We start from the raw sequence: 55,542 nt of genomic DNA, 5'->3' as shown, positions 1-55,542 counted from the left end.
CCCCGTGGGGGTACTTCTGACGGGTGTGCTGATGCACACGCGGTTCTACTCAGAATCGCGTGAGGTTTTCGAAGGTCAAGGGGTTGCCACGTTTTATAACGCCGTGCCGCAGCGCGAGGAGATCAAGGCCGCCTTCGGAACCACCCCGACACGCCTTCACGGATACGACGATGTGTATCGGGAAATTATCGACATTGAGGAGCTGTAAAAAACGATGACCAAGCGACCTAGCATCGCTGATACGATGCGCAAAAACTCGCCGTCCAAGAAGTCAAAAGCAGCCGTACCCGTGGCAGACACTTTCACCGCCAAGCGCACTGATCTTGATCGTCGAACGACGATCTACCTGGCTCACGAGAACTGGGAGGCCCTGAAAATTCGTAGCGTAAAAGAGGGGCGCAATGTCTCTGAGATCATCAACTCGTTGGTGGCTGACTACCTCGACAAAAAGTAACAGAGGGGGCGGTAAAGCGGAATAACTGCACTTCAAAACAACAACGTTAAAACTTTAGAACGTTACAACATTAAAGAGTTTTAGCGTTAAAACACCTCAACGTTTAAACGCTATAGCGGTGTGACGTAACACTACGGGGCAGTTCTGCCCACGACGAAGCACACCAAAGGCGTGAAGATGAAACCCCCGCAAGTTACACTGATGTAAGTCAACCAAATGAAAAATGAGCGCCGAACCGGCGGCAACCAGTTCGACGCTCGCTTATCACCCAGTTCACCCTGGGGGAAAGCATGGCCATGAGTTTACAGGCTTACGCGCACAATGCGCACATTAAAACACCGACCAGTGTCGATGGAGACCGTGGCGGGCTGGATAACACCCCAGCATCTGCCAGCGACCGCGACCTGCTTCGCGCTCATCTAGGCCGCGAGGTGCTCCACGGTTCCATTGGGCGTAATTTCTCCAAGGCGTATATTCGCAATGCAGACGGATCTAACTCGCCGCGCATGTACCGCTTCGGTACAGAGGCTTTAGGCCGGTGCGAGTACGTCATGCTTACCAACAAGCAGTACGCCGCTGTCCTGGTCGTTGACGTTGATCAAGTAGGAACAGCAGGTGGTGATCCCGCAGACCTTAACCCGTATGTGCGTGACGTAGTGCGCTTGCTTATCAGCCACAACATCGGGCCGGCGTGGGTAGGAATCAACCCGACTAATGGGAAAGCCCAGTTCATCTGGCTCATTGACCCTGTGTACGCCAACCATGAAGGCAAATCTGCGCAGATGAAGCTTCTGGCCGCGACTACGCGCGTGCTGGGTGAGCTTTTAGACCATGACTCACACTTTTCCCATCGATTTAGCCGTAACCCGTTCTATACCGGCAAGGCTCCTACGGCTTATCGTTGGTACAAGCAGCACAACAGGGTGATGCGGCTTGGAGACTTGGTAAAGCAGGTAAGGGATATGTCAGGACACGACCAGTTCGAAGCAGCTCCACGCCAACAGTTCAACTCTGGCCGCGAACTAATTAACGCAGTCAAGACCCGTCGCGAAGAAGCCCAAGCGTTCAAAGCACTCGCCCAGGATGTAGACGCGGAAATCGCTGGCGGTCTCGACCAGTACGACCCGGAGCTCATCGATGGTGTGCGCGTGCTGTGGATTACCCAGGGCACTGCCGCACGCGATGAAACTGCTTTTAGACATGCGCTTAAGACTGGTCACCGTTTGCGGCAACAAGGCCAGCGCCTGACAGATGCGGCGATTATCGATGCCTACGAGCATGCCTATTACGTCGCTCAGACTCATGGTGGGGCTGGACGAGATAGTGAAATGCCGCCCATGCGTGATCGTCAGACTATGGCTCGGCGTGTGCGCGGGTATGTCACCCACTCCAAGAGTGAGGCCTACAGCGGTTCCAGTGCTCCGGGTAAGGCCACTAGTAGCGAACGTAAAGCACTGGCAACAATGGGCCGCAAAGGCGGGAAAAAAGCTGCTGAGCGCTGGCAAGACCGTGACAGTGACTATGCACAGGCGGAGCTTGCCAAATTGCAACGAACGCATCGGAAGAAACGCGTTCAAGGGCAAACTACCAGCGCGAAGATTCATGGATATTAGGATGCGTGACAATCACAAGGGTTTTCATGGTATTCCTTTCCGTTCGACTTGAGAAAATACCATGGTATCCCTGCTGTTTGGCTCTGACAATACCTCAGAGCACCCTTTCGGCTAATGGCTATACAGCGATCTCCCGCAAGGAGGTGCGCTGCTGACCGCGCGCATCAAAATTCTTCGGATCCAGCCATTGCAGTAACCGGTGTTTACGCTGCTCCCACTCGGTATCCAGCATTGAATACCACGCCGTATCGCGGTTGCGGCCTTTATATACGACGGCTTGGCGGAACGTTCCCTCATAGGTGAAGCCTAGGCGCTCGGCTGCGCGGCGTGAAGGCTCATTCAGTGCATCGCATTTCCACTCGTAGCGGCGATAGTGCAGCGTCTCAAACACGTACTGCGCCAGCAGATACTGCACCTCCGTGGCGGCGCGAGTGCGTTTTAGACGTTCGCCATACGTTACACTACCCACCTCGATAACACGGTGGGCGGGGTTAATGCGCATGAGCGCTAAAGTGCCAACCGCACGCCCATCCTGATCTATCACAGCCAGACAGTACGGGTCGGTGGATTCCTCCATGCGCTTGAGGAGGGTCTCTAACTCTGCCCGGTCAGCAACAGGGTTCAGGGACAAATAGGTGAAACTTGGTTTGGGCGCTTCAGGACCGTAGACCTCGTACAGGTCGTCGCCGTGGCGTTCTGCATCAAGTTTTTCGAGGCGGCAGTAGCGCCCCTGTAAACAATCAATGCTGGGAGTCTCGCCCGTGCGGTAGTCGGGCAGGGCATCGCCGATAGGTTGCTGGTAGTCGTTATATCGCATGGGTTTTCTCAAATTTTCGGTTGCGGCAGGTACTTCTTTATCGTACCTGCAGAAGCACCAGCCCTCAGCGATTTCCTCTGTTTATAGTCCGTACATTGTTTTCATGGCAGCCCATATGATGCCGGGCTGCTCACTGATAGCCTCATGGCTGGCGAACGGCACATTCATCAGGTGCGCCTCGGGCAGGTGCCTACGCAGTTCCGCCAGCTCTTGTAGAGAAAATAGAAAATCGTTCTCCCCACGCGCGGCCAGCACAGGCACCCCAATCGCAGAAACACGCTCATTCGGGTACCCTGTCTCCGTGGTGTCCAGCCACCGGTGGCGCAGATCGTCTACAAGTGTCTCAAGGTGAGGGCGCGGATTCAGCTTCTCGTAGGATGCGACCCTGTCGGCCATGCGTTCACGGAAAAGTGCGGGCGACAGGTTCTCAAACATCTCCCGTACGGAGGCGTCCCGTACACCACTCCACGACGCACCAACAGTCACTACCGAAAGCACTCGTGTATCCTCAGCCGCTAGCCGGTAAGCCGCCGTGCCGCCATCGCTGAAACCAAAGACATGGTATTCCCGCAGCCCGGTAACCTGCACAATATGACGCGCGTCTTCGGCAAACTGCGCGTAGGTGAGTTCAGCCGTGCCGCGGGTGGAACGCCCATGCCCGCGTGCATCGGTTTCAACCACCAAAAAGTGCTGCTGCAGCTCAGACAGGATAGCGGCGAAATCCTCTGCTGACCCGAACCCACCGTGCAGAAGCAGCATGGCCGGGTTTTCAGGCTCACCGCTTAGACGGTAGAACAAATCAGCGTCTCGATAATGCGTGGTGGGCATGTGTTTCTCCTCAAGTTATAAGACGTCTGCCCAGTCCACCTGGGACAGGGCCTCGTGGCGTTTGCGGAACGTGTACTTCAGAATGGGCACACCAATAAGCCTGTCGATTAGGGCACCTAACCCTGTTGTGAATTCGATGGTGTCTGTCATGCAGGTGCCGCCTGCTGAAGGCTCAAAGCGGTGTGTGTGACGGAATGTCCGGTAGGGGCCTTTACGCATAGTATCGGTGAACAGTGCTCCCCGCTCATGCTCTTCCACCTCTGCACGGTGCCGCAGCCACAGGCCGCACACCCGGTACCTGAAATCTAGAATGTCGCCCAGCTGCCAGTGGTCAGTGCCGGTAAGCCAGCGGACGGGGAAGGGGAACTGCTGGCAGAACCCGGTTTGTGAGGTGCAGTACCGGAACACCTGATCGGGTGGAGCGTTCACCAGCACCTGGCGCGTGTACACCGCCATACTAATAGCCCTTCTACGACTGGTTGCATGTACAAGGTTAAGACGGTGGATGCTTTGCCCGCACCAGCTTTCCGAGTCTTAACACCAGTGTTCTCAACCTACCACGGTGTCCCCGGTTTCTCTACTGTTCTCCTGCGCCAAAACCGGCTTACATGTGCCGCAGCCCAACCGTGCAGAGGGTGCCCCGGGCGTTTAGGTGGTCAACAGACGGGGGGTTCCGCCCGCGTGCTCATGGCTTGTCATATTTCTTCTGAGCCGGAAATATCCTCAAAACCAATAATTTTGCTATCACAAAAGTTAATGAGTATGCCGTACGGCTCGGCAATAGGTAGCGGGCTTTCCCTAAAAACAATAGACCAGCTGCTGCCCTCATAGAACATAAATTCCGGCAGTGAAAGAAGCGGCCCGTCGGGTGCACGATCCCCCTCAGAGACCCCTAATGCGCCCGGGTTTTCAGCCAGGATGTTCTGTAGAAATAGTTCGGCGTCCTGCCGGTACGCAGATGCACGGTTCATGGTGTGGGCGACAAACGCAAAATCAGCATCGTGATAGTCGGCAGGGTGGCTCAGCTGGATGGAGAACGGCATATGTTTAAAGATGCCGTGCAGAAAATACTCCCTTGTCTCACCGGCAGCTGTTACCTGCATATCTGTAAAGCCAGCAGCATACACATCCATGCGGTGACCCGCCCTCCATCCACCAGGTGCGCTCAATGCCCGCTACCCCCACAGGAACTGCAGGGCGCCCAGCCACCACGACACCCCATACGCGAGCGCAACAATCACCACTGAGGCCACCACCAGGTACGCATCCCGACGTGAATAGGCGGGCACACGCGCCCACGACCGCGCCCCCGCGCCGAACCCGCGTGCCTCCATGGTGACCGCCAGGCGTGAGCCGCGCCTAATAGCCTGCACCATCAGCGCGAACATCTGCCCCGCACTGGTGCGCAGCCGCCCCCACGGGCCCTGCCCCGCGCCCAGCCCGCGGGCACGCCGTGCCTGCCCCAGCGTGTTCCACTCCCCAAATAGGATTCCCACCAGGCGCAGCGCCGCCAGCGCGGCCAGCACAAACCGTGCCGGGAGCCGGAATGTCTGCGCCAGCGAATCCCCCAGGTCTGTGGGGTCGGTTGAGAGCACGAACGCGAACGTGGGCAGCACCATCGCCAGGGAGCGGAGCATCATTGAGACGGCGGCAGCCAGCGAACCCTGCGTAATACTATTCACCCCGAAGTCGAGGATCACGGGGCCGGTCTTATTCACCAGGATCGCCACACTCCAGCCGGTGCTGGCCACCGCCACCAGGATGGGCCAGGCGCGGGCCAGCAGGTTGACCGGGCGGAAACCCACCACCGTGAACCCCACCAGTTCGAGGACGAGCATGACGGTGGCGCTCACCGGGTCTTTAATGAGGATCGCCGCCAGGATAAGCACCACGGTGACCACGCATTTCACCCCCGCGTTCAGCCCGCCAAACCAGCTGTTCCGTTCGGCGTTTGGCCCGAAAAAGTCCGTGTTCATGCGCGGTTTCCTTCCTGAGCATCCCGGGCGGGCGCATCAAGGGTGATGCTCCGCCCGCCCAGGGCCGCCGTGAACTCCATATCGTGGGTGATAGACAGCACCGCCGTCCCTTCGGCCAGCAGCCCGCGAATAATGCGCACCAGCTCACCCCAGGTGTGGGCGTCCTGCCCGAACGTGGGCTCATCCAGGATGAGCACGCGGGGCGCGGTCGCCAGCGCCGAGGCCACCGACAGGCGGCGTTTCTCCCCGCCGGAAAGAGTGAACGGGTTAGCGCCCAGCAGCCCGCTAAGGCGCAGCCGCTCAGCCAGGGACTCGGTGGCGGCAGCAAGCGCGCCCTCATCCACGGGCTCACGGCGTAAAGTGGCTAGGCGGCGCGGGCCCAGCTGCAGCTCCTCACGCACGGTGCCGCGCACGAACTGGTACTCGGGTTCCTGAAACACGTACCCGATTCGCCCAAGTAGCTGCGCCGGGTTCCATGAGGGCACGTCCCAGCTGGCGGGGTGCGCCTCGTGGGCGAGGTTTTGCAGCGCCGGATGCGCACACAGGGTGCCGTCGGCGGCGTAGAGCAGCCCGGCCAGGGTGAGGGCAAGCGTTGATTTTCCTGCACCGTTTGGGCCCAGGATACTCAGGTGCTCCCCCTGCCTGATGCTCAGGTTCACCCCGCCGCGCAGGGTGGGCATGCTGATGCGCACGGGTGCGGCATCCGGCATGGTTTTGAGCTGTTTACGGCGGGCACGCAGCTGTTTTTTGGTGGGGTATTCCCGCGTGATAGCAAGGTTTTCGGCGGAGAGCAGCTCGGCTTTTGGCGCCGTTGGGGTGCCGGGTGTTTCGGGTACGTAGCCGGGCACCCACACGCCGTCGGCGATGAGGGTTTCGCGGGCCTCATCAAGCACCTGCTCGGGCGGGCCGTCGTGGGTGATGCCTCCACCGGAGCCGAGCACGATCACGCGGTCCATGTGCTGCGCCCACACGCTCACCCGGTGCTCCACCACGATGAGGGTAGCCCCGGTGTGCGCGGCCGCCCGCACCACGGCCTCACGCACCTGCTGCACCCCCTGCGGGTCGAGGTTGGCGGTGGGTTCATCCAGCAGGATGGCGCGCGGGTGCATCGCCAGGATCCCGGCAAGCCCCAGGCGCTGTTTCTGCCCGCCGGAGAGGGCGCTGGTGGGGTGGTCCAGGCTCAGGTGCTCCAGGTTCACGGCGCTCAGGGCTTGGCTGACGCGCTCCCAGATTTCTTCGCGCGGAATGCACAGGTTTTCGGGGCCGAAGGCCACATCGTCGCCCACGCGGGCCAGCACCACCGACGACTCCGGGTCTTGCTGCATGAGCCCCACTATTCCGCGCGCATCGGCGGGTGTGTGCCCGTCGATGCGTGCAATACCGAGCTGGCTGTGCCCGTCATCATCGTGAATAACTCCCGCTAGGGCGTGCAGCAGGGTGGATTTCCCGGCGCCGGAGGGCCCCAGCAGCAGCACTTTCTGGCCGGGTTCGATGCTCAGGGTAATCCCCGAAAACGCGGGTTTTTCACGGCCGGGGTGGTGCCATCCGAACCCGTCCAGTTCGATGCGTGCCCCCGCTGAGCCTGTTGGTTCTGCGGTGCGGTGCTGCCCCACGGTGGTGGTGTTCACGGTGTGCCTTTCTCCTGCGATAGTGAGGTGTTACGCCTGCACGGTGCGGGCTTGCGCCCCTGAGGCGAGGGAGGCGAGCACACCGGTTTTCGCGAGCGCCTTAGTGAGCGCCCACGAGCCGATACCGGACATTACCAGCCCCGAGAGCACGGAGCACACGATGTAGATTGCGGCTTTGGTGGGGTCCATATCCGGGTAGTAGATGAGGATTTCGTTGCCGCCCATGAACAGCCCCGCAAGCGCACCGGCGAATACCGCCACCGGCAGGTTCCAGCGCCGGTATGCGAACACGGCAAAGGCGATTTCGGCGCCCACACCCTGGATGAGGCCCGCCAGCAGAATCTCACCGCTGAAAGCGCCCCCGGTCAGGAGCACGGAGATGATGGCGGCCACCACCTCGCAGTACAGTGCGGCACCGGGTTTGCGGATCAGGTACCCGCCGAGCACCCCGGCGAGCAGCCAGGCACCGCCAATGAGGGGCTGGTATTCGGGGACGGCCGCGAAAATGGTTTTAGCGGCCGGGCTCACCCCAATATCCCACACCCAGAACACTACGGCGCAGGCTACCGCCACGACCGATACGATCACGATTTCGTTCACACGCCATGTGAGGCGAGATTTATTTGACATTTTTCCTCCCGTCGTTGGAAGGGGGACAGCCTCGCCCCGTGTATGTGGGCGGGGTTATCGAGAATAGTCGACTCCCTACACCGGTACTAACCGGATCAGGTTCGAGGGTCTGCGTAGCACTCTCAGCGCCGTAGGGCGCTCCCCTGTCGTTAATGCCCGGGTACCACCCGGGGTCCATACATATTCTACATACAGGTGAAGGCTTTGGTGAATCCCGCTCAAAGACCGTGTTCTGCCCAAAGAATAGCGGGTAATAGGCGTGAAGCTGCCCGAAAGTGGCTTTTGGTGTGGCGGGGCGGGTATCACACCCTGAAAAATCCGCTCCGGGTGCGCGTAACCTCGTAAAAGCATATACGCTAGAGGGTAGAGTATTTCTATCGAATGGAGAAACTATATGAACCCCGTCGCCAAAATCGCCATCACCGGTGTGAACCTCGCCGCGTCCGCTCTCGTAGGTAAGGGCCTGAGCTATGTGTGGAAGGGCGTTACCGGCAATGAACCGCCGACCATCGCCCCCGAATCTGAAGACACCGTGCGCAACGTTATTATTTGGGCGGTGCTCACCTCGGTGGTGGGTACGCTGGTGAGCATTGGTATTGCCCGCGCCCAGCGTCGTTTCCTGCCCACCCGGTAGCGCGTACCGTACCGTACACCGCCCGCTGATGCGGGTATTTTGAGGGGATGCGCGGGCTCGCCGCACCGGCCCGCGTGTCCTTATCTTTTCACACAAAACATCTCTGCGGAATGCGCACGGTCGCGCCCGCCTGACAGCTTTTCAAAGAACATGGCTACTACACCTGACCACAGCACCAGCCGCCGTTCGGTGGTCTCATGGGTGCTTTGGGACGTCGGATCGTCAAGTTTCGACACCATCATGACCACCTTCATTTTCACGGTCTACCTCACCAGTGCATACTTCGGGTCTAAGGAGGGCACCTCTGCGGCGCTGTCGCTGGGGCTGACCATTGCGGGGTTTTTCATCGCCCTGTTAGCCCCGGTCACCGGCCAGCGTGCCGATAAAACGGGTAAGGGCATCTTCTGGCTGGGTGTGAACACGCTGTCGCTGGTGGCGTTGACGGCGCTGTGTTTTTTCGTTGCGCCCTCCCCGGCGTACCTGTGGCTGGGGGTGAGCCTGGTGTCGGCGGCAAGCGTGTTCAGTGAGTTCGCATTCGTGAACTACAACGCTGTGCTTCCACGGGTTTCAACCCCGAATAATATCGGCAAAATCTCGGGTCTTGGCTGGTCGGCCGGGTACCTGGGCGGGGTGCTGGCGCTGGGTGTGGTGTTGTGGGGGTTCGTGCTTGAACCGAATGGGCTGCGGCTCAGCACCGATGATGCGTTCAATATCCGTGCGGTCGCCCTGTTCTCGGCGTTCTGGTGCCTGGTGTTCTGCCTGCCGCTGCTGGTGCGGATGCGGCGTCGGGAGCGGTTCCTGCCGGAGGTGCTGCCCGTGCGTGAGCTGAAGTTCTTAGAACGCGGTTTTACGCGGCTTTCCCCGGCCCGCCAGGGCGGGCTGTTCGCCTCGTACCGGGAGCTGTGGCGAACCATTGTGCGGCTGCAGAAGAGCGCCCCGCAGACCCTGTACTTTCTGCTGGCAAGCGCGGTGTTTCGTGACGGGCTGACCGGCATTTTCACGTTCGGCGGTATCCTGGCGGCGGGCACGTTCGGTTTTACCACTTCTGATGTGATTATTTTCGGTATTGCCGGTAACGCCGTGGCCGCTATTGGTGCGGTCCTTGGCGGGTACCTGGACGACTACCTGGGGCCGAAGAAAATTATTGTGTTCTCGCTGGTGGGTATTCTGCTGGCCGCCACCCCGCTGCTGCTGTTCCCGTACCCGGGCACGTTCTGGGTGTGCGCGCTGGTGCTGTGCCTGTTTGTGGGCCCGGCGCAGTCGGCATCCCGCACGTTCCTGGCGCGTATTGCCGCCCCGGGCACGGAGGGTGAGCTGTTCGGCTTGTACTCCACAACCGGGCGGGCCACAAGCTTCTTAGCCCCCATGCTGTTCGGTGTTTTCGTGGTGATTTTCAACGCCCAGGTGTGGGGCATCTTGGGGATTATGATCGTGATTCTGGCTGGGCTGCTCATGCTCCTGCCGCTGGAGTCGCCGGAGGCGCTGCGGCAGCGTAAAGCCCGCCGGCTGGAGAAGAAGCAGGTGAAGCGGGAGAGGAAAGAGCAGAAGACCGCCCACCGGCGGTAAGGGGCAGCATACCGCAACGCACCGGCCGCACCGCAGGGTAGTTCTGTGATGCGGCCGGTGCGTTTGTGCCTAGTTAGTCTGCGGTTCAGCCTACTCGGTGGTCTCCGTGTTTTGAGTGGTATCCCCTGCGGGAGTCCCATCGGCGTCTTCTGCGGTATCTTCTGCGGCGGTTTCGCTACCGGGAGCGCCCTCTTCGGAGGCGGCCACATCCAGCTCAGCCGGTTCAGGGTCTGTGTACAGCGGGTCATCCACCGTGCGCACCGTCAAAATACCCGCCTCAGAAAGCTGCGTAATCACCGTATCGTACGCATCCCGCGGCAAACCCTCAAACAGTTCGCACAGCAGCTCATAGTGCGTCTCTGAAGAGATCTGCTGCTCAGCAGCGACCCAGCATTCGGCTGCGAACCCCGACAGCTCGTTCAGGGCCTCACCGCGGTGCAGCAGGAACGTCTCCTCCCCCACCAGGTACCCCTCACTACCGGGCGCACGAGCCACCGTCACAGTACCGTTAGCGAACACGTTCGGCAGGGCGTCTGCAGGCTCAAACGTCTGGTACCCTTCAGCCTCACGCTCCGGTAGACCCTCACCGCTAAGCAGCTGATACACCAGCGGCTCAGCCTGCTGCACCTCCGAATACACCAGACGCCACGCACCGCCGCTTTCAATAATCACGTCGGCGATGCTGCGCAGCCCCTCACGGGTGAACATCAGCCCCGAGGTCTGCTCACAGATCGTCATAAGCGCCTGCGCCAGCGGCACCGGCTCAATACGCGGGGAGGTCGGCTCGTCACGGCGGTCAATGATCACCACACGCTCAAGACGGTAACTGTGATCATCCGCAGCAACCACGTTCAGCCCCAGCTCGGCGGGGTTCTGCTGCTCCTTCGGCTCGTCGGGGGCAACAATGACCGACAGCGGCTTCGGGTACGGCACCACGGCACCAGTGGTGCGCTCAATAATGGTGGTCTCATCCGTCAGGTACGCCAAACGCTGCCCCAGGTAGCGGGAGGCAGTGGTTTTACCGCTGCCGGATGCCCCCACCAAAGTAATGGCACGCTTCGTGGCGGGGTCACCAATGGCGGCGGCGTGCAGCAGCACCTTAGAACCACCCACCAGCTGCTGAATCATAGCGACCGTGAGCATGGACGTCATGGACTGCAGCGCCTCAGCCTCACGGGTGACGTTCACCATCTGCATGGTCTCGAAACCGTTCATCAGCTGCGGGACCTCATCAAACAGGTTTCTGCTGCCATCATGCGCCACGAGCATATGCGCCACGGAGCGGGTCGCCTCAATAGCCGCCTCAACGCTCTCATACAGCACCGGGTCGAGGGTAGCCCAAATCTGCTCCACCTTGCTCACGAACTGCTCGTCAGCGCCGGGACCAAACACCACCTTCAGTTGGGTGCCAGCGGGCCGCACAACCATTGTAGGGAACAACAGTATTCTCTTTTCTCTTAGCCATCAGGACAATAAACCCCGGCTAATCTGCGGGATTCTCAGTAACGGGAATCTCGGTACGGTGAAAGTTCAAGTAGCTGCGCGAAGCCGTGGGCCCGCGCTGACCCTGGTAGCGGTTGCCGTAAGCGCCCGAACCGTAAGGGTGCTCAGTCTCGCTCGTGAGCCTGAAGAAGCACAACTGGCCCACTTTAGAACCCGGCCACAGCATGACCGGCAGAGTCGCCATATTCGACAGTTCCAGGGTCACATGCCCCGAAAAGCCTGGGTCAATAAACCCGGCCGTGGAATGCGTCATCAAACCCAGACGCCCCAGTGACGACTTCCCCTCAAGACGCGCCGCCACATCCGACGGCAAAGTCACCTTCTCGTAGGTTGAGCCGAGAACGAACTCACCCGGGTGCAGAATAAAAGGCTCATCAGGGGCAACCTCAACCAGGCGGGTGAGGTCTTCCTGCGGCTGCGACGGATCAATGTACGGGTACTTGTGGTTATCGAACAGCCTGAAAAAACGGTCGATGCGCACATCAACACTGGCTGGCTGAATCATCGAGTCGTCGAACGGGTCGAGCACGATGCGCCCGTCAGCAATTTCCTGTCGTATATCGCGGTCTGAGATAAGCACTCTCTAAGGATACCTAGTGTATCCCCTCCCGTGCGCACCGAAGCGCCGCAAATTTTAGGGCGTGCCGCACAATTGCGCACGCATCGGTTCTGAACAGCACGGCGGCGGGGTGCTACCGGGCGGGGTGATGAGGCACGCACCCGGCCGGTATGCGAAAAACCCAAACACACGCTACACTAGATATGTCCATTACGGATACGCGGCTGTAGCTCAATGGTAGAGCGCACGCTTCCCAAGCCTGATACGCGGGTTCGATTCCCGTCAGCCGCTCCACTTAGGTCTCCAACCGTTAGGCTGGAGACCTCTTTTTTAGGCTTCCGGGAATCGCTGACACTAAAAAATCGCCCCATCAGGGACGATTTCTTACCTCCAGCCCGTCAGCCGCTCTCATAAACCCCTAGCTTCTGTTAGGGGTTTTCGTGTGCCCAATTTTAGACGGGAATCGCTTCCAGGCGCGGATTTGGTACCTCGCTCGCTCGGAATCCGCACCCTCCAGCCCGTCAGCTGCTCTTAAAAGCTCTGGTATTTACCAGAGCTTTTTTATTTTCCTGACTAACCCGCGAGCAGGTGGTTTTGGCAGCGTGTCAGAGCAATAAAAACGCCGCCAAGAACCGCGATAAAGGTTGTGTGTTAGCCTGAATGAGAAACATCTGCGTGTGCCGCGTCGTCACACCATCACCGCAACGCCCGCGTGAGCACGCAGGAAGTACTACTTTCACAGTCGAATCGTGGTCCCATGACACCCAATAGCACCGCCGAAACCGCCACACCCTTAGACCTTTCGCTGTATCTGGTCACTGGCGAAAACCCCGTCGAAACGGTGCGGCGGGCACGGCACGCCACTTGCATACAGGTGCGCTCCAAGCCCATCAGCGCCCGCGACCTGTATGCCCTTGCCGAAGAGATTGCGCGCATCGCGCTCCCCCACCAGAAAATACTGATTGATGACCGGGTGGATGTTGCCCTTGCCCTGCGTGCTCGCGGGGTGCGCATCGACGGGGTGCATATCGGCCAAGACGATCTGCCCGTTGCCGATGCCCGCCGTCTGCTGGGTGAGCACGCCATTATTGGTCTCACCACCGGCACTCGCGAGCTTGTTGAGCGCGCTAACGCCGTTGCGCACCTGATCGACTACATTGGTGCCGGGCCGTTCCGCCCTTCCCCCACCAAAGCCTCAAACCGCCCGCCGCTGGGTGTTGAAGGGCTGCGTGAACTTGCCGAGCTCTCGAAGGTTCCGGTGGTCGCTATCGGCGATATTTGGCCCCAGGACTGCCCGAGCATCCGCGAAACAGGGGTTGCCGGGGTTGCAATGGCACGCGCCTTCGTGGAAAACCCGGAGTTGCAGGCATAATCATGGCAGAGGCTATTACCGTGGTGGGCGGCGGAGTTATTGGGCTGGTAACCGCCTTTGAGCTTACCGAACGCGACCAGCGGGTGCGCGTCTATGACCCAACCCCCGGCGAGCGCGGCACGGGTGCCAGCTATTTTGCGGGTGGAATGCTCGCGCCTATTGCCGAGGTGCAGTTTCAGCAGGATGCGCTTTTCCCGCTCATGGTTGCCAGTGCGGATGCGTACCCTTCACTCATGCGCAGGCTTTCTGCGGTGACGGACGCGCCCACCGGCTACGATACGACCGGCACGTTGGTGGTGGCGGGTGACCGTGCGGATGCGGCGCATCTGCGGGATGTTTCCGATTATTACCGTTCGCTCAACCGCAGTGCTGAGGCCATTCCCGTGAGCCGGGCGCGTGCCTTAGAACCTGCACTTGCCCCGGATTTGGCGGGTGCGGCGTTGATTGAGGGCGATCATCAGGTGGCGCCTCGGCTGTTTTTGCAGGCTCTCGTGAAGGCGTTGAGGGCGCGCGGGGTCGAGTTTGTGCGTGAGCGTGTGACGGACCCGGATTTTGGGGATATTGTGTGCACCGGTTTGGGTGCGGCGGGGCAGTATCCGCTGCGCCCGGTTTACGGTGATATTCTGCGTTTGCAGGCCCCGCATCCGCTGGTGGAGCATGTGGTGCGCGGGTTCGTGAATGGTCGGCCCGTTTATGTGATTCCGCGGCCTGGCGGTGAGGTGTGTATCGGTGCGACAAGCCGCGAGGACACACGCACACGCCCCGGTGTGGACGGCGTGTATCAGCTGCTCAAAGATGCGATTCGGGTGGTTCCTGCGGTGGAGGAATGTGAGCTTATCGAGTCGAATGTGGGGGTGCGACCCGGAACTCCGGATGATCTGCCGATCTTTGGTGACCGCACCACGGCGACCGGGCAACGGCAGCTGATCTCAAACGGGTATTTTCGGCACGGAATTTTACTGGCGGCACTCGCTGGGAAAGCCGGTGCGGAGGTGTTTTTGGGCGGGGATATTCCGCCGGAGTTCGCGCCCTGCTCGCCGAAGAGGTTTGAGCGCTGATACGCGATTTTGCTAGTACATACCGCCAGTTTGTGCACTAACAACGAGAGGAATAACCCATGAAAATAACCTATAACGGCGAACTATTAGACATTTCTACCCCGAATCTTGAGGCGCTGATTCTTCAGCAGGCGGGCACCGATCAGGGTGTCGCTGTCGCACTCGATGGTGCTGTGGTGCCGCGTTCACGGTGGGCGAGTACCGAAGTTCCCGAGGGCGCTAGGGTCGATGCGCTGACCGCAGTTCAGGGCGGGTAGAAGCCATGATTATTGCTGAGAAAGAGTTCTCATCCCGGCTCATTATGGGTTCCGGGGGCGCCACCAGCATGGACCTGCTCGAAAAGGCGCTGGTCGCATCCGGCACCGAGATGACCACGGTCGCGATGCGCAGGCACGCCTCGGGTACCCCTATTTTTCCGCTTCTGACCAGGCTAAATATTGCGCCTCTACCCAATACGGCGGGGTGCCGCACCGCGCGCGACACCGTTATCACCGCCCGGCTCGCGCGCGAAGCCTTGGGGACAAAGTGGATTAAGGTTGAGGTGATTAGCGACGAAGACACCCTGCTGCCGGATGTGTGCGAGACCGTGACCGCCTGCGAAACGCTGGTGGCGGAAGGCTTCACGGTCATGGCGTACACCTCTGATGACCCGGTGATCGCCAAGCGTTTAGAGGATGTGGGCGTCGCGGCGGTCATGCCGCTCGGCTCACCCATCGGCACGGGGCTGGGCATTTTGAACCCGCACAATATTGAGCTGATTTGCTCCCGCGCCACGGTTCCGGTGCTGCTGGATGCGGGGGTTGGCACCGCCTCGGACGCCGCGTTTGCGATGGAGCTGGGCTGCTCGGGCGTGCTGTTAGCCTCGGCGGTCAACCGTGCGCAGGATCCGGTGGCGATGGCGCGAGCCATGAAAGCCGCTGTTGAGGCAGGCTATCTGGCGCGAAGCGCAGGTAGGATTCCCCAGCGCGAGCACGCGAAGGCTTCCTCCCCGGCGGAGGGGCTGGTGTCATGGATGTGACCTCGCACGACCACCGCTCGGTGCCTGATGCACCGCAGATTCTAGCGCCAAAGAACCCCGTGCAGGCGCAGGCACTCGAAGCTGAGCGTGTATCGCGGCAGGATCGTCTGCCCGGTTTCGACCAGCAGGCGGTCGCCAATGCGCATGTGCTCGTTATCGGTGCGGGCGGTCTGGGGTGCCCGGTGGTGCAGGCGCTCGCCGCCGCAGGGGTCGGGTCGATTGCGCTCGTCGATCACGATGTGATTGAGCTGTCGAATCTGCAGCGCCAGCCGTTGTTCGGGATCGCCGATTGCGGCCGGGCGAAGGCTGAGGTTGCCGCGCATCGTGCCCGCGAGATTGCCCCGGCACTCACGGTGACGGTGTATCGAAGGTACCTGGAGGCATCCTGGATTCTTGACCTGCTCGCCGAGGAGAACCCGGCGGTGATCGTCGATTGTACCGACACCTTTGCGACTAAATATTTGATTGCCGATGCCGCCGAGATAACCGGTATTCCGCTGGTGTGGGGGTCGGTGCTGCGGTATCAGGGCAGCGTGAGCGTCTTCCGCACGGGGTCGGTGCATCTGCGCGATCTGTTCCCCACGATCCCGGAAACGCTGGAATCCTGCGCCGAGGCGGGGGTGCTGGGCGCTACCACGGCGGTGATTGGTTCGCTCGTGGCGACGGAAACACTCAAGTTCCTGGCGGGGCTGCCCACGCTTGAGGGGCGGCTGCTCACCTACGAGGCGTTGAGCGGTACCTTCCAGAATTTTGCGCTCTTCCCAGACCCGGAGCGGGTGCCCGTGACGGATTTGAGCGCCTATGAACTGCCGAAGATTCTGCTGGATGTGCGCGAGCAGAGCGAACGCGAAACCCAGGTGAAGTACCCGGATTCTCTGCACCTTCCTCTGTCTGCAGCTACCGAGGATGCGGTGCGCGCCATGTTGAAACCGCTCGCCGGGGAGCGCGTGGGCGTATTTTGTAAGTCCGGGGCACGCGCAGCGAAGTTTATGAAGGATTGGGGTGCAGTTGCAGCAGATTATGGGGTGAGGCTCACTGGGGTGTAGCCCACCATCGTGCGGCTTCTTCACGCCGTGAAGGGGTGCGCCACAGGCGTTATAAACCTGAAAACAGGAAAATAACGTTTACATTAAACTTTAAGGTTTGCTGAGTAAATGCTTGAGATTTATGGCACGGGTCTTCTAGGGTAGATGGGGAGACATCCCCTACCGAAAGGGCTCATCATGACCACCGATAATAAAGGCCTCTCCCGTCGCAAACTCCTCAAGGCAGGCGCTATAGGTGTTCCCGCCGCAGGTGTACTCGCCTTTGGCTCGACCCTCGTCACCGCAACCTCCGCGAACGCTATCTCCACCGACGGCTGGTGGGGATCTGAAACTAGCGCGGGTCTGCAGCGGTTCATGAACGCAGTTATGGGCGCAAACCTTGTTGTTGATGGGGTCATCAGCTCCCAGCGTTCGAGTATGGCGCCATACTGCCCAGGAATTGTTGGTGGCTGGGAATGGGTAGAGGTCAACCAGGCAAAAGGCTCCCCAACCATCCAAGCCACGGACGCATGGCTGAAACACTTACCTTATAACTATAAAAATCTTTTTGGCACAATCACCACTGCCTGGATTGAATACCTACAGAAACATTACGGCATTCCCGTAGATCGTCGCCTTGACGCTCCCTCCCGGACTATTCAGGCTTTGCAGAACGAAATCAACCAGTACGTCTAAAATTCTTGTGAATCTTAGCATTCGCATTGCATAAGACAGCACGCTATGTGTAAGGACTTATCATCATGACCACCGATAATAAAGGCCTCTCCCGTCGCAAACTCCTCAAGGCAGGCGCTATAGGTGTTCCCGCCGCAGGTGTACTCGCCTTTGGCTCGACCCTCGTCACCGCAACCTCCGCAAACGCCATCTCCACCGACGGCTGGTGGGGCTCCGAAACCTCGCTCGGGCTACAAAAATTCATGAACGCCATCATGACCGGAACCTGGAACGACGAATTTGGGAGCATGAGCAAGATCCCTACAGTTGCTGACGGAGTCATCAGCTCCCAACCTTCGAGTATGGCGCCTGCTTGCCCCGGAATCGTCGGCGGCTGGGAATGGGTAGAATCCAATCAAGCAACAGGTTCCCCCACCATCCACGTTATGAACGCATGGCTGGATGGCGTGACTCCTAAACAATATGCGGGATTTGACCCCAGCGGCTGGAAGGGTTCTTCCAAGATCGGCTACGGTATCATCAAGCGCCTACAGGGACACTACGGCATCTCTCAGGACGGCCGTCTCGACGCTCCCTCCCGGACTATTCAAGCTCTCCAGAACGAAATCAACCAGTACGTCTAAGTTCTTGCGAATTTCAGTATTCGCATGGATATAGTCAGTACGTTATGTGTAAGGAGTTTTCGTTATGACGAATGAACACGCCGGATTTTCCCGTCGCAAACTCCTCAAGGCAGGTGCTATAGGCGTTCCCGCCGCAGGTGTACTCGCCTTTGGCTCGACCCTCGTCACCGCAACCTCCGCAAACGCCATCTCCACCGACGGCTGGTGGGGATCTGAAACTAGCGCAGGTCTGCAACGGTTCTTAAATACTGTGGTCACGAATAAGGGCTGGCTCACAAACGAGGAGTTTAGCAGGGGTCTGGTTGTCGACGGGGTCATCAGCTCACAGGATTCACGTGTGGCTCACCAGTGCCCCGCAATTGTTGGCGGCTGGGAATGGGTAGAATCCGGCAAAGCGGAAGGCTCTCCCACCATCAAATGGTTACAGTCATGGTTAGATCTGAATCCTCCGACCCCTATCTTCGATGGTGGAGATATTCTTTATCTGCAGCACCACTACGGCACCCCTGAGGACGGTCGCCTTGATGGCCCTTCCCAGACTGTCCAGGCTCTCCAGAACGAAATCAACCAGTGGGTTTAGAGGTTTCTTCTTCATACCTTCCACCCACACCCTGCCTAACTGGGGCGCGTTTTTTCTCCTTATGGGATGCGCCCCAGTTTAGGTTTCATTATCCGCTTTACAGGCCTCAACACATGAAAAGGAAGAAATTATGACTCTTGAGAACACCAGACTTTCCCGCCGCAAGCTCCTCAAAGCAGGCGCCGTGGGTGTTCCCACCGCCGGTTTGCTTGCTTTTGGTTCCACTCTTGTGACCGCAGCACCCGCAAACGCTATCTCCGCCGACGGCTGGTGGGGCTCTGAAACTAGCGCGGGACTGCAGCGATTCATGAACGCAGTTATGGGTGCAAACCTTGTTGTCGATGGGGTCATTAGCTCCCAGCTTTCGTACATGGCACCTGCGTGTCCTGGAATCGTCGGCGGCTGGGAATGGGTGCCAAGTGACGCAAAAGGCTCTCCCACAATTTATTATGTGCACAAATGGCTAGGATGGCGAAACCCTAGTCGTTATTTCCGCGACGCAACCATTGAGAAGTTACAAAGTCACTATGGTATCTCCCCAGATCGGCGCCTTGACGGTCCTTCCCAGACCATCCAAGCTTTGCAGAACGAAATCAACCAGTACGTCTAAGTTCTTGTGAATTTCAGTATTCACATGATGTGCACAGTGCGTTATGTGTAAGGAGTTTTTATCATGACCGCAGAAAACAAAAACCTCTCCCGTCGCAAGCTTCTCAAGGCAGGCGCTATAGGCGTTCCTGCGGCAGGGCTGGTAGTCTTCGGCTCGACCCTCGTGACCGCAACCTCCGCAAACGCTATCTCCACCGACGGCTGGTGGGGCTCCGAAACTAGCGCGGGGCTGCAGCGGTTCATGAACACTGTCATGAACGCTGGCCTTGTCGTTGACGGGGTCATTAGTTCACAGCCTTCGGGTATGGCTTCTGCCTGTCCCGGAATTGTCGGTGGATGGGAATGGGATGGCTCGTACGAGCCTGCCGGTTCACCTACAATAGCTTGGATGAACAAATGGCTAGGTGTAAAACTTGAGAAAAATGATTACGTGAGCAATGCATATATTAGTGAGGGAAGTATTAAGGCGCTTCAAAGCCACTATGGGATTTCCCCAGACGGCCGCCTTGATGCGCCTTCCCAAACCATCAAGGCTTTGCAGAACGAAATCAACCAGTGGGTTGGGTAAATTAACTAATCCCCAAGCCGCACCAGGCACCGGCTGTTAGGTTCGGTACCCAAAAAGGCTCTTTATTCCAATAAAGCGGGCTCTCTAATGCTTTATTGGAATAAAGAGCCTTTTTCTGGCGAAAAATTAGGGGACTATTTATCGATACTCAGCATCACCTTGGGGCGTTCCCGCTCCCCCACTTCCAGCCGCTCGAAGGCGGCCTGCGCATCGTCAAGGCTGTAGCTGCAGTCGATGAGCGCACCCAACTCGTCCCGGTGCTCCCGCACGAACTGCGCGGCAGCCGCATAGTGGTCGATGCCGTGACGCACACCCACCAGGTACTGCCCCCGCAGGGCAAACTCCGAGGCATCAAGGCCGGTCTGCGCAGGCGGGAAGCCGATCAGCACCGCCGCGCCCCCGTTCCTCAGCAGAGACGGCGTAGCCTGCAGCGCCGCAGCGGAGCCGGAGCACTCCCACACAGCATCCCAGTCCCCAGAGGGGAGCGAGTCCACCGTTTTATAGGTCGTAATCCCAAGCTCGGCAAGGTGCACGGGCTGCGAGGGATCAACCACCGCCACCTCCACGGGGTACTGCCCCAGCACCAGCGCCGCGAGGGTGCCGATCGTGCCACCGCCCAGCACCAGTACCCTATCACCGGGTTCCGGGGTGGCTTTCGCCAAGCCCTCCAGAACCGTCACGAGAGGCTCGATCAGAATATATTCAGGATGCGGCTCTGCACCCGGGCCATCGTCAATAACGGTCAACACGTGCGCTGGCATCACAAGCTTTTGCGCCGCCGCCCCACCATGCTCATAAAGACCAACTTCGCGCAGGTTCGTGCAGAGGTTCCGACGCCCACGCTGACAGAAATCGCATATCAGGCAGGGAATCATGGTGCTTCCGGTGACCACCGCACCGGGTTTCAGCTGAGTGCCGTGAACAGTCTGCGGCGGGGCTTCGATCACGCCCACCCACTCATGCCCGTAATGGTGCGGGTACTCGGTCAGACCGCGCCGCAGATAGTTTGAGGTGCCATCGTACAGTTCAAGGTCGGTCCCACAGATGCCCGCATAGGCAACTCGAATGAGGGCCTCATCTGGTTGTTGGGGGTGCGCATCTTCAATCTCACGCGCTTCGGCGCTTCGGATTCCGGTGATAAAACTGGCTTTCATCGTTTTTCTTCCCCTTCTTATAAGCCTGGTTGCTGAAGCTGCACCTATTCGACTTCCACGTGCCCGCCGGAGCAGGTAATGTACACGCTCGGCTGGTTCTCGGCATCGTACGAGTCGCCGGTGCGGCACTGTTTTCCGAATATTTCCACACTGCCGGTTGCCTCCCGCACCCGGTAGCCGGGCATCTCATCAAACGTGCCCACCGTGAGCACCGCCCCGCCAGCCACTTTAAGGCTTGCATCCTCATCAACGGTACAGTTCGCTAGCAGGACCGACGCCGATGACGCCCGCGCCTGAACGTGTGAAAAGTCAGAGTTCCTGCACCGGATGGTGCCTTCGGTGGCGGTCAGATCGGCGTAGCTGGCGCGCATCCCGCCGATAGTGCAGTACGAGCTGGTGCGCACCCGTAACGCGTCAAGGAACGTCCCGGTGGGGACGGTGATTTTTACCCTGGGGCGTGTCAGAAAGTGCAGCAGTGACGGGCGGGTTGCGAAGGGTGACTGCCAGTAGTGTTCTGTCTGGGTGAGCTGTATGGCGCCTTCGTCGGTGCGCACGGTGAAAAGCTCTGCATGGGGCACCTCAATAGTTGTGTTTTTGTCGGTTGTTGCGAATATGTCGGTCTCAAGATCAAGTATTTCAAGGGCCAGGGATTTAGGTTCAGTGACGACTATGGACATGGGAAACCTCCACTGCAACGGTAGCGACGGGCGCTGATGCGCCTCACCGCAGGGTTCAGGCGGTACGCACGAACCTGTACAGGTGTACGTTGGGTGGTGCCGCATCCGGCGCCCCGTTTACCCGTATTTTACCCCTGTCACTTGAAACTTTTCTAAAGCACTAGTGTAACGGTGTGTGTGACAAATCTCCCTATTTATATGCATGGTGGGGGCCTAACATATCCGCTCGGGGGCTTAAAAATATTCGTCTTTGCACACTTGAAATTCATTCGCTCACACGTTTTTTCGCACCTCGGGACGCTATTTTTTAAAAATGATGTGCACAGCCTTGCAATTAAAGCGCATCTTTATGCGTAACGAGAGTAGTATGGGAAGGACAACAATTTTCTGGCCCCAATTTTTCAAGGACTCATGACTCCTCTTCTGCTTTGCACTTCTATCCTTGTTGTTACTCTCACGGCCAGCGGTATCGCTAAGGCTAAAGACCCTTCTAGCACCGTTGAAGGTATTCTGAACTTAGGTTTAGACTCGGTTGCGCCGCTGAAGCTCACCCCCGCTGTACTGCCGTGGGCTGAGCTGGTGCTCGCCGCCGGGCTTCTGTTCGCCCCCGGCCCGCTGTTCCCGGTGTTCGCCATAGCCTCGTGTGCGCTCATGGTGTTCTACCTGGTGGTGATCGCTCGGGCGTTGGCTACCGGCCGCACCGAAGGCTGTAACTGTTTTGGGAAGAAATCGGCGGCACCGGTGAGCCGTTACACGCTGATCCGTAATATTGCGCTAACCATTGCGGGTATTCTCACTGTGGTGGCTTCGTTTGTTGGCGGGAAGGCAGTGGTGTATGAGCTGGTGGGCCTTAACGGTTCCGGGTGGCTGTGGGCTGTTGGTGCGGGCCTGATCGCGCTGACCCTGTGGGCTATTCAGCGGGGCGAGTCCCTGGCCGAGCCCGCCCCGGATATTCCCGAGGTGGTGCTGCCCTCCGCAGCTGATGAGTCCGAGGATTATGTGCGGGTGCCCATCCCTTACGCCTCTATTTACACGACCGATGGGCGTGTGACCACCCTGCGCGATATGTCCCGAGTGCAGGCGCGTGTACTGTTTTTTGCTTCTCCCACATGCGGTTCTTGCACCCCTATTTTGAAGACCATTCCCCGGTGGCAGAAGCTGCTGCCGCAGCTGGGTTTGCATCCCGTGTTCAGCAGTGAAGAGAAGATTCGTCAGGCCCATAAGCTGGAGAAACTGGATGAGGGCGTTGAGGCGCTGGTGGATCCCAAGCATGCGGCAATGCACAACTTTGGCCGCGGCACCCCAATGGCCGTGATCCTGGGTTCCGACGGGATGCTGGCGGGCGGCCCCGTAGCGGGAACGAGCGACGTGAAGCAGCTTATGGATGATCTGCTGGTTGAATTCGGCGCCATTAAAGACCCGAACGCCCCCAAGGAGGCGCAGCCCGCTCAGGCCGCCGCTTCGGCGTCGGCAGCAGGAGCCTCAGAGCAGCGCGCACCCGTGCAGGGCGGTTCGGCGACGCAGGCCCCGGCCCGGCCCGGCGCTGTGGACAATGTCTCGCACGGTCAGGTGGGCCGCACCGCACCAGCGCAGCAGAAGACGCCTGCTTCCGAGCAGCCGACCCAGCCTCAGGCTGCCGTATCGAAATCCCAGAATGCACAGCAGCCCACACCCGTGAAACAGGATGCGCAGCCCGCGCAGGGTCAGGGCACCGCCACGCAGCGAAACGCCGCAGCTCAGCGGCAGAGCGCATCCCAGCAGCAGCCCGCAGCGCCCCAACAGGGTACGGCAGCTGGGGTTGCACCCGCGCAGGGTTCGGCTCAGCCCCAAAAAACCGCGAAGAATACGGCAGCACAGCAGCCTGCCCCAGCTTCTTCAACGGCATCGAAAGAGGCCGCTGCACAGCAGTCAAAGCAGCAGAAGGCTCAGGACGCCTCCTCCCCCGCTCAGAAAGCCCAAACGTCAGCCCCGGCAGTTTCTGCCGCTCAGGCATCTGGGGACTCAGTGCAGGCCACTGCTCCGGTGCCGACGCAGAAGCCCAACGATTCCACCGAGCCCCTGACTCAGGTGGGGCAGCAGAAAGCCTCCCGGTCGCAGCAGGGCGGCACCGGCTCGGGCCAAACCGCACAGCAGACCCAGCCTGCACGTGTACAGCCCACACAACCCGCGAATAAGCCGCAGCCTGCAGGCGGCGGTGCGGAGGCGGCCAAGACCACCAGCGCCGCGAAAGCGTACCGGCTGGGGATGCGACAGCAGGCGGTGCGCGCTAAATCCGCAGGCGCTCAGTCAGCACCGGCTGGCTCTTCCGCCGGCGTGGTGACTTCTCCTTCTGCTAGCTTCAACGGGCCGCGTAAGCGGTACACGCCGGGGGCCAGCATGCTCAAGTCGCGGCGTTCCCCCGCTGAGCTGTCGGTGCCTCAGGCTGCTACGCGCCCGCCTCTGAAGCCCAGCTCACGTGCCGCTTCTGCCTCTATGGCGAAGCTGCGCAGCCAGCAGATTATTCAGAAGGCGGCGGCAAAGAAGTAGACTGTTAGAGGGCGCCCGCACAGCAGGTATACCGGGTCGCATAAAGAGCGCAGTGATGCTCTTTATGCGGCCCGTGTTCTGCTCCCACGCGGCCCCGCCCGCAACGAAGACGTGCACACACTCCACCCTATAGAAAGGCAACTGATGGCTGAGATACAGTTCAATGCCCCCGGCGAGCGCGAAAAGTCGCTGTGGCTCATTAAGAAGGAAAACGACCCGAGCCACTCGCAGTGGTATATTGAGCGTTTTAAGCAGATGGAGGCTGAGGGTAACGACCTGGGCGGTGAGTCACGTGTTCTGGATGCGATGGCTTCTCGAGGGGCAAAAATTCTGGATGCCGGGTGCGGCCCGGGCCGGGTGGGTAAGCAGCTGCACGCGCTGGGGCACCGCGTCACCGGTGTGGATATTGACCCTGAGCTGATTGATGAGGCGACCCGTGTGTGCCCCGAGGCTTCCTGGGTCACCGCTGATTTGGCGGATTTGCCGCAGGCTCTTGGGTTCAATGGTGAAGCCGGTCAGGACGGGTTTGAGCTGCTGGTGTGTTCGGGGAATGTGATGGGCTTTTTGGCGCGTTCTACCCGGTACCCTGTGGTTGAGAATTTTTATCGGGTGCTGGCCCCGGGCGGCCGGGCCGTGGTGGGGTATGGTTCCGGCCCTGGGCGGGATTATTCGTTTGAGCAGTTCCTTGCGGATGCGCGTCAGGCCGGTTTTAATGTGGATGCCACCTACAGCACCTGGGATTTGCGTCCTTTCACCGAGGATTCGGAGTATTTGGTGGCGGTTCTTTCGCGGGCTAAGTAGGGTTCGTCTAGGCTTCGGGGCGGTATGTTGTCGAACATACCGCCCCCGTTGTGTTGTGTAGGTGGCTTCTATGAGGAAATCAGGTGGATGGCGCGTGCTGTTTCTTCGGGCAGTAGCGCCCCGGCTCCCAGCAGCAGGATGACGAGCGCGGCGACCACGGCAATGGTGGCTGAGCGCCAGCCGGGGTGCAGCTCGTTAAAGGTGATCAGGTGCGGGTGCAGCTTATCAATATCGAGCACGTTCGCTTTCTGGTAGACGGTGGTCTGCTCCGAGAGTTTTGAGGAGACAGTGCGCATCGTTTTTGCATCCCAGACGCGCCCGTCCAGGCGCATGAGCGGTTTCTTGTTTTTGCCGATGGCCCACATGGCGGGGACGGGGCGGTACCGCAGCCGCCCCATGCCGGTGGTTTTTTTGCCGTGCGCCTGTTTGGGGTAGAGCTTTTCAACAAGGATGGTGTGGTCTATGTTTTTGAGCGGCACGGCTTTCCAGCCGATGAGGCGGGCACGCAGCACGTGGGTGTCGGTCAGGGCCACAATGGTGGGTTTGAGCACCGAGTAGAGGCTGATACCGGCGCAGAACGCGATGAGCAGCGTCACTATGGTGTAGGGCAGGGCGGGCCGTTTGTAGCCGAGGAAGGCGAGCGCGGCGATGAGTGTGAGGGTGCCCGGTAGTGCCGCTTCGACGCGCCTGCCGTAGGAGCGGATGCGCGGGTGGTAGATGTGTTCGGCGGTGCCGTGTTTGCTGCTGATTTCGTGTGCGCGTTCTGCCATACTCTCCACTTTAGTGGCATGAGCGCTCATAGCCTAGTGGGGCGCGCGGTTTCTGCCGTTCGGGCACATGGTTTCTCAGGTGCAGCCGGTCTCAGTGTGGGTGCTGCGAATACGGGGCGTTTACCTGCTGGCGGGAACGGGGGGATAATACCGGCGGTGTTTCAGAAGGAGACGCGCACGGATTTCGCGTCTACCTCGGCCATGCCTTTGAGTGTGAACGGGATTTCTTTTGTTATTTCTTTATGGGTTCCCGTGTATAAATCCAGCTGCTCGAACGAGATTTTTACTTTGCCTTCTGCGGGTGAGAGTTTCCACATTTTGTCTGATTCTGCGGTTACTTTCGGCTGCGGGTATTCAATAACTGACCATTTCACTGCCCCATCTACTCGCCCACCGAAGGAGTACTCAAATGGGCATCCGGACGGGTATAGGGTATTTTGGGCTGCGCATTTATCAACGTAGGAACGCACCTGGGTTTGTACGGATTCCAGCGCCTTTTCGCTTGGTTCCAGGGCTATATCGGCCTGGGAGGATGCATCCGCTGTGAGCACCTGCTGCACGCTTTTTGAGGTGGTGTACACTGCGGAGTCGTAGGCGACCGTGTACACCCCGGGGTAGAATACTGGGAATGATGCCTCGCCCTGATCGACGGCGACTTTACGGTTATTCACGGTGGCCGCCTCAACCCCCGCAATTTTCACTTTGAGGGTGGGCAGCTCCCCCGCCTCAATATCCCAGCGGTCGAAGACCCCCCAGTGGGTGCCCGCCTGGTGGAGCCGGAAATCGGTGTGTTCGTTTTTGCCGTCAATGGTGTAGGAGGCGCGCACTGTTGCTTTATTGCCGTTGGGGTCTTTTTCTATGACGTCAATCTGCACATCTTTGAGGGTTGAGGCTGCACGCCGCAGCGTGTCGCCGTCGAGCATAGCGGGGTCCCCGTCGGGGATTCTGGCCCCGAGCAGCCCCAGCGCGTATGATCCGTTGCCCGTTTGGAGTGCGTGGAAATATTCGCGTACTTTCCCTTCCGGCCCGTACACCAGTTTATTGGTGGCGAAAAGCGCGCCAGCGGCCGCCACGAGGGACACGATAACGCCAATAACCCAGGCAGTCAGGAGCTTCTCGACGGGAGAGTGAATACGCATAGATAAAGAATAGCTCACAGTGAGTGCACTATTAGTACGTATGTAATTCCCGTCATACCGTTCTTGTTTTATGTATGCGCCTTTGGTTACTTTTTGGCTAAAAGTTATTTTCTGCAATATCGCAGACGTTTATAGGCTCACAGGGCGGGCTCTAGTTAATCCCCCGCAAGTCCAACACGAGTTCGCTCTCATCCGCGGCATCACCGGTGACGATGACCGGAATACCCCAATCCTGCTGGTACAGGTGGCATGCGGCGTGCTCGGGAATATCGCCGTCTTCGGTGCCGTCGCAGGCAGCGGCGCGGGCCGTAATGTGCAGCACCGCCTCTTGAACTTCGGGGTTGAGCACGAGGGTACGGCTGAGCCCTTGGGAGGTACCGGCACCATCCAGCAGGAAATTTTCGGGGGTGGATGAGATTTTCAGCTGGGTCGGGTCTCCCCAACGGGTATCGAGTTTCTGCCCGGTCGGCACGGTAAACCGCGAGGTAAATTCGAGGGTTCCGCCGGTGAGCTTCGTGGCGGGTCGGGCGGTTGTAATCGCCCCTTCGTCCACTTTCTGCGCCTGCGCCGGAATCGCGGCACGCACCAGCTGGTGCGCATTGGTTTCCACGATTATCAGGCAGGGATCCTCACCCAGGCTATGCTCCACCAGGAGGTCGGCAGGTTCGGCGAGTCCGCGCTGCAAGGTGCTCAGTTCCTTTGCGGCAGGATCCCAGCGGCGAATCGCGCCGTTATAGGTGTCTGCCACTGCGATAGAGCCGTCGGGAAGCTCCGCGAGTCCCAGAGGATGCTGCATACGGGAGGTCTGCGAGTCGCCGTCCACAAACCCGAAATCGAATAGTCCCAGCCCTACGGCAGAGGTCACCTGTACGCTCTGGTATCCGTGCTCATCCCGCGTAAAGGTTACGTGGCGCAGCCCGCTGGTTTCCGAGCAGGCTACCCACAGACTGCCGTCACGCGCCTCGATAATGCCGGAGGGCTGGGCAAACCATGCGTCCTCGGCGGTACCGTCCTGCAGCCCTTCAACCCCGGCACCCGCGAAAATACTGACGGTTTCAGACACGGGGTCGTAGCCGAAAAGCTGGTGGGTGCCAGCCATCGCGATCACGAACTGCCCGGCTTCACGCGAATAGACCGCATCCCATGGGGACGAGAGCGCTATAGCGGTGGCGGGCACATCCGCGGGGATATGGTTTGCGTTGCCCGTGACGGCGTTGTCTCCATCGATCACACGCTGCACGCCGTTGCCCGCAAGGGTACGAACCTCGCCCGTGCGCAGGTTCAGCGAGCGCAGCCGGTGATTCACGGTGTCGGTGATCAGCACATCGTACCCGAGTTTTTCACGAAGTTCGGCGGGTACCAAAGCAAGCCCTTGCGGTTCGTTAAAGCGTGCAGTGGTTCCGGTTCCGTCGGCGTAGCCTTTTTCGCCGTCCTCTCCCCCGCCGTAGGTTGCCAGTACCGTGTTGAGGTCTTCGGCAACCTGCAGGATGCGGTGCCTAGCGGTATCGGACACCAGGTAGGTGCGTGAGCCGGTGCCGAACAGGTTTTTGGGTCCGAACTCTGTGGGGAGTTCAATAGCCTTCCCCGGAAAAGCGAATGTTCCCTCGGTTTTGGGTCGGGGCACATAGGGGCCGTCGCCACGGTGCAGGGTACCTTTTTCCTCATGTTCGGCAACGAGCTCACGCACGAGTGAGATAAGCCCCTGCACGTGCCCCTCACCGGAAAGATGCGCCACAATATACCCTTCGGGGTCGATAACCACGAGCGTGGGCCAGGCGCGGGCGGTATAAGCCTGCCAGGTGGTGAGTTCGGGGTCGTCGAGTACGGGGTGTTTGATGTCGTAGCGGTCTACGGCTGCGGCGAGCGCTGCCGGGTCTGCCTCATGCTCAAATTTGGGGCTGTGCACGCCCACGGTGACGAGCACATCCGAGAATTCTTCTTCGAGGGGGCGCAGCTCGTCGAGCACGTGCAGGCAGTTAATGCAGCACAGGGTCCAGAAGTCGAGAATCACGATTTTGCCGCGAAGAGCCTGCAGGTCTAGGCTCTTCTCGCCGGTGTTGAGCCAGGATCGTCCGATGAGTTCGCTGGCGCGCACGCGCACGGTTTTCTGCCCGGTATGATCTTGCCCGGAATGCTGGTTGCTGGTTTCGCTCACGATTCTCTCCCCTATGGTTTCGCGCCCAGACCCCGCTGAGCAGCAGGGTGCGCTCGTTTCACCCTATTATGCCAGCGGTGCGGGCGTGTTCACCGGGCGGTAAAAGTTTATGAACTCGCCCCGCAATACGCCGTCATATTCTGTCATAGAGTCTCCTGCTCCCCTGTTGTTATGGCGGCCTGCGGGGTTGTTCCTCATTCGCACGCCAATAGTTTTGTCCGGCAGATAGTTTTTCTTTCCGCCCGTACTTTATAAATAAGTGCGCCCGCCCGTCGGGATATCCGGCGGGCGGGCTATTACACGGTGCGGGCAGATTTTAGTGCTTCGGAATCGGCTGCAGGCGGCGCAGCTGGGTTACGTGTTTGGGCTCCAGCTCAGCCACGTTCTGCACCTGCAGCAGCTTCATGGTGCGGCGCACCTCTTCGGAGAGAATTTCGATGGTGCGGTCCACGCCGCGGCGGCCACCTGCCATCAGCCCGTACAGATAGGCGCGCCCAATCAGGGTGAACTTCGCACCCAGTGCCAGGCAGGCCACCACGTCGGCGCCATTCATAATCCCGGTATCAACCATCACCTCGGTGTCCATACCGACTTCACGCACTACCTCCGGGAGCAGGTGGAACGGTACGGGTGCGCGGTCCAGCTGGCGTCCGCCGTGGTTCGACAGCAGAATACCGTCCACACCCAAATCGGCAAGTTTCTTGGAGTCCTCAACATTCTGCACGCCCTTAATGACGATCTTGCCGGGCCAGATGCTGCGGATTTCTTTCAGGTCCTCATAGTTAATGGAGGGGTCCATCGCCGCGTTCAGCAGCTCGCCCACGGTACCGCCGGTTGAGGAGAGCGAGGCGAATTCCAGCTTGGGGGTGGTCAGGAAGTCGTACCACCACCAGGGGCGCGGGATAGCGTTCGCTACGGTCTTGAGCGACAGCTGCGGCGGGATGGAGAAACCGTTGCGCTTATCGCGCAGTCGTGCGCCAGCTACCGGGGTGTCTACAGTAAAGAAGAGCGTGTCGAACCCGGCCTTGGCGGCGCGTTCAACCAGCCCGTAGGAGATTTCACGCTCACGCATCACGTATAGCTGGAACCAGAGGCGCCCGTCGGGGTTTACCTTGCGCACATCCTCAATGCTGGTGGTGCCCAGTGTTGAGAGGCAGAACGGGATGCCTGCCGCGCCGGCGGCGCCAGACCCCGCGATCTCGCCTTCGGTTTGCATCAGGCGGGTGAAGCCGGTGGGGGCAATACCGAACGGCATGGCGGAGGTGCCGCCCAGTACCTCGGTGGTGGTGTCTACGGTCGAAACATCAGTGAGCACGCCGGGGTGAAACTCGATGTCTTCGAATGCCTGGCGGGCACGGTTCATGGAGAATTCACCTTCGGCGGCTCCGTCGGTGTAGTCGAAGGCAGCGGCGGGGGTGCGGCGCTTAGCGATTTTGCGCAGGTCGTAGATGGTCAGCGCTTTTTCCAGGCGGTTTCCGGTGAAGTCCAGGCTAGGCTTTTTGAACTGCATGAATTCCATGAGTTCGCTCGGTTTGGGAAACTGACGCTGTACCATTGATGCGCCTTCTTTCTGCGGTGTCACCGCGTCATTGCTGTACCTTCGTGTCGGCGAGGGGCGGGGGTGGGCCACCTCTCATATGCGGTTAGACCACACACCCTTAAAAGTAAGCTTAAGCTAACGTAAAGTCAATTATTAGGGTAGGCTGTACTTATTAAAATCTGTGTGGTGATGCGGTATTCCGCAGGCACAAACCCACACCGGGAGCGCACATCCCCGCACAGCATGTTCTCCGCACGGGAAACCCCACAAAGGTATTCCACAAGCCAGAACACACCGATGACTGATAAAACTCTGCCCAGTAGCGTAGTATCGGAAGTAGACGGTGAAAAACAAACAACCACACAGCGCACACAAGGACTTCACCATGGACCAGACCCAATCACGACGCGGACGCCCGCCCCGCATCACCCATGACCAGATAGCGCAGGCAGTCATTGACGTTGGTTTCCCAAACCTCACCTTCGCGGCGGTACGCGAAAAACTGGGGGTGGGTGAAAGCACCCTCTACCGGTACGCCCCCGACCGCGACGAGCTTGTACGAATGGGCCTGAACTATGCGTTCTCCCAAGTTGAAATGCCCCCGCTTGAAGGGCACTGGCGGGACATCCTCCATTCCCAGGCGGTGCACCTGTGGCGCAGTTTTGAGAAATACCCCGGCTCCGCCACCGAAGCCGCACGCGGGGTGGTTCCCGCCGTGGCCATGTACTTCCTGGAAGAGCTATGTGCTGCCCTGATTCGCCGCGGGTTCACCCCCGAAAACGCTGTTATTGCCTGCGACACCCTTTTCGATATGGTGATCGACAACAGGCGCGGAGTCGAGCATATTGACGCCCTCATCCCCGATAGCGGCCCGGGGCGGGAGAACATCCTGGAGCAGGTGGGGCAAGACCAGCCCGCACCGCACCAGCAGGATCAGGACCAGGATACTGACCCCTACCGGGAGCAGGCCCAACAGGCAATACTGGATGTTTTTACGCGTGACCCGTATGACTGGCTCATCTGCAAGATCACCATCATCCTTGACGGTATCGCGCAATCACTCGCGCCGCAGCAGCCCCCGGATGCCTCCGCCCTCCCCGATGACTCACCGGCAGAACACTCCGACGATACCCCCACATAAAAGCTCCCGCCCCAACCAGCTACAGGCCGGTTGGGGCGGAAGACTATCTGGTTTCTAGACCCTGCACACTGTGCGTTCACGTGCGGAGGCTAACGGCGCAGGTTCGGCGGTTTCCCCGCCGGATACGCCATCCTAGTAGTACATGCCGTGGCGGTAGTCCCAGCTGGGGAACGAGTCGGAGAGGTGACGCATAATCGCCTCATAATCCAGGCCCTTACGGATCAGCACCGGTGCGGGGGTTACCCCACGCTCGCCGTGCTGTTCGGGGACAATCTCGCCCTCATCATCAACCATGGACACCATCACGCCCTGCTCGTGGCGGGTCTCCTCAGACTTATCGGGCTGAATGGACTTCACATACTCGTCGGAGCGGATAATCAAATCCACGCTGCTTTCAATGCGCTCACCAATGCCGCTGGCACGGCCCTTATTGCCAATACCGGAGGGGTTTGCTGAGCTTGCGAAGGTCAGGCGCCCGCCTTCCCACAGCTTACGCACGATCTGCTCACCGGGCACGCCGAAACGGATCACGAAGCAGCTGGTCGCGCGGGTGTCTCGGGTCAGTTCCTTGGTGGTCTCATCCGGCAGGTACTTCTCGGCGTCCTCACGCCACGGCAGGATGCACCCCAGCAGGATGTCCTCGTCCCAGTGTTTCTGGTAGAAGTCGCGGATTTCCGGGGTTAGCTGGGCGAGAGCCTCAAGCTGCTCCATGGAACCGCACAGCACAACGCCAGGCTTCTGGCGCTTGCGCTGTTTCGCGTCAAACTTACGTTCTAGTCCTTCGCCGTCGGTTGCCATGAGAATGTAACCGACCTTTGTGGGGGATACAATAAGGCCGCCTTTACCAGAGAGAATAGATACGGCCTGCGGGGATGCTTCCCCGGTCCATTCTTCGAAGGTGGGGGCTGATGCTGCGTTGTTAGTCATGGGGTTTATTATATTCCGCAGGCTTTTGTTGGCGCGACGGTCAGGGCAGACATCCACATAATGAGAAGAGCCTCCGGGAGAAACCACCGCCAGCACGTCACGCTCACGGGACGAAAAACCCGCAAAGGGGGCATCATCATAGAGCCCGGGCGGGGCTTTCTGGCACACGGTTATAGGCCGCGGCGCGTGTCCTCCTCGTGCAGACGCTCAAACATTTCGTTGTAGGCGTTCAGTTCGGCGTCCCCGTCACGCTCGGCCTGCCGGTCAATGCGTGCAGCGAGTTTTTTGTCGGCCTTTGCCCACTGGAAGCCCACCGCAACCGCCACGATCATGGTCGGGATTTCGCCGATACCCCACATGAGCGCACCGCCCATCTTCTGATCGTCCAGCGCCGACAGACCCCAGGTGCGCCCCAAGTTACCGAACCAGGAGGCGGCCAGCAGGGCCTTCGAGTTCATGATCGAAATACCCACGAAGGCGTGGTACCCCAGGGTTGCGATCAGCATAATCAGGCGCATTGGGTACTGGGGGCGGTGCGGAATCGGGTCAATGCCGATCAGCACCAGCATGAAGATATAGCCCGTGAGCGTAAAGTGAATCATCATGAATTCGTGCCCGATATGGTACCGCAGCATCACCCCGAAAAGTGGCGTGAAATAAACAACAACGATTGAGCCAGCAAAATTGACGGCGGCAAAAATGGGGTGCGTAACAACTTTCGACCACCCCGAATGCACAATGCGCACAATCCACTCGCGCGGGCCTCGCGTGCCGTCCTGGCGCGGCTCCAGCGCCTTAAGCAGCAGCGTTACGGGCGCACCTAATACCAGCAGAATCGGTACGACCATCGTGAGCACCATATGCTCAAACATGTGCACCGAAAACAGCACGCGCGAATACACGGCGGGCGGGCCGGAGGTGATGTAGTTCAGCACCAGCAGCCCCAACATCCAGGAGACGGCACGCATCACGGGCCAAGAGTCACCCGCACGACGTACTTTCACGAATGCCCACAGGTATACAATCGCCAGGTACCCCAGCACAGCAACCCAGAACCAGTCCCAACGCCACTCGGTGAACCAGCGCTGAAAATGCGGCTCGGGCGGCATGTCGTACCAGGTGATAATGCGCACCGGCGTGGCATCCGGCGCGAGAGTTTCCGGAACCGGCGGCGGCGTGCGTGATAGCGAAGCCCCCAGCCCGGAGGCCGCCCCCATAATCACAAGCTCAGCAGCTATGGCGCTCCACAGGGCGCGTGTGCCGCTCATCTTACCGGCGGCGAGCGCGGGAATGAGCCTGAGGCGATGCGCCGCGCCAATAGTTCCCAGAATCAGGGTCAGCCCTAGTTTTAGGAGCACAATCTTGCCGTAGTCGGTGCCTAAGTCCCGCCACGACGACATGCGCACCCCGGCGTTCGTAATGCCCGAGAGCAGCACGAGAATGAACCCGATGAGGGCAAGCAGAGAGTAGCGGCGCAGTACCGCATGGGCCATTGGCAAGCGACGAGATGCCGCAGTGTGTTCGCCGCGGCGCTCCTCAACGACGGTGCCGGTGCCCGCATCCTTACCAGAAATACCGCGCGAGATAAACACCAGCGCGATCAGCCCGCCGCACCAGATGCTCACCCCCAGCAGGTGCAGCCCCAGGGAGTTAACGGCGCCCATATGGTCCTGCCCGCCCGAGGAATGCCCCGAAAGCGCCATATCCGCGATACCGACGAGCGAGATCATGAAGATGAAAAACAGCCCCATGAGTGAACGCACCCCGAAACAGGCGGTGGCGACCACGGCGGCGACCACCACGGTCATGCCTTTTTCTTTGCCCGCATCTAACGTGGTGACGTAGCTGATCAGCTCACTGGCGTACTCGGCACCGGAGCCAATGGGCCGCCCCGAAATATCGGCGTAGGAAAGAATCAGCACAGCCAGCGCCGCTAGAGTCCACAGCACGGCGGAGGCGGCGGCAAGGTTCAGCACATCGGCGAACGGCTTGTACTCTTTCTCAGCGGTATTGTGTGCGGAGCGTGTGCCGTGGCGTGTTCCGGCGGCATCGGCGGCGTAGCGGGGAATAATGCCCATCGCGAAGATTAGCGCGCCCATAGTCGTCGCCATTGCAAAGTTATGCACAACCTCGGTGATGGGCAGCCCCCAGCGCACGAGTGCACCCGCATCCGCTAAGTCCGTTGCGGCGTTGGCGGCGGTAATGCGCAGTGAAATAATCAGCACCAGCAGCCCCACGCCCGCGTAGGCGGCAATCCAGGGTGCGCTCAGCCCGGGGCGCACGGCGGCGCTCTTGGGGCTTGCCTCGGTTTTCTGCGGTTGTGAAGACATAGTAGCCATAGTTCTTTTTATCTGTGGTGTGTGCGATGGTGCGTGTTAGGTATGCGCGTACATTCTGGGTGGCTAGGTGAAGAGGCTTTCGCCGATATACCCGCCTTCCTCACGTACCCCTGCGGGGATAGCGAAAACCGCCGACCCGATGGGAATCGTCCATGTGTTGAGCATATCGAGTTTTTCGAGCCGTTTCTGAATGGGCACAAATTGTTGCACCGGGTCGGTCTGGTACGCCACGAAAATCAGGCCCGCGTTGGAGATACCGCCGGAGACCTCCCCGTGCCGGGACAGCCCGCCCGCGTTCGCCACGGGTTCGTCGTAGTTATAGGCACGGCGCAGGATGCGCTCCCACGGTTTTTTATCGAGTTCTTCCCCGCGGGCCCGGCGAATATGCGCGTAGGGGGCGATCATTTCAAACCCCAGGTTGTCGGTTTTGGCGAAGTCGGGGTCGTCGAATTCTTTTGTCCCGGTCAGTGGTGCCCCGTTGGAAAGTTTACGGCCGATCGCGTCCTCACGGGCGGGGGTGTCTACTTCATCCCAGGTGTCCAGGTTCATGTGGATGCGCCGAATCACCACGGAGGTGCCGCCGGGTTCCCACGCCTGCGGGTAACCAGCGCTGGCGCTGCCTTTGCCCCACACGATGTCGTCGAGGCTGGCGCCGCCGCGTCCTGGGTTTGCGGCGGGGTCGGCGGTGGGGTTCACGGTGCCGTCTACCTGCCCGAACAGGTTACGCGGCGTGCCGGTGCCCGCCCCGAAAGCACGCAGGAACCCGTTCTGCACCCACCTAATACGCCCGAAGGAGCGGGTGTCTTTGGTGAGCATCCGCTGGGCGTGGGAGAGTACCGTGAGGTCGTCACAGCATAGCTGCAGCAGCAGGTCGCCGCCGGTGTAGGCGTCCTGAAGCTTGTCGATGGCGGGGAACGCCGGTAGGGGTGCGAGCCAGCCGGGTTTTTTCTCGGGTGCGGCGATATCGAAGATGCGGGGGCCGAACCCAATAGTGACGGTCAGGTTCGCGCTGACCTGGGCAAGTTCAGGTTCTTGGTCGGTGAGCGGGGCGGTTCCTCTCGTCAATGCTGCAGCATCGTTGGTGAGGATACGCAGGAGCCGCTGGATTGCCTCGGCGTGGAGGTTTTCGTTCAGATCAATGGCGATGAACCGGGCGTGCGCTTGGGATTCTGTGGCGATCCCCTGCTGATGTTCACCGTAGAATCCTGCCGTGGCGTCGGTGAGGGCAATGTCGGCGGGTTTCCGCCCGGGGACCGACATGTCCGAGCGGGGCGGTGACAGCAGCGCGTGGGCGCTGGCCCCGGCAACAGCGCCGACCCCTACCCCGGCGGCGCCGGTAATGACGGTGCGGCGGCGCATTGCGCCTAGGGGTGTCTGCCCTGCAGTATCTGTGGTTTTATGTGGGTTTTCGGGTGGCATGTTTTATCCTGCGCTACTCGTGGTGGTTGTAAGGTGGTGTGCGCATTCTGGATGCTACGGCGGTAGCATCCTGCTGCACCGGTTACGGGCTTTCCTACAGTAGGTACGATAGGGCCGGTTACCGCCCGATCCGGCGCGGCTTAAGTCCATTTATTTTACCAAATAGTTTTTCGGTTCTGAGTGGTTTGCCGTTGTTTTTTCTGGGTTTCGCGGCGGGGCCGGCGCCTTGCGGTGCAGGGCTCAAAAGTCCTGCACCGCAAGGCACCGTGTGATGACCTGGTGCCATCTGCTTGCCCGCCTCCCATAGAGCGATTTACGGTATTAGCGCGGTGCTGCGGCTACTTGCACTCGGGCAGCGGCGATTCGGAGGCCCCTGCCGCACCGTGCGAATGCTCGTGGGATCCTTCACCATGGTCATGGTCAGCGTGCTCATCGGCTGAGGCCGACCCGGAGGCTGAGGACCCGCCGTGTTCATGGTCATGTCCCTCATGCGAGTGGTCATGCCCGCTTGCCGAGGCATCGGCGGTGGCTGACGCGGAGCCTTCACCCTTGTACTCTTCCTTCGCGCCCTGGTAGTCGCGGGCCACCGGCTTAAATTCAAGGGAAGCGCCGTCTTCGGTCTTGACCGTCACAGTGGTCGCCCCGCCTGCGGCGAGCGAGCAGCTCATATCCATGAGCATAATGTGGTCACCACCGGGCTTGAGTTCCAGGGTGGCACCGGGCTCAATGGTGAACTCGTGCACCTGCTCCATCTTGGTGCCGCCATCTGAGCCTTTGGTGGTGGTGTGCAGCTGCACGGTGTCGGTGGCGGTCGAGGAGGCGCCGGTGATCTTCACCGGCTTGTCCCCGCTATTGGTGATTTTGCCGAACACGCCGGTCATGCCGCCCTTGCTGGCTTTCACCCAGGCCCCCTCAATTTTTAGGGTGCCTGACGAGGCGCTGGCTCCCTGTCCGCCTGCAGCGCTGGCCCCCGCTGAGGCTGATGAGCTTGCCGAGGAGGAGGCTGATGCGGAACCGGATGTGCCGGTGCTGGTGGAGCCACCCCCGCAGGCGGAGAGCAGCAGCACCCCAGCTGCGGCGGTGCAGGTAAAGGTTACGAGCTTCTGATGATTCTTGAACATGGTTGGTTTTCTCTTTCTGGGCGGTACCGCCCGGTGTGTGCTGTGCGCAGCTGAGGTCAGGGGACGACCCCAGCTATTGCGCTTACTGAGGTAGTGCGGCTACTCACTGGTTCCCGGCCCGTCGTTGCGTTTGCGGATGAGCATCACCGCAATCGCCCCGACCAGCAGGATCAGCAGCCCGCTGCCGCCCCACAGCCAGGGGGCGAGTCCTTCTTTATGTTCCGTGTCCGACCCGTTCTGCGCCTCGCTGCTCTGTTCGGCGGAGGCGCTGCTTACAGGTGCCGAGGCGGTTTTACCGGCCCCCACAGTAAACCTGTAGGTACCCTGAATGGGGTGCCCGTCGGATGAGACCACGCGCCAGGTGACGGTGTACGTTTCATCCGCTGCGGGGTCTTTGAGGTTGAGGGTCTGGGTGACGGTGTTGCCGCTGACTTTAGCGTCGCCTTTCCCTTCAACAAGGGAGTTGCCGGCCGAGTCGGTCACGCGCACCCGGTTGCCGCCCTCAACGTTCATGAGGTTAGCGCTGTAGGTGAGCGTGATTTCGGTGGGTGCCTTGCTGAGGGTCGCATCGGCGGCGGGGGTGCTGCTGACGAGCTCGTCGTGCGCATAAGCGGGCGTGGCGGTGAGCGTCAGCAGCGTTGCCGTGAGCGCGGCAAGTAGGGTACGCAAAATAGTGCGCATAGTGTTTCCTTGTCTGAGTCACGGGTTGCGGTAACCCGGGTGCGGGTGCGTGCACCATCTGGCACGCTGGCTTTCTCAGACGAAGGCGGGCGGGCCGCGCTCAATACGGCAGTATTTGAGGGTGGCAACCCGCCCGGTGGCGGGTGCGTTCGGAATATACAGCAGGATGCGCCGCTCCAGCAGCGGCAGCACGGCTGGCGGGGTGAAAAGCGCCACCCCTAGGGCACGCACTTTCATGGCGAGCAAGCGTATTAAGCGAGCGAGGGTGCGTTCGGCGCTGTAGAGCACCCCCAGACTGGCGATAGCTGCCACTAGGTGCACCCCGAACATGGGCATATGCGCGTGTTCGGCCGCTGCGTGGGTGAGGGTGTGGGTGCCGCCTACCCCGCCGCCCGATGGGTCATAGTCATAGGGCGTGTTTCCTGGTAAAACATGGTTGCCCAGCGTATGGGTATGTGCCCCGTGCGCGGCGGTGCCGGCGTGGGCGGCTGCGATGTGCTCCCCCGCTAGGGAAGGCGCGTGGGAGAGGTTAAAGAGTGTGTGCAGTAGTGCTTGTACGGCAACGGCGCCTAGGGCAGTTCCTGCGGTGAGGGCTTGGGGGATGCGGTTGCGCATCCGGCTCATAACCAGCAGCAGCCCCAGGCTCATGAGCGCCCCAAGCGCGGTGCACAGGATGAGAAGCATAAGGTGCGGCGCGCTGGCCCCGGCGAGGGTGTGTCCGGCTGCGCCGAGGAGCACGGCGGTACCTGAGATAGCCCAGGCACGCCCCATTAGAGCGGTGCGGGTGGGGATGCACAGCGTGTGCGCATCCGTTTCAGTGCATGCGCAGGGGGTATTGCAAGGGGTGAAGGCGCGCCGAGCGTAAGCGTTAGCTGCGTCGCGCATATATGCCTCCTCGCTGCTGGTACACCGTGTGTGCGGTTTTCGTGTACAGCACCCATTCTACCGGTAATACCGTAGGGCGCCGCACCCTCCGTTGGATGCGGCGCCTGTTGGGCTACCGCCCGAGGCGCGGAGCGTTACCTGTGGCCCCTGAACGGCAGCTTCCTGTGCCGAGGTGGTTGAGCCGTACGGCGCGCCTTATTTCCGCACTGACGCGCCGCTGCTCTTTCCGCACAGGCTTATGAGCTGGCGGCCTTATCGGGTCAGTTGTTCGCCTGCCGCATACGGTGGTGTAGGCGGCTTCTTTCCCGAAGGGATTGTGCGAAGGCGTGACCGTCAGCTCAGCAGCATGGAGGGGGTTCTAGTGGAGGTGGTCATGAGGGTTTTCCTCTGTGGTGGTTGGTATACGGTTTGGGGTGTACTGCCGCAGTTCGTGCACCCGCATTATTGCAGGCTTGCGGTAGTGATAGGTTCCACTATATAAGGGGTGGCTATGTTTGACCTGTGTTTATACTGTGATACCCACCTGTGAACAGCGAGAGCACCGAAGCAGTGGGGTTTGGCGAGGCGGCTCCCACCTCAGCTGTAGCGGGATACTGCCGCAGCGGGGATACCGTGGCGCCCCTGCCGCAGGTAGTGTGCCTCTGTCTGCTATTAGGGTCGGGGCCGCAACAAGGCACACGCCACTCCCCCGCTTGTTTTTGAGGCCAACGTTCGGGGAGCAGCTGTTATCCGCTCAATGGAGGGAACTATTTGGAGGTCTGTGTGGGTTCTGCTGGCGCTTTGGGGGTGACGTTCTGCCCGCTGGGCACAGTAGGAACCTGCGGTGTTGCGGGTTTTTCAGTGGTGGGAGACCCGTTTTTAACAACGGTGTATTCCCCGTCTACGCTCACTTCTGCGGTGTCACCGTTGGCGTAACGGGTTTCCCATGAGCCGTCTGCTTTGACCGTGGTGGTGTCACCATTGGGGTTGGTGCGGGTCCAAGACCCTGCGGTACCCACAGTGACGGTTGCCCCGCCGTTTTCGGTGTTCTTCCAGGCTGGGCTGCTTGCGGAGGTTGCGGGTTTCTGCCCGCTGCCATCCGTCTGGGTGCCGCCGCCTGCGCTGGTTTCGGCGGCACTGGGGCTGGTGCTGGTCTTAGGTTTTTCGTGGGGGTTCGCCTGGGTGGAGGAACCTGCCGTGACCGGGTTTGTTTCTGCGCCTGCACTACCAGTGGTTTTGCCTGCTGCGGTTCCTTTGCTGCCGCCGGCGGTGGGCTTCGGTGTGGTGCTTGCGCTGCTGGTTTCACTGGGGGTTGCGGATGCGCTGTCTTCAGAGATGGTGTTGGTGGTGCCGCAGGCGCTAAGAGTGAGCAGCCCCGCGATGCTAAGAGCGGTCAGTACAGATATTTTTGAATTTTTGAAGACGGTATTCATCTTGTCCTTTTCATGCAACGGGGCTCATATATCGGTGTGGTGCTATTAGCTTAGCAGGGTGACCTCAGTAAACGCCGGGAAATTACAGCTTATTTTTGAGAATGCGCGGCTGTTTTCCTCACGCATGGCGCTCATCCCGGGGCGCATGAGTACTTTTAGTTTCCGCCGCATTGCACACCGCGAATTCTGAGGGCCACAGGGAAAGAGGTAACGATAGCAGCCTGTTGTTTTACAGAAGGTGCGGTGCCGCTATTTTTCTACAGGTATGGCGGGGTTAATAGGGGTTTTGGGTGTTGCCGCCCCGGGTGCACTGGCGGGCGTGGGCGTACCTGGTTTTGCGGGGAGCACGGGGGTGCCGCCGCCTCCGGGGTTGTCGTAGGTTCCGTCGGTTTTAACACGCATACTGCCTTTATTAATACCGCCGATCCAGGTCCATGATCTGTCACGGCTAACGTCAATAACTCCACCTTCGGGGGATCCGGTCCACCGCCATGAGCCGTCGGCGTTTACTGTGATGGTGCCAATGTCGCTACCGGTTGCGGCCCATGATCCGTCGGGGTTAACGTGCAGCTGAGTTCCGTCAGGGTTGGTGACAAACCAAGAACCGTCTGTTTGCACGACTGCGGTGTCGGTGTTGAAGGTCAGGGCGTGCACACCGCCGGGGTTTTCGGCGGGCTCGGTGTCAGCTGCTACGGATGAGGCAGTACCAGTGGGCGCGCCCGCACCGCTGGTGGTGCACCCGGTTAGAGCGAGGGCCAGCACACCGGTGAGAACCGTAACGAGAAGAACCGGTACGTTTTGAGCAGCCGTCATTGGCGAACCTTTCCGCATATCAGTCACGCACCCCTTATAGCTTGTGGTGGATAAAGGTAGCCCCGGGCCGGTACTAAACTGCACCGGCCCGGGACTCTAGATCGCCCTGTGCACGGGCGCTAGGTGAAGGATGCTCCCCTAAGAATTAGCTGTTAACTTTCTTGGGCTGCACAGGGGTCTTTGGAGAAGCCGCATCCTTTGACGGCTTCTCAGAGCTTAAATCTGGAACCTTAGGAATCTGAATATTAGCTTTACCATCTTCTGAAGTTCCGGTATTACCTGCAGCATCAGTAAATACCCAAGTTCCATCGGCCTTCACAGTAAAAATGTTACCGTTGCTATGCTTAACAACCCATGAACCATCAACAGCAGTGCTGATAGTTGCTTGGGCATGATTCATAACCCAGGAACCGTCTGCAGCAACAGCTATTTTGTTACCGCTTACAGTCGCAGTCCAAGATCCGTCAGGGCTCACTTTTGCGTCTTCCAGGCCCTCAGCTTCAGAACCCGAGCTTGAGCCGCTCTTAGCTGAAGCTGAAGAGTCAGCTGCACCGCTGCTGGAGTCTGAGCCGCTGGAGCTCTCGGCGGTTGATTCGGTGCTATCACTGTCTGCAGACGCACTGGAATCAGCTGCCCCGGAGGTGCTTGCGCTGCTGTCCGAGCTGGCACTGCTTGACGCGGAGGACGATGCGGAAGCACTGGAACTCGCGCTTGAAGATGCGGAGGAGCTTGCGCTGCTGCTCGAGTTGTTGGAGGCAGGCCCTCCACCGCAGGCGCTCAGTGCGAGCACACCAGCGAAGGCGAGGGAAAGTAGGGCCGGTGCTTTTTTGTATTTCATCGAGGGACCTTTCGGTAGTGTATATCGGTGTGTGTCCCCACCCCAGACGCTTATCCCAACGTATGTTGAGCCAGCATAAAGGCAAGGCGTGTCACTAGCGGCTACTTTCACTGGTGCGGAACCGGTTTCACCCCTAGCAGGCCGTTAAAGCACTGATATTCAGTCTACCTGAAAAGAACCGCTGACAACGTGGCGACACATCACACTTTCTAGAAGCACTATCCTGACGCTCTCACGACGAGAAAATACAGACTGTTTACGCCGCTGTATTTTTACGAAATCTCAACATTGTCATACCTTTTCCCAGTCACCAGTCAGGCATCCTGAGAATGAAACATTACACTTACCTCAATCATTCTCCGATTATTATTCAGAGTGGTCGGTGCCATCTCCATGCGGTAACCGCTGGGGCATTCTATTCATGTGCAGTTAGCAGCAGGTTACTTACTTGGAGAGATGGGGGTTCGTGGGTCTTTGACGTCAGTGTTCGGCTTAGCAGATACCTGGGGAGCAACTACTGTACCGTCCTTTGGTGAAGGGGTGCCGTCATCCTCAACAGCGGTGACTTTGCCGCTGAGGTCTTTCATGGTCCACGTCCACGTGACCCGCCATAGAAGATATCCAGCTTAGCCTTGGAAGAGCCGCTATCGGCAGCGGCGGAAGACTCTCCAGCTTTACCATTGGCGCTTGCGGAGCTGGACGAAGAATCAGCTTTGACCGTCTCCCCCGAAGATGCCGAGGCAGACACGTTCACATCCGCCGAATTACCCTTGCCGTCACTACCGGAAATCTTCACATTCCCGTCAGGACCAACCGACACATTCGCACCAGCAGAGGCTGGCGCAGACGAAGAAGCTGATGAAGAGAAAGAAGATTCAGGCGAAGACCCCGAAGAGTTCACTGAGACACACCCACTCAGCGCGAGCATGCCAGCCACAGCAAGAGACACAAAAACAGGAGCTTTTTGGACGGAAATATTCACCGTATTTTCTCTTTTCTTATTCGACAGCTAATCGGCTCATCAGAGTTGGGAGTAAAAGCACCCAACGGCCACATACGCAACCGCTAAAAGTTAAGAAGCTCACCCACGCCTTCAGGTTTCAGTACCTTATTAGCGTGGGTGAGATCCTTAAGCCTATTGTTTGGGCTGAACAGGGGCTTTAGGGGTAGTTGCTTTATCGTTCGGTTTAGCAGGTACCTGCGGAGCGGTGGGGGTACCGTTCTCAGATTCGAACGTCCCATTAGCGCTCACAATGGCGGTGGTGTTACCGCTGGCATCGGTTGTGGACCAAGCCCCATTCGCACTAACAGTAATCTCGAACCCGTCGGGCTTTTTCATAGTCCACGCACCGCTGGCTGAGACCACGATGTGGGTTCCGTCGGGTTTCTTCAGTTCCCATGCACCACTGTTCGCAACGGCCAGTTCCCCCTCAGACGATGAGGTGGAAGATTCGGAAGAACTGCTGTCAGAGTCCGACTCTCCAGCTTTACCATTGGCACTCGAAGAGCTGGACGAAGAATCAGCTTTGACCGTCTCCCCCGAGGACGCCGAGGCAGACACGTTCACATCCCCGCCCTTACCAACATTCACATCAGGACCAACCGACACATTAGCACCAGCAGAGGCCGACGCAGACGAAGAAGCCGAAGAAGCCGAAGAACTAGCCGACGATGAAGCCGATGAAGAGGAAGAAGAATCAGACGACGATCCTGAAGAGTTCACTGAGACACACCCACTCAGCGCGAGCATGCCAGCCACAGCAAAGGACACAAAAACAGGAGCTTTTTTGGAGGTGATATTCATCGGAAGTTCTTTCTTATGTGATTGTTAGTATGCGGTTATGCTATGCCCCAACGATTCGGGGCACCATCAGTCGCCTGTGTGTCTCCATTTGGCCTGTGTAGGCGGGGTTTTCCGCATCAGTTGAGACCTTTTAATTTTACTGTCGTTTTCTATGCCCCTGCTATGAAAAGCTATGTTTTAACTGTGAAAAGTACCCCATAATATGTGGGGAGCCTCCATATGTACGGCAACTGGGTGCCGTACCCGCAGCGGGTACAGCACCCAGCCTCAGCAAGGTCCGTGTTTTTGAACCGTTGAACGAGCCGGAGTCCCTAACCTAGTTTCTTAGTGGGCTGGACGGGGCTGACAGGGTTGGCGGCCTCAGCATTCGGTTTTGCGGGCACGTCCGGGGTGTCTGGCTTATCTGCTTTACCGTCGTGCTCAACCTGATTGTACGAGCCGTCAGGTTTTACCGTCACACTGTCGCCGTCGTGTTCGGTTTTAGTCCACGAGCCGTCAGGCTGCACCGATACGGTGTCACCGTCACGTTCGGTCTTGGTCCATGAGCCATCTGCTGCGACTGTGATCGTGTCGCCGTCAGCCTCTGTGAGGGTCCAAGCGCCGCCTTCACCCATGGTCACGTTGCCGTTTGCCCCACTGGATGCTGCACCCGAAGCTGCACCAGCCGCGCCACTACTTGCGGCACCGGAGGCACCACCAGAAGCACTAGCAGATGCGCTACCAGTTGCCGCACTGGATGCGGTACCGTCCTGAGTCGCAACCGCAGAAGAGCTGGCTGCTGATGAAGCGCTTGATGAGCTGGAGCTCGAAGAACTATTGGAAGATGATGCGTTATTAGAACCACCGCAAGCGCTCAGCGCGAGCGCACCGGCGGCCGCAATGGTCAGGAATGCGGAAGTTTTCTTGACAGATGCGTTCATTGTCTTGTCCCTTCAAGGGTGGTCGGTTGGCTACCACCGGGTGGATGCACAACCACAGCACATTATAGGATCAGGTGTGTGCGTCCCGTATGGGGAGGGAAATTGATTCTCGGTGCCGGTTCGGGTTCGTGGGGAACTGTCGCCAAATGCGAAGAATCTGCTGAACCTAATGTGATTGTATGTTGTCATCCTGTGGTGATATCCCCAGCTTATCAAGGTTTTCTATGTTTCCTCCCAGAAAACCTGTGCTTTAGCTGTGATAGTTAAATCTTAATATTCTGACTTAAGGATTTCGTTGCTGATATGAAAGGTGTTTGCTGTGCCGCACCAGCATCGTTACCCCGCTATTACTGTCTGCACCCGCCGGGGGCGATGCGTCCTGTTGGTGAGAACCGGGTGCCGCATCGGCGTTAATGCGGCACCCGGGGATGGGGGGGTGTCAGGTGGGAACGACGCTGTTCCCGTATGTTGTGGGAGATTCCCGCACAAGCAGGCTAGCTGTTGTCTGTTATGGATTTTGTGGGTTGTACGGGAGTGACAGGGGTAACTGCCGAGTTATCGGGTTTTTCGGGAGCTTTTGGAAGTTTCGGGGGCTCGTTGGATACTGCGCCCTCTTTAAGCACGCGGAAAGTGCCGTCGGCATCCACCCTCGCCGCTTCCTTTATCGGTTGTCCTTTTCCGAGCGCATCAGAACTGTTGTTTCCCTTCGGTCGGTTGCGGATCGCTGCCTCTCTCGGAGGTACCCGCTGTACGGGTTACGGCGTTAGCTCTACCCTATTCACCGCTGCTGTATGGCCGCTCTAAAAAAACCGGCTCTCAGCTGTGAAACCCCTAGGGTGCACCCAATAGAACCCTCAACTTTGACTTTATATTTTATGATTGTGTGTCAACGTAAGCGTTCTTGACGCACAAGGCACCCCCTGCAGGATGCCGAGGCTAAAATACCCGCAGCACCACCAGCAGAGGGCGCATACCGTTCACAAATATGATCTTGTACCGTTCGTTGGCGACGTCATTCTCTGGTGAGGTTGACCGTACCCGCTCTCAGGGTGCATAGGGCACAGGTGCGGCTATTTCACCACTGCCTTAGCCCGCCCCAGAGCTACCCGGGGAGATGGGCTGTGCCGGGTCTTTGGCCTTCGAGTTATCGGGTTTTGCGGGAGTACCAGGCTTGGCAGGGCCCTTAAAATCGTCTTTCTTCCCGGTACTATCGTACGACCCGTCAGCAGCGACGGATATATTGCCGTTCTCACCGGGTAGCTCCCAGGAGCGGTCTTTATTCACAGTGATGGAGCCATCCGGGCCATCAGCCCACGACCAGGAGCCGTCTGATTTCACGTCCAGCACCTTCGTATTCTGTGAATTGCGCACCTCCCAGGCCCCCGATGAGTGCACCTTAAGAGTCATCCCCTGACCGTTATAAGTCTGCCAAGCACCGCTATCTTCAACTGTGGCGTCTTTGGTGTTAAAACCTAAATCCCGTATGCGTTCGGTTGCCTGCGCTGTCCCGGAGCTGGAGGAGCTTACTTCCGTGCCTTTAATAGTTCACCGCCGCTGCAGGCGCTCAGTACGAGCGTTCCGGCAAACACAATGGTGGCGCAGGTAGCGATTTTACGGGTGTTCGTGGAGGTGGTATTCATAGTCGCATCCCTCAGGTAGATGTTTCAATGAGCTTCTTTAACCATAAAGTTATCCAAGCATTCATTTCACCTGTAAAGTGATGCGTGCACCTGGGAATATGCTGAATTTTACATATGCACTATTTTTACTTCAGCTGTTTCGGGGTCGCTGGAACAGCAGGGGCCGCTGCCTTTGCGTTCGACGGTTTACCAATAGCAGCGGGTTTTGCCGGAGTCTGCGGCTTACCTCCACTGGTCGCGCTATACGAGCCGTCAACCTTCATCTCAGCGATACCGTACGGCCCGCCCGTCCAGGTCCACGAACCATTGCGCTCAACGGTCACCATACCTCCGGATGGGTGGCTCGTCCAGGTCCATGAACCGTCGCTGTCCACCGAGAGGATGCCCTTCGTGCCGTTCACATACCATGAACCATCGTCATCAACTTGCACCGTGGTGCCCTGGGCACTGCGCGCTTCCCAGGCGCCATCGTTCTCAATGGTGGTGACTTCCTGAATCGTGCCGAACCCCAGATCAATGGTGCCCGTTTCGCTTTGTTGCGGAGATGCCGTTGATGCTTTGACACTGGGGGTCGCGCCAGCTGCGGCCGCACTGGCAGCAGCCGGGGAGCTGCTTGGTGTCTGCGCTGCCGATGCTGTCTTTTCAGGCTCTACAGGCTGGGCGTGGCCAGATGGGGTGTGGTCAGATGAGCTGGGGGACATGCCCAATGTAGCACTGGTGCTAGGCGATGCACTGGAGGCAGATTCCGAAGACGCTTTCGCTTTAGAAATTTCAGCCTGCGCCGAAGCCACCGCATCCGAAGCCTGCCGGGTCTCATTCGAGGTACCGCCGCAGGCGCTCAATAAACAGACACCCGCTACGGTACAAGAAAGCAGCACATACAGTTTTCGTGCGGAACTCTTCATCAGGGGGCTCTTTCCTCACGTGGTTGGTATGCCGCCCCAGCTAAGCGGCACAATGATTGTACCGGAAAATAGGTACCTCATGCCTTGTGAGTCAGCGCCCTGGCACACTGCAGTGTGCCATTATTAGCGAGGCTGCACCGGTGTTTTCGGCGTGGTCGCGTTCTGGTTCGGCTTCGCAGGGAGCTCAGGAACATCCGGCCGGTCATGTGAGGGAGCCCCGTCCTCAATCATCACAAACGAGCCGTCAGAGTTGACGGTGACGGTGTCCCCGTCATTCTCACGTTTCGTCCATGAGCCATCAGAATTCACGGTCACCACGTCGCCATCAGGCTCGGTTTTCACCCACGAGCCGTCCGGGTTTACCGAGACAACATCGCCGTCAGATTCGGTAGTGCTCCACCCGCCGCCAGCGGCAACTGCTTGAGTGTTACCCCCCGAGATATTGACGGAAGAACCGCCACCGTTCTGGGAGCCTTGCCCCTGTGTCGCTCCGCCCTGTGGCTGCTGTTCACCACCGTGCGGGGCAGCGGCGGAGGGGTTGGATCCGTTCTGGGCCGCAGGTGCAGGCGCAGCGGTACCGTCGGCACGTGCACTTGGTGCTGCGGCGGCCTCAGTATTCCCCCCGTTTCCCCCATTTGTCGCCTCATGAGCAGTATGCGCTGCTGTGCTCTCATGCACCGGTGCGGCGGTGGGTGCCTCAGAACGGTGAGGCCCACCGCTGTGGGAGCTGGCGGATGCTGAAGCGGACGGGGAAGCAGAAGCTGATTCTGATGCCCGTTTCGCCATCTCAGCCTGGGCTGAGGCCACCGCGTCCGAGGCCTGGCGGGTCTCATGGGATTTTCCGCAAGCGCCCAACACCAAAACACCCGCAAGAGCTAGGGGTACCACCGCATAGTATGTTTTCTGTCGGGGTGTCATAGGGAAAGTCCTTTTCTTGTCCTGCGTGTGAATCGCTGGGGGTTCCCGAAAGACGGAATAAACGCCGTATCTCGTAGCCCAGACGGACCCTGAACTGCGTGCCCCAGCGTGCGGGGTGGAGGCTTCTACCGGCGTGGCGCGGGGGCTGCTGGCCGGATAGCTACCATGCGCCGCCCCATCATTACCCATATCATAGCAACGTCCACTATGCCCCAGCTAAGAAAACCTGTGTTTTCCCTGAGAAAACCATGAACGCCCGGCGTGTCACACGTTATAAACCCTGTTTTCGGCGGGTGACCCACCCGAAACCGCCTACAATATTCGCCACATGTCTATCCCGCAGCCCCGCACAAAGCTACCCAGCACCTGTGGCTTTCACATCCTTTTATCTGCGGTATAGGCTGACTTTCTGCTTCGTATGCGAACCGGCCGCACACAAACAGAGCCGCCTCCCCACCGGTACGGCGGGGAGGCGGCTCTTCACAGTTTAGAGTCTCAAGAATTACTTCTTCTTGGTGGTCTTGGCGGCCTTCTTCTTGGTGGCGACTGCTGCCTTCAGCTTGGAGCCTGCGGTCAGCTTCACGCCGTGACCAGCGGGAATCTGGATGGTTTCGCCGGTCTGCGGGTTACGGCCGGTACGAGCAGCACGGTCGGTGCGCTCAATTGCCAGCCACCCGGGGATGGTGATCTTCTCGCCCTTGGAGACGGAAGTCTCGAAGACCTGGAACACTGCGTCGAGGACTGCATTAACGGTTGCCTGGCTCTTGCCAGACTTCTCTGCTACCTCTGCAACGAGTTCGGTACGGTTCTTAGCCATTAGGGTGCCCCTTCCTGAGACTTTAGATTTGCGACTAAGTCAAAGCTTTTTCCGGTGAGAAATAACTTTGCCTAGGTACAAAATACCAGAAATTACCAGCTCGACTTAGTAATGCCGGGCAGTTCGCCACGATGAGCCATCTCGCGGAAACGCACACGGGAGATACCAAACTTCTGGAAGGTACCGCGCGGGCGGCCGTCAATCTGGTCACGGTTGCGAACGCGAACGGGGGAAGCGTTACGCGGCAGCTTCTGCAGCGCCACGCGTGCTGCCTCACGCTCTTCGGGAGTAGCGTTCTCGTCGATCAGCGTCTTCTTCAGGGCAAGACGCTTCTCGTTGTAACGAGCCACAATGACCTTGCGCTGCTCATTGCGAGCAATCTTTGACTTCTTGGCCATTATTTAGCGCTCCTCTCGGAAATCAACGTGCTTACGTACGACGGGATCGTACTTCTTCAGCACCATGCGGTCGGGGTTGTTGCGGCGGTTCTTACGGGTCACGTAGGTGAACCCGGTGCCAGCAGTGGACTTGAGCTTGATAATAGGACGCAGATCCTTAGCCTTCTTAGATGCCATAATGCTAGATCTTCTCCCCGCGTGCGATGATGTCTGCGACCACGGCGTCGATGCCACGAACATCGATCACCTTAATGCCCTTGGCGGACACGTTCAGGGTTACCTTACGACGAAGCGAAGGAACCCAGTAGGTCTTCTTCTGAACGTTCGGATCGAATCGACGCTTATTGCGGCGATGCGAGTGCGAAATGCTGTGTCCAAAGCCGGGAACAGCTCCGGTCACCTGGCAGACTGCTGCCATGTTTCACTCCTTATGGTTGATTTTTATGACGGGTACGCAGTCGATGTTACTCGTAAGCGTCCCGTCACCAATGTAGAAGCACCGGGTTATTCGCCGGGCTAGAGTGTCCAAGACCGCCACCCGGGTGAGAGTCCGAGCAACAGCCCCCGCCGCGGGAAAAACGGTGAAGCTTAAAATTAGTGTCGAGAGGCGTTTTCACCACTACGAACAGCCTTAAATTCTAGGTAACTCAAGGCACTCTCGCAAGCCTAGACGCCGGTAATCCCCATAAATTTTGCGGATTTCTCGCTAAAACCTTAGGGTGCGCACCCTGTAGAGTACCCCGGAAACCACCCAGCATCAGGCCAGAGAGCCACCAGAATATTCTATCACTGTCCCGTATTGGCGCAAGTCAGAGCGCCTATTCACCCCGGTAGCGGATAGTTTTAGTGGGTGTTAGCGTGCTCCAAAACCTGAATAAATAACACAACTGAAATTCGCTGTGTGAGATTAATAGCTTTAAAGCACCGATTAAGACATTAAACCGCAAAAGCACAGGCCGCAGCCTTCCACACCAGCGGTGTTCCCTATGACCCAGAAACTACACCGCGTTCGCCGCATGTTTGCTGGCGGGCACACCCACACCGCTGCCAAGCTCCCGGGCAGAAGGCTCAAACAACGCTGGACGAAACGCCGCATACTTAGGCTGCAGCCCATCCCCAGAGCTGGTTCCCCGGATCCTACGCCCCACCCACGGCAGGGCGTGCTCCCGCACCCAGCGCGCGCTCTGCTCCAGCTCTTCACGGCGGCTCAACTCAACCGCTGGCGGCAGCTGCGGCTCCGGCACAGCGCCTTCAAGACCCAATAAAGACAGCACCCGAGCCGCAAACTTCTGGTGCCCATACTCGTTCATATGCAGCTTATCGGGAGCCCACAGCCGCCAATCCACAAAATCACGCATCCGCCAATAATCGACAATGTGCACTCCCCTGTTCTCAGCCACCTCACGGATCAGCTCGTTATACAAGGCCGTGCGCGGACGGGTGCGGGCAAATGGGCCTTCCCCCAAACTGTCCAGACCAGTCATGGTGAACACCTCAATACCCTCTGCACGCAAAAGAGCAAATGCATCATCCATGCGCTGCACCAACGCATCAATATCCACGTTGGGGCGTATGATGTCATTACCCCCGCCGTAAATACTCACCAGGTTCGGCTTCAGCTCAAGAGCCGGGGCCAGCTGCTCATCCATGATCTGGTCCATTAAATACCCGCGGATCGCCAAGTTTGCGTACTGCGCCTGCGCATCCCGGGCACCTATCGCATCAGCCACCCTATCGGCCCAGCCACACACCTGATTCGGGCGGGACTCATCAATATCGCCGACCCCCTCAGTAAACGAATCTCCCAAGGCCACATAGCGTACCGGCTCACCGTTCAGGCGAGCATCCTCATCAAGGTGAAGCACCGTTCCCTTCCCCTAGCTCTCAGTTTTGCCTACACGCCAGTATCCCATAAACGACACCTGCTCCTTTGGGGTTCCTGCCTCCTGCACGCTCGCCCTGTGAAGGCGTTTACCCATCGTGACTCCTCCCCACAACGAACATGTCGTGCGGGTCATTGGCGACACGGCAGGTATAACGTCATAGCGGGTGATATTGTTGAGGTTTTGCCGAGCGCCTTGAGTTTATTGTCAAACCAGTTGGCAGACTTATTTGAATTCTCTTCCCTAGAACTTGAGTCTGCCGGTCACCAACCAGCCGCTGCGGGATGCACGCTCGTAAATGGCGTGCGCCATGGTGCGAGCGTAGCTTTTTGTCACGTGGTTATCGTCTATGTACACGTAAACATTCCCGATGATCGGCTGGCAGGTTCCTTCAGGACAGTACAGGTCAGCCAGGTCGATGGTCACCGCGCCTTCGTACCGGTCTAACACCTCGCGGGAGGGGTTGGCGTCAGCAAGCTTCTCATTCACGGGACGAGCACAGGAGCTCATATCCGACCCGGCTTTTTGGGCGCACTCGTACACGTTGAAATCATAACGCGGGTTATCCCGCAAACCAATCACCTGAATCCCGGCATCGGTAAGTTTTTTGACGGTCTCATCCAGCGCCGGGTCGACCCGTTCCTCATTGGTTTTCGCATCCGCCACAGTTGCAGTTAACACCACCGTCTGAGGTTTGCGTTTGAGAAGTTCCTCGGTCACCTTATGGTTGAATTCGCTGCATTCGTCGGATGCGTTTACACCTCGGGTCGGGTACAGGCACCCTCCCAGCAGGTAGGCTTGCAGGTTGGTGTGGGTCTGCTCCGCGATCGGTTTGAAGGAAGCAATAGACTGCTCGATATGCGAGTTGCCCACAATAACGGTCAGCGGGGCATCATCCGCACCGTACGTTTGGATATTGCAGTATTTGGAAAGCGACTCATCCCTGGGTTTAAACACCCCATCGCAAGCCCCGTCCAGGCGCTCATACTGGCTTTTGGGGTCAGTAGAAGGGATGGGGTTGTCGTTTGATGTCACCCGGTTGGTACCGATGGCGCGCGCACCAGGGTACTCTGAGTGTTCATCGCCAGTACTCTGTTCTGCTTTGGCTACGGCTTTGGTGTTGGATGCGCTCACCCACGCCTGTGCACCGGCAAGCGGGATCCCTGCGAGCAGGAAGATGGCGACAAGGAAAGCAGCCTGATCTGCCCAGGTGCTCACCACGAACACTTTTTTAAACCGTAGTTTCATCATGAGCCAGGGCACGAAAGGGTCTTTACGGTACCGTAGCGGTTTTTCGATGAAACGGGTCAGCAGCCATGCCAACGCCACGGAGACCACAATAATCAGGGTCCCTTCCAGAAAGTCTACCCCGGTTTTACCAACAGCGGCGCTGTAGAGAATGAGGATAGGCCAGTGCACCAAGTACAGGGCGTAGGATATGTTACCCAGGTTCTGCAACGGTTGGGAGACCAGCAGCCGGTCTATGCCCCATTTGCTATTGGTGCGGCCAGCCATAATGACAAGTGCCCCCGAGAGCACCGGCCACAGGGCGAGAAAGCCTGGGAAAGACCGCTGCACCGGTAGCACGGCGCCACAGATGGCAAGCCCGATGATGCCCACCCAGCCCATAATGACGCGTGCTTTCTCTGGGGCCTTCCATTTGAGGGTGAGCATGGCCAGCAGGGTTCCGATAGCAAACTCCCAGAGGCGGGTGCGAGTGTCAAAGTACGCGTACCCCTGGTTTGCGTTAGTCTCAATGATGGAGAAGGTTAGGGAGGCCACGAACACGGTGTTGAAAACAAGCACAGCTGTGGTGAGCAGGTTCCAGTTGTGACGGCGCACCAGATAAGCAACAAAGGCGAACAGCAGAGGCCATAGAAGGAATATTTGTCCCTGGATGGAGAGCGACCAGAAGTGCTGGAAGGGGGTCTTCGCGGCCGCATTTTGGGCGTAGTAGTCCACTGAACTATTCGCTAGGTGCCAGTTCTCGTAGTAGAACAGCGAAGATTTGGCGTCGGCCATAATCTCAGGCCAACGGCTGGGCGCGAGAATGAAAAACGCAGCAATGGTCGTACCCGCAATGGTGATGGTAGCGACGGGTAGCAGCCGCTGGAATACGTGCAGCCAATAGTTAATGAGGTTCAGCGGGCGGCCCTCATTGATTTTACGGAGATAAGACAACGAGAGCAGGAAGGCCGAGATGAAGAGGAACACGTCCACTCCCCCGGAGACCCTGCCAAACCATACGTGGTAGAAGACGACCAGTAGCACTGCGAAGGCTCGCAACCCCTGAATTTCGGGGCGAAAGCCGCGTGTCTCAATGAAGTTTTCGAGGGTCTTAGGCTCCTGTGGGCGAGCCGGTGCGGTGCGTGCTGACGGTTGGTCTGACATGGTTGCCATTCTATGGTTGATGTGAATGCTTGCGGTTGGTTTATAGTTTGTATCGGTGTGCCCTGTATGAAAGAAAATCCTGATTCAGCGCATCCGCACAGGCGGAGGGGACGAATCAGGATTTTGGGTGAGCCCCCTACCGGATTCGAACCGGTGACCCTCGGTTTACAAGACCGATGCTCTGGCCAACTGAGCTAAGGAGGCATACGACCTCTAGTTTACCCTACGATGGGCGATTTCCTGCCCTTTTAGGCGCTCAGTATAGGCTACATCACTCCAGTTTATGTGTGGGGTGGGTCGCATACCTGACACATTTATCGTATCAGGTATGCGACCCACCTTGTGGTATGGCTACCCTGAGGTTATTTTACGCACCATACAGGCGACCATAGACCAGCCTGTTACTGCTGCTTTTTGGCATCAATCTTTCCTTGAACCCACTTAGGGAAGTCTTCGGATTTAGGCCCGGGGAACTGTTCCCCATCAGCGTAGATCGCCGGAGTGCCGTGCACACCGTTCTTGAGAGATTCTTCATTGACCACGTTCACGAGGGGGCGCCACTTGTTGTCGTTCAGGTCGCTCGAAATATTCGCCCCGTATTTTGCGGCGATGTCGGCGATCTGCTGGTTATTCAGGTCCCCACCGCCCTGCCGTTCAAAGAGTTCTTTCTGGAACTCCAGGTACTTATCGGCGCTCACCTGGTTTGCCACAGCATAGGCAGCGTTTGCGGTACGCGCGGAGTACTGGGTGGGTGATCCACGGTCCAGAATGATCATATTACGGTATTCCACGGTAATGGAGCCGTCCTCAACGAGCTTCTTAATGATCTCGTAGTTTGCCTGTTCAAAATCACGGCAGTGGTGGCAGTTGAAGTCCTGGAAGATCACCACGTGTACGGGCTTACCGTTCTTCTTGGCTTCTTCCGCTTTCTCTATGCCTAGTGGCAGGGTTTCCGGGGTGGCGCTTCCGCTGGCAGAGGGAGTAATGGATGTATCGGAGGTACCGAGTTTATCAGCGTCTCGCTGATCCTGCTTTGATGCGTTCTTGACGATTCCGTCTTTGGTAATAACGATACCGCCGTATTCGTTAGCACTAGCTGGCACGGGTCCTGCCTTGGGAATATCCTGCTTCTGCCCATTAATGAAGACAAAACCGACAATAATCACGGCCACTAGGACAACCGCTAGCACACCCAGCTGCAGCAGGCGACGGTTTGATTTTGTTGGGTTATTGCGTGCCTGTTTGGCCGCGATTTGACGGGCCTTTTCACGGGCATCGTTCGACATACCTGTTCCTTTTCTTGTAGGACGCACGACGCTGCGCCTTATCATTACCCCGTCTAGACTACCGAACTAGAGGATGCATATTCCAGCCATCAGTCGATTTCTGCGGAGTTTCGGAGTTTTCTCACGCTCTCAGCTTATTTTACGACGCAAATATATGCCTTTACGCAGATAGTGATGTCATGTTTCTCATACGGGGGTGAAGATACCAGGCGCCTTATAGCTCTGGTTTTTTGTGTAGACCCCAAACACCCCCACACACGCACGCAGCACACCCACACTAAAACCAAAACCCCACACACCCACACCCCCTGGGGGCACAAAAAAAAGAGGGCCCCCACAAAGGGGACCCCCACTCACAAAAAAAATTGCGGCAGCCATCTACTCTCCCACACCCACCAAGATGCAGTACCATCAACACCACAGGGCTTAGCAACCAGGTTCGAAAAGGAGACTGAGCGTTTCCCCCCGGCTATCACCACCGCAAA

The 55,542-nt window shown here is 58.8% G+C and carries 58 protein-coding genes, 2 tRNA genes, 1 rRNA gene and 1 riboswitch (1 of these 62 only partly in view); of the genes, 20 read left to right on the top strand and 41 right to left on the bottom strand.

Annotated elements, in window-relative coordinates:
- The 3 genes from D8M23_RS10500 to D8M23_RS10490 form a co-directional block, all read left to right on the top strand.
- Positions 1 to 208, top strand: partial view of a ParA family protein gene (locus D8M23_RS10500; protein WP_126854731.1) — the final stretch only. It extends 377 nt beyond the left edge of the window; the window shows 208 of its 585 coding nt (coding positions 378–585); the start codon falls outside the window, past its left edge; its stop codon occupies positions 206 to 208.
- Positions 209 to 214: 6 nt separating this feature from the next.
- Positions 215 to 454 (top strand): hypothetical protein, encoded by a 240-nt coding sequence (locus D8M23_RS10495; RefSeq protein ID WP_126854730.1) that lies wholly within the window; start codon positions 215 to 217, stop codon positions 452 to 454.
- Positions 455 to 750: 296 nt separating this feature from the next.
- The gene (locus tag D8M23_RS10490; RefSeq protein WP_202976141.1) at positions 751 to 2,067 is read left to right on the top strand and encodes a replication initiation protein; all 1,317 of its coding nucleotides are present in this window, start codon (positions 751 to 753) and stop codon (positions 2,065 to 2,067) included.
- 118 nt (positions 2,068 to 2,185) lie between these two features.
- Here D8M23_RS10490 and D8M23_RS10485 read toward each other — a convergent pair whose 3' ends face one another.
- The 7 genes from D8M23_RS10485 to D8M23_RS10455 all read right to left on the bottom strand — a co-directional run bounded on the left by D8M23_RS10485 (position 2,186) and on the right by D8M23_RS10455 (position 7,946).
- Entirely contained in the window at positions 2,186 to 2,884 is a 699-nt protein-coding gene (locus D8M23_RS10485) for a GNAT family N-acetyltransferase (RefSeq protein ID WP_126854729.1), read from the bottom strand.
- Positions 2,885 to 2,965: 81 nt separating this feature from the next.
- On the bottom strand, positions 2,966 to 3,712 hold the full coding sequence (locus D8M23_RS10480) for an alpha/beta fold hydrolase (RefSeq protein ID WP_126854728.1): 747 nt from the start codon (positions 3,710 to 3,712) through the stop codon (positions 2,966 to 2,968).
- 15 nt (positions 3,713 to 3,727) lie between these two features.
- On the bottom strand, positions 3,728 to 4,168 hold the full coding sequence (locus D8M23_RS10475) for an SRPBCC family protein (RefSeq protein WP_126854727.1): 441 nt from the start codon (positions 4,166 to 4,168) through the stop codon (positions 3,728 to 3,730).
- A gap of 239 nt (positions 4,169 to 4,407) precedes the next feature.
- Entirely contained in the window at positions 4,408 to 4,845 is a 438-nt protein-coding gene (locus D8M23_RS10470; RefSeq protein ID WP_126854726.1) for a hypothetical protein, read from the bottom strand.
- Between the two features lie 42 nt (positions 4,846 to 4,887).
- Positions 4,888 to 5,688: an energy-coupling factor transporter transmembrane component T family protein gene (locus tag D8M23_RS10465; protein ID WP_126854725.1), complete on the bottom strand. Its 801-nt coding sequence runs from the start codon at positions 5,686 to 5,688 to the stop codon at positions 4,888 to 4,890.
- Positions 5,685 to 7,316: an ABC transporter ATP-binding protein gene (locus D8M23_RS10460; RefSeq protein WP_126854724.1), complete on the bottom strand. Its 1,632-nt coding sequence runs from the start codon at positions 7,314 to 7,316 to the stop codon at positions 5,685 to 5,687. The genes D8M23_RS10465 and D8M23_RS10460 overlap by 4 nt, the downstream gene beginning before the upstream one ends.
- A 30-nt stretch (positions 7,317 to 7,346) precedes the next feature.
- Entirely contained in the window at positions 7,347 to 7,946 is a 600-nt protein-coding gene (locus tag D8M23_RS10455) for an ECF transporter S component (RefSeq protein WP_037236689.1), read from the bottom strand.
- 55 nt (positions 7,947 to 8,001) lie between these two features.
- Positions 8,002 to 8,101: riboswitch (TPP riboswitch) on the bottom strand.
- Positions 8,102 to 8,340: 239 nt separating this feature from the next.
- Here D8M23_RS10455 and D8M23_RS10450 point away from each other — a divergent pair.
- Together D8M23_RS10450 and D8M23_RS10445 are read left to right on the top strand one after the other, a co-directional pair.
- On the top strand, positions 8,341 to 8,580 hold the full coding sequence (locus D8M23_RS10450; RefSeq protein WP_006888809.1) for a DUF4235 domain-containing protein: 240 nt from the start codon (positions 8,341 to 8,343) through the stop codon (positions 8,578 to 8,580).
- Positions 8,581 to 8,730: 150 nt separating this feature from the next.
- The gene (locus D8M23_RS10445; protein ID WP_037287366.1) at positions 8,731 to 10,146 is read left to right on the top strand and encodes an MFS transporter; all 1,416 of its coding nucleotides are present in this window, start codon (positions 8,731 to 8,733) and stop codon (positions 10,144 to 10,146) included.
- A 90-nt stretch (positions 10,147 to 10,236) separates the two neighbouring features.
- Here the strand turns inward: D8M23_RS10445 and D8M23_RS10440 are convergent, their stop codons facing one another.
- A complete protein-coding gene (locus D8M23_RS10440; RefSeq protein WP_126854817.1) occupies positions 10,237 to 11,574 on the bottom strand; it encodes a hypothetical protein in 1,338 nt (445 codons plus the stop codon).
- Positions 11,575 to 11,629: 55 nt separating this feature from the next.
- A complete protein-coding gene (dcd, locus tag D8M23_RS10435; protein ID WP_023133228.1) occupies positions 11,630 to 12,229 on the bottom strand; it encodes a dCTP deaminase in 600 nt (199 codons plus the stop codon).
- A 199-nt stretch (positions 12,230 to 12,428) separates the two neighbouring features.
- On the opposite strand from dcd, the gene D8M23_RS10430 reads away from it, so the two are divergent.
- From D8M23_RS10430 to D8M23_RS10380, 11 genes are all read left to right on the top strand, one after another.
- Positions 12,429 to 12,502, top strand: a tRNA-Gly gene (locus D8M23_RS10430).
- A gap of 463 nt (positions 12,503 to 12,965) precedes the next feature.
- Positions 12,966 to 13,580: a thiamine phosphate synthase gene (locus D8M23_RS10425; RefSeq protein WP_126854723.1), complete on the top strand. Its 615-nt coding sequence runs from the start codon at positions 12,966 to 12,968 to the stop codon at positions 13,578 to 13,580.
- A 2-nt stretch (positions 13,581 to 13,582) separates the two neighbouring features.
- Positions 13,583 to 14,638 carry a glycine oxidase ThiO gene (gene thiO / locus D8M23_RS10420; protein WP_126854722.1) on the top strand — a complete coding sequence of 352 codons (1,056 nt, stop codon included), beginning with the start codon at positions 13,583 to 13,585 and terminating at the stop codon, positions 14,636 to 14,638.
- A 59-nt stretch (positions 14,639 to 14,697) separates the two neighbouring features.
- A complete protein-coding gene (thiS, locus tag D8M23_RS10415) occupies positions 14,698 to 14,895 on the top strand; it encodes a sulfur carrier protein ThiS (protein WP_006888800.1) in 198 nt (65 codons plus the stop codon).
- Positions 14,896 to 14,900: 5 nt separating this feature from the next.
- Positions 14,901 to 15,656: a thiazole synthase gene (locus D8M23_RS10410; RefSeq protein WP_126854721.1), complete on the top strand. Its 756-nt coding sequence runs from the start codon at positions 14,901 to 14,903 to the stop codon at positions 15,654 to 15,656.
- Positions 15,647 to 16,702, top strand: coding sequence for a ThiF family adenylyltransferase (locus D8M23_RS10405; protein WP_126854720.1), 1,056 nt, complete (start codon positions 15,647 to 15,649; stop codon positions 16,700 to 16,702). The genes D8M23_RS10410 and D8M23_RS10405 overlap by 10 nt, the downstream gene beginning before the upstream one ends.
- Positions 16,703 to 16,879: 177 nt before the next feature.
- Positions 16,880 to 17,377, top strand: a complete 498-nt coding sequence (locus D8M23_RS10400) for a chemotaxis protein CheA (RefSeq protein ID WP_094757474.1) — start codon at positions 16,880 to 16,882, stop codon at positions 17,375 to 17,377.
- Between the two features lie 65 nt (positions 17,378 to 17,442).
- Positions 17,443 to 18,000 (top strand): chemotaxis protein CheA, encoded by a 558-nt coding sequence (locus tag D8M23_RS10395; protein ID WP_094757473.1) that lies wholly within the window; start codon positions 17,443 to 17,445, stop codon positions 17,998 to 18,000.
- Positions 18,001 to 18,064: 64 nt separating this feature from the next.
- The gene (locus tag D8M23_RS10390) at positions 18,065 to 18,580 is read left to right on the top strand and encodes a hypothetical protein (protein ID WP_006888301.1); all 516 of its coding nucleotides are present in this window, start codon (positions 18,065 to 18,067) and stop codon (positions 18,578 to 18,580) included.
- 130 nt (positions 18,581 to 18,710) lie between these two features.
- Positions 18,711 to 19,190, top strand: a complete 480-nt coding sequence (locus tag D8M23_RS10385) for a hypothetical protein (RefSeq protein ID WP_006888293.1) — start codon at positions 18,711 to 18,713, stop codon at positions 19,188 to 19,190.
- A 63-nt stretch (positions 19,191 to 19,253) separates the two neighbouring features.
- Positions 19,254 to 19,757 carry a peptidoglycan-binding protein gene (locus D8M23_RS10380; RefSeq protein ID WP_126854719.1) on the top strand — a complete coding sequence of 168 codons (504 nt, stop codon included), beginning with the start codon at positions 19,254 to 19,256 and terminating at the stop codon, positions 19,755 to 19,757.
- A gap of 134 nt (positions 19,758 to 19,891) precedes the next feature.
- Here the strand turns inward: D8M23_RS10380 and D8M23_RS10375 are convergent, their stop codons facing one another.
- Complete coding sequence (locus D8M23_RS10375) at positions 19,892 to 20,911, bottom strand: zinc-dependent alcohol dehydrogenase (protein ID WP_126854718.1); 1,020 nt, start codon at positions 20,909 to 20,911, stop codon at positions 19,892 to 19,894.
- A gap of 44 nt (positions 20,912 to 20,955) precedes the next feature.
- On the bottom strand, positions 20,956 to 21,588 hold the full coding sequence (locus tag D8M23_RS10370) for a DUF4097 family beta strand repeat-containing protein (protein ID WP_126854717.1): 633 nt from the start codon (positions 21,586 to 21,588) through the stop codon (positions 20,956 to 20,958).
- Between the two features lie 411 nt (positions 21,589 to 21,999).
- On the opposite strand from D8M23_RS10370, the gene D8M23_RS10365 reads away from it, so the two are divergent.
- Entirely contained in the window at positions 22,000 to 24,114 is a 2,115-nt protein-coding gene (locus D8M23_RS10365; RefSeq protein ID WP_126854716.1) for a MauE/DoxX family redox-associated membrane protein, read from the top strand.
- Positions 24,115 to 24,258: 144 nt separating this feature from the next.
- Positions 24,259 to 24,915, top strand: coding sequence for a class I SAM-dependent methyltransferase (locus D8M23_RS10360; protein ID WP_126854715.1), 657 nt, complete (start codon positions 24,259 to 24,261; stop codon positions 24,913 to 24,915).
- A gap of 68 nt (positions 24,916 to 24,983) precedes the next feature.
- On the opposite strand, the gene D8M23_RS10355 is transcribed toward D8M23_RS10360, so the two are convergent.
- The 4 genes from D8M23_RS10355 to D8M23_RS10340 form a co-directional block, all read right to left on the bottom strand.
- Positions 24,984 to 25,685: a hypothetical protein gene (locus D8M23_RS10355; RefSeq protein WP_037237568.1), complete on the bottom strand. Its 702-nt coding sequence runs from the start codon at positions 25,683 to 25,685 to the stop codon at positions 24,984 to 24,986.
- 161 nt (positions 25,686 to 25,846) lie between these two features.
- Complete coding sequence (locus D8M23_RS10350; protein WP_126854714.1) at positions 25,847 to 26,824, bottom strand: hypothetical protein; 978 nt, start codon at positions 26,822 to 26,824, stop codon at positions 25,847 to 25,849.
- A 151-nt stretch (positions 26,825 to 26,975) separates the two neighbouring features.
- Complete coding sequence (locus D8M23_RS10345) at positions 26,976 to 28,979, bottom strand: NHL domain-containing thioredoxin family protein (protein ID WP_126854713.1); 2,004 nt, start codon at positions 28,977 to 28,979, stop codon at positions 26,976 to 26,978.
- Positions 28,980 to 29,295: 316 nt separating this feature from the next.
- The gene (locus D8M23_RS10340) at positions 29,296 to 30,534 is read right to left on the bottom strand and encodes an alpha-hydroxy acid oxidase (protein WP_023134280.1); all 1,239 of its coding nucleotides are present in this window, start codon (positions 30,532 to 30,534) and stop codon (positions 29,296 to 29,298) included.
- A 370-nt stretch (positions 30,535 to 30,904) separates the two neighbouring features.
- On the opposite strand from D8M23_RS10340, the gene D8M23_RS10335 reads away from it, so the two are divergent.
- Positions 30,905 to 31,660: a TetR/AcrR family transcriptional regulator gene (locus D8M23_RS10335; protein ID WP_126854712.1), complete on the top strand. Its 756-nt coding sequence runs from the start codon at positions 30,905 to 30,907 to the stop codon at positions 31,658 to 31,660.
- Between the two features lie 132 nt (positions 31,661 to 31,792).
- On the opposite strand, the gene D8M23_RS10330 is transcribed toward D8M23_RS10335, so the two are convergent.
- From D8M23_RS10330 to D8M23_RS10300, 7 genes are all read right to left on the bottom strand, one after another.
- A complete protein-coding gene (locus tag D8M23_RS10330; protein ID WP_161971670.1) occupies positions 31,793 to 32,587 on the bottom strand; it encodes an L-threonylcarbamoyladenylate synthase in 795 nt (264 codons plus the stop codon).
- Positions 32,588 to 32,757: 170 nt separating this feature from the next.
- Positions 32,758 to 34,926 carry a cytochrome c oxidase assembly protein gene (locus D8M23_RS10325; RefSeq protein WP_126854711.1) on the bottom strand — a complete coding sequence of 723 codons (2,169 nt, stop codon included), beginning with the start codon at positions 34,924 to 34,926 and terminating at the stop codon, positions 32,758 to 32,760.
- Positions 34,927 to 34,989: 63 nt separating this feature from the next.
- A complete protein-coding gene (locus D8M23_RS10320; RefSeq protein ID WP_202976140.1) occupies positions 34,990 to 36,345 on the bottom strand; it encodes a Dyp-type peroxidase in 1,356 nt (451 codons plus the stop codon).
- 338 nt (positions 36,346 to 36,683) lie between these two features.
- Positions 36,684 to 37,466, bottom strand: coding sequence for a copper chaperone PCu(A)C (locus D8M23_RS10315; RefSeq protein ID WP_126854710.1), 783 nt, complete (start codon positions 37,464 to 37,466; stop codon positions 36,684 to 36,686).
- A gap of 99 nt (positions 37,467 to 37,565) precedes the next feature.
- Positions 37,566 to 38,147 carry a copper resistance CopC family protein gene (locus D8M23_RS10310; RefSeq protein ID WP_126854709.1) on the bottom strand — a complete coding sequence of 194 codons (582 nt, stop codon included), beginning with the start codon at positions 38,145 to 38,147 and terminating at the stop codon, positions 37,566 to 37,568.
- Positions 38,148 to 38,222: 75 nt separating this feature from the next.
- Positions 38,223 to 39,032 carry a hypothetical protein gene (locus tag D8M23_RS10305; protein ID WP_126854708.1) on the bottom strand — a complete coding sequence of 270 codons (810 nt, stop codon included), beginning with the start codon at positions 39,030 to 39,032 and terminating at the stop codon, positions 38,223 to 38,225.
- A 746-nt stretch (positions 39,033 to 39,778) separates the two neighbouring features.
- The gene (locus tag D8M23_RS10300; RefSeq protein ID WP_126854707.1) at positions 39,779 to 40,444 is read right to left on the bottom strand and encodes a hypothetical protein; all 666 of its coding nucleotides are present in this window, start codon (positions 40,442 to 40,444) and stop codon (positions 39,779 to 39,781) included.
- Positions 40,445 to 40,502: 58 nt separating this feature from the next.
- On the opposite strand from D8M23_RS10300, the gene D8M23_RS12315 reads away from it, so the two are divergent.
- Complete coding sequence (locus D8M23_RS12315) at positions 40,503 to 40,634, top strand: hypothetical protein (RefSeq protein WP_274543028.1); 132 nt, start codon at positions 40,503 to 40,505, stop codon at positions 40,632 to 40,634.
- Positions 40,635 to 40,693: 59 nt separating this feature from the next.
- Here the strand turns inward: D8M23_RS12315 and D8M23_RS10295 are convergent, their stop codons facing one another.
- From D8M23_RS10295 to rrf, 19 genes are all read right to left on the bottom strand, one after another.
- A complete protein-coding gene (locus D8M23_RS10295) occupies positions 40,694 to 41,257 on the bottom strand; it encodes a hypothetical protein (RefSeq protein ID WP_126854706.1) in 564 nt (187 codons plus the stop codon).
- Positions 41,258 to 41,402: 145 nt separating this feature from the next.
- Positions 41,403 to 42,095 (bottom strand): hypothetical protein, encoded by a 693-nt coding sequence (locus tag D8M23_RS10290; RefSeq protein WP_126854705.1) that lies wholly within the window; start codon positions 42,093 to 42,095, stop codon positions 41,403 to 41,405.
- A gap of 440 nt (positions 42,096 to 42,535) precedes the next feature.
- Positions 42,536 to 42,682, bottom strand: coding sequence for a hypothetical protein (locus D8M23_RS11735; RefSeq protein WP_153274078.1), 147 nt, complete (start codon positions 42,680 to 42,682; stop codon positions 42,536 to 42,538).
- Positions 42,679 to 43,077 carry a hypothetical protein gene (locus tag D8M23_RS10285; protein WP_126854704.1) on the bottom strand — a complete coding sequence of 133 codons (399 nt, stop codon included), beginning with the start codon at positions 43,075 to 43,077 and terminating at the stop codon, positions 42,679 to 42,681. Before D8M23_RS10285 ends, D8M23_RS11735 begins: the two co-directional genes overlap by 4 nt.
- Positions 43,078 to 43,230: 153 nt before the next feature.
- Entirely contained in the window at positions 43,231 to 43,899 is a 669-nt protein-coding gene (locus tag D8M23_RS10280) for a hypothetical protein (RefSeq protein ID WP_126854703.1), read from the bottom strand.
- 311 nt (positions 43,900 to 44,210) lie between these two features.
- The gene (locus D8M23_RS10275; protein WP_126854702.1) at positions 44,211 to 44,819 is read right to left on the bottom strand and encodes a hypothetical protein; all 609 of its coding nucleotides are present in this window, start codon (positions 44,817 to 44,819) and stop codon (positions 44,211 to 44,213) included.
- A gap of 1,086 nt (positions 44,820 to 45,905) precedes the next feature.
- Entirely contained in the window at positions 45,906 to 46,226 is a 321-nt protein-coding gene (locus D8M23_RS10270) for a hypothetical protein (protein WP_126854701.1), read from the bottom strand.
- Between the two features lie 358 nt (positions 46,227 to 46,584).
- Entirely contained in the window at positions 46,585 to 47,364 is a 780-nt protein-coding gene (locus D8M23_RS10265) for a hypothetical protein (RefSeq protein WP_126854700.1), read from the bottom strand.
- 123 nt (positions 47,365 to 47,487) lie between these two features.
- The gene (locus D8M23_RS10260; RefSeq protein WP_094758869.1) at positions 47,488 to 48,282 is read right to left on the bottom strand and encodes a hypothetical protein; all 795 of its coding nucleotides are present in this window, start codon (positions 48,280 to 48,282) and stop codon (positions 47,488 to 47,490) included.
- 502 nt (positions 48,283 to 48,784) lie between these two features.
- Entirely contained in the window at positions 48,785 to 49,099 is a 315-nt protein-coding gene (locus tag D8M23_RS10255) for an HU family DNA-binding protein (protein ID WP_006889128.1), read from the bottom strand.
- A 92-nt stretch (positions 49,100 to 49,191) separates the two neighbouring features.
- A complete protein-coding gene (rpsN, locus tag D8M23_RS10250) occupies positions 49,192 to 49,497 on the bottom strand; it encodes a 30S ribosomal protein S14 (RefSeq protein ID WP_006889130.1) in 306 nt (101 codons plus the stop codon).
- Positions 49,498 to 49,500: 3 nt separating this feature from the next.
- Entirely contained in the window at positions 49,501 to 49,674 is a 174-nt protein-coding gene (gene rpmG, locus D8M23_RS10245; protein WP_006889131.1) for a 50S ribosomal protein L33, read from the bottom strand.
- A 4-nt stretch (positions 49,675 to 49,678) separates the two neighbouring features.
- On the bottom strand, positions 49,679 to 49,915 hold the full coding sequence (rpmB, locus tag D8M23_RS10240) for a 50S ribosomal protein L28 (protein ID WP_006889129.1): 237 nt from the start codon (positions 49,913 to 49,915) through the stop codon (positions 49,679 to 49,681).
- Positions 49,916 to 50,495: 580 nt separating this feature from the next.
- Positions 50,496 to 51,362, bottom strand: coding sequence for an SGNH/GDSL hydrolase family protein (locus D8M23_RS10235; protein WP_126854699.1), 867 nt, complete (start codon positions 51,360 to 51,362; stop codon positions 50,496 to 50,498).
- Between the two features lie 12 nt (positions 51,363 to 51,374).
- Positions 51,375 to 51,476, bottom strand: coding sequence for a siderophore-interacting protein (locus D8M23_RS12310; protein WP_143536391.1), 102 nt, complete (start codon positions 51,474 to 51,476; stop codon positions 51,375 to 51,377).
- A 147-nt stretch (positions 51,477 to 51,623) separates the two neighbouring features.
- A complete protein-coding gene (locus tag D8M23_RS10230; protein ID WP_238693852.1) occupies positions 51,624 to 53,771 on the bottom strand; it encodes an acyltransferase family protein in 2,148 nt (715 codons plus the stop codon).
- Positions 53,772 to 53,901: 130 nt separating this feature from the next.
- Positions 53,902 to 53,975 (bottom strand) — tRNA-Thr (locus D8M23_RS10225).
- Between the two features lie 197 nt (positions 53,976 to 54,172).
- On the bottom strand, positions 54,173 to 55,057 hold the full coding sequence (locus tag D8M23_RS10220; RefSeq protein ID WP_006889125.1) for a DsbA family protein: 885 nt from the start codon (positions 55,055 to 55,057) through the stop codon (positions 54,173 to 54,175).
- A 365-nt stretch (positions 55,058 to 55,422) separates the two neighbouring features.
- Positions 55,423 to 55,540 (bottom strand): 5S ribosomal RNA (rrf, locus tag D8M23_RS10215).
- Positions 55,541 to 55,542: the final 2 nt, after the last annotated feature.

Origin of the sequence: Rothia sp. HSID18067, assembly GCF_003989445.1 — a bacterium.
GTDB lineage: Bacteria > Actinomycetota > Actinomycetes > Actinomycetales > Micrococcaceae > Rothia > Rothia aeria.
This window is presented reverse-complemented; position numbering and strand designations above follow the sequence as displayed.

Excerpts from the sequence above, each read along its gene's own strand:
- D8M23_RS10495 (WP_126854730.1), top strand. The coding sequence starts at position 215 with ATGACCAAGCGACCTAGCATCGCTGATACGATGCGCAAAAACTCGCCG.
- D8M23_RS10490 (WP_202976141.1), top strand. The coding sequence starts at position 751 with ATGAGTTTACAGGCTTACGCGCACAATGCGCACATTAAAACACCGACC.
- D8M23_RS10485 (WP_126854729.1), bottom strand. The coding sequence starts at position 2,884 with ATGCGATATAACGACTACCAGCAACCTATCGGCGATGCCCTGCCCGAC.
- D8M23_RS10480 (WP_126854728.1), bottom strand. The coding sequence starts at position 3,712 with ATGCCCACCACGCATTATCGAGACGCTGATTTGTTCTACCGTCTAAGC.
- D8M23_RS10475 (WP_126854727.1), bottom strand. The coding sequence starts at position 4,168 with ATGGCGGTGTACACGCGCCAGGTGCTGGTGAACGCTCCACCCGATCAG.
- D8M23_RS10470 (WP_126854726.1), bottom strand. The coding sequence starts at position 4,845 with ATGGATGTGTATGCTGCTGGCTTTACAGATATGCAGGTAACAGCTGCC.
- D8M23_RS10465 (WP_126854725.1), bottom strand. The coding sequence starts at position 5,688 with ATGAACACGGACTTTTTCGGGCCAAACGCCGAACGGAACAGCTGGTTT.
- D8M23_RS10455 (WP_037236689.1), bottom strand. The coding sequence starts at position 7,946 with ATGTCAAATAAATCTCGCCTCACATGGCGTGTGAACGAAATCGTGATC.
- D8M23_RS10450 (WP_006888809.1), top strand. The coding sequence starts at position 8,341 with ATGAACCCCGTCGCCAAAATCGCCATCACCGGTGTGAACCTCGCCGCG.
- D8M23_RS10445 (WP_037287366.1), top strand. The coding sequence starts at position 8,731 with ATGGCTACTACACCTGACCACAGCACCAGCCGCCGTTCGGTGGTCTCA.
- D8M23_RS10440 (WP_126854817.1), bottom strand. The coding sequence starts at position 11,574 with ATGGTTGTGCGGCCCGCTGGCACCCAACTGAAGGTGGTGTTTGGTCCC.
- D8M23_RS10425 (WP_126854723.1), top strand. The coding sequence starts at position 12,966 with ATGACACCCAATAGCACCGCCGAAACCGCCACACCCTTAGACCTTTCG.
- thiO (WP_126854722.1), top strand. The coding sequence starts at position 13,583 with ATGGCAGAGGCTATTACCGTGGTGGGCGGCGGAGTTATTGGGCTGGTA.
- thiS (WP_006888800.1), top strand. The coding sequence starts at position 14,698 with ATGAAAATAACCTATAACGGCGAACTATTAGACATTTCTACCCCGAAT.
- D8M23_RS10410 (WP_126854721.1), top strand. The coding sequence starts at position 14,901 with ATGATTATTGCTGAGAAAGAGTTCTCATCCCGGCTCATTATGGGTTCC.
- D8M23_RS10405 (WP_126854720.1), top strand. The coding sequence starts at position 15,647 with ATGGATGTGACCTCGCACGACCACCGCTCGGTGCCTGATGCACCGCAG.
- D8M23_RS10400 (WP_094757474.1), top strand. The coding sequence starts at position 16,880 with ATGACCACCGATAATAAAGGCCTCTCCCGTCGCAAACTCCTCAAGGCA.
- D8M23_RS10395 (WP_094757473.1), top strand. The coding sequence starts at position 17,443 with ATGACCACCGATAATAAAGGCCTCTCCCGTCGCAAACTCCTCAAGGCA.
- D8M23_RS10390 (WP_006888301.1), top strand. The coding sequence starts at position 18,065 with ATGACGAATGAACACGCCGGATTTTCCCGTCGCAAACTCCTCAAGGCA.
- D8M23_RS10385 (WP_006888293.1), top strand. The coding sequence starts at position 18,711 with ATGACTCTTGAGAACACCAGACTTTCCCGCCGCAAGCTCCTCAAAGCA.
- D8M23_RS10380 (WP_126854719.1), top strand. The coding sequence starts at position 19,254 with ATGACCGCAGAAAACAAAAACCTCTCCCGTCGCAAGCTTCTCAAGGCA.
- D8M23_RS10375 (WP_126854718.1), bottom strand. The coding sequence starts at position 20,911 with ATGAAAGCCAGTTTTATCACCGGAATCCGAAGCGCCGAAGCGCGTGAG.
- D8M23_RS10370 (WP_126854717.1), bottom strand. The coding sequence starts at position 21,588 with ATGTCCATAGTCGTCACTGAACCTAAATCCCTGGCCCTTGAAATACTT.
- D8M23_RS10365 (WP_126854716.1), top strand. The coding sequence starts at position 22,000 with ATGACTCCTCTTCTGCTTTGCACTTCTATCCTTGTTGTTACTCTCACG.
- D8M23_RS10360 (WP_126854715.1), top strand. The coding sequence starts at position 24,259 with ATGGCTGAGATACAGTTCAATGCCCCCGGCGAGCGCGAAAAGTCGCTG.
- D8M23_RS10355 (WP_037237568.1), bottom strand. The coding sequence starts at position 25,685 with ATGGCAGAACGCGCACACGAAATCAGCAGCAAACACGGCACCGCCGAA.
- D8M23_RS10350 (WP_126854714.1), bottom strand. The coding sequence starts at position 26,824 with ATGCGTATTCACTCTCCCGTCGAGAAGCTCCTGACTGCCTGGGTTATT.
- D8M23_RS10340 (WP_023134280.1), bottom strand. The coding sequence starts at position 30,534 with ATGGTACAGCGTCAGTTTCCCAAACCGAGCGAACTCATGGAATTCATG.
- D8M23_RS10335 (WP_126854712.1), top strand. The coding sequence starts at position 30,905 with ATGGACCAGACCCAATCACGACGCGGACGCCCGCCCCGCATCACCCAT.
- D8M23_RS10330 (WP_161971670.1), bottom strand. The coding sequence starts at position 32,587 with ATGACTAACAACGCAGCATCAGCCCCCACCTTCGAAGAATGGACCGGG.
- D8M23_RS10325 (WP_126854711.1), bottom strand. The coding sequence starts at position 34,926 with ATGGCTACTATGTCTTCACAACCGCAGAAAACCGAGGCAAGCCCCAAG.
- D8M23_RS10320 (WP_202976140.1), bottom strand. The coding sequence starts at position 36,345 with ATGCCACCCGAAAACCCACATAAAACCACAGATACTGCAGGGCAGACA.
- D8M23_RS10315 (WP_126854710.1), bottom strand. The coding sequence starts at position 37,466 with ATGTTCAAGAATCATCAGAAGCTCGTAACCTTTACCTGCACCGCCGCA.
- D8M23_RS10310 (WP_126854709.1), bottom strand. The coding sequence starts at position 38,147 with ATGCGCACTATTTTGCGTACCCTACTTGCCGCGCTCACGGCAACGCTG.
- D8M23_RS10305 (WP_126854708.1), bottom strand. The coding sequence starts at position 39,032 with ATGCGCGACGCAGCTAACGCTTACGCTCGGCGCGCCTTCACCCCTTGC.
- D8M23_RS10300 (WP_126854707.1), bottom strand. The coding sequence starts at position 40,444 with ATGAATACCGTCTTCAAAAATTCAAAAATATCTGTACTGACCGCTCTT.
- D8M23_RS10295 (WP_126854706.1), bottom strand. The coding sequence starts at position 41,257 with ATGACGGCTGCTCAAAACGTACCGGTTCTTCTCGTTACGGTTCTCACC.
- D8M23_RS10290 (WP_126854705.1), bottom strand. The coding sequence starts at position 42,095 with ATGAAATACAAAAAAGCACCGGCCCTACTTTCCCTCGCCTTCGCTGGT.
- D8M23_RS11735 (WP_153274078.1), bottom strand. The coding sequence starts at position 42,682 with ATGAAAGACCTCAGCGGCAAAGTCACCGCTGTTGAGGATGACGGCACC.
- D8M23_RS10280 (WP_126854703.1), bottom strand. The coding sequence starts at position 43,899 with ATGAATATCACCTCCAAAAAAGCTCCTGTTTTTGTGTCCTTTGCTGTG.
- D8M23_RS10275 (WP_126854702.1), bottom strand. The coding sequence starts at position 44,819 with ATGAACGCATCTGTCAAGAAAACTTCCGCATTCCTGACCATTGCGGCC.
- D8M23_RS10270 (WP_126854701.1), bottom strand. The coding sequence starts at position 46,226 with ATGACTCTTAAGGTGCACTCATCGGGGGCCTGGGAGGTGCGCAATTCA.
- D8M23_RS10265 (WP_126854700.1), bottom strand. The coding sequence starts at position 47,364 with ATGAAGAGTTCCGCACGAAAACTGTATGTGCTGCTTTCTTGTACCGTA.
- D8M23_RS10260 (WP_094758869.1), bottom strand. The coding sequence starts at position 48,282 with ATGACACCCCGACAGAAAACATACTATGCGGTGGTACCCCTAGCTCTT.
- D8M23_RS10255 (WP_006889128.1), bottom strand. The coding sequence starts at position 49,099 with ATGGCTAAGAACCGTACCGAACTCGTTGCAGAGGTAGCAGAGAAGTCT.
- rpsN (WP_006889130.1), bottom strand. The coding sequence starts at position 49,497 with ATGGCCAAGAAGTCAAAGATTGCTCGCAATGAGCAGCGCAAGGTCATT.
- rpmG (WP_006889131.1), bottom strand. The coding sequence starts at position 49,674 with ATGGCATCTAAGAAGGCTAAGGATCTGCGTCCTATTATCAAGCTCAAG.
- rpmB (WP_006889129.1), bottom strand. The coding sequence starts at position 49,915 with ATGGCAGCAGTCTGCCAGGTGACCGGAGCTGTTCCCGGCTTTGGACAC.
- D8M23_RS12310 (WP_143536391.1), bottom strand. The coding sequence starts at position 51,476 with ATGGGTAAACGCCTTCACAGGGCGAGCGTGCAGGAGGCAGGAACCCCA.
- D8M23_RS10230 (WP_238693852.1), bottom strand. The coding sequence starts at position 53,771 with ATGTCAGACCAACCGTCAGCACGCACCGCACCGGCTCGCCCACAGGAG.
- D8M23_RS10220 (WP_006889125.1), bottom strand. The coding sequence starts at position 55,057 with ATGTCGAACGATGCCCGTGAAAAGGCCCGTCAAATCGCGGCCAAACAG.